Here is a 57,671-nt window from a genome sequence, read left to right as displayed (position 1 = left end):
TTGTTCCATGTCTTATGAAAATCCTCAATACGAGACTGTAGATTTGTCAGGTTCAGCGATTGGTCGATTGTCCACGTTCGCTTGAGTTCGTTCTGCCGAACGCGTGCAGCGACGATAATCTCGGTTAATGACTCACTCAGACCTAATTCGTGGATCAAAATAGCCAATTCATATAAGGAGTCCGGATCTCGAAGTTCCTCATCGGGTTCGTAATTCTCGTTCAGATAAGCTGCGGCATGTACACGATCTACGCTTTCCCGGCTAAGCGTGTCTCGGGTTTCCAACCACTCGCGTGCCGCTTTCGGGATGTTCCCTGCGACAACCCGTCTCCAGCCATCTGAGCTGTATTCTGTCGGGTCCCGATCTTCATTCTGTTCACCGAAGTGATTGAAAACCCGACAGAGAGTGCCTGCATCTCGCTGTTCAAGCACATGGTAAAGTTCAGGATCTTCGATTTCGGAAACGGCTGGCGCTCCCATTTCATATAAGGGTGTCTATACAAACATATAATAATTCTGGTTGGGTAGAAACATCTCACAACAAAATTTGAGCCGAAACCGGTCATATAGCTTTGTCAGGGTCTAAGCGGGTGACCGAGGCTAAGACAGAGGAATACGGCACTTCTAATGCCGCTCGTTGACAAAGACGAGAACACTCTACTCTATCATCAGTTAGAATCATCGTCAAACAATTCATCAAGTGGCCGGGGCCCATCCGTCTCAGGAGGGTCAACTGGCTCGGAATCAAACAATGTATCAGGGCCAGAAGGATCCTCAATTCCGTCGGCCAATGCGTCATCAAGCCTCTCGACCGCATCCTCCGTTGTTTCGCGCAAAGACTCATCAAGGACTGGATCCCCTGCTACAGCGGCCAGGATCGCGTGCACGCGGCGCGTTCGTTCCTCTAGTGATCCATCGAAAGTGTCCATAACTGAGATATTTATCGCGAAGGAGATGAGATTGGGGTTATATGCCAATGCACAACTGTTCTATCTTCTCTTTCTCGGTACACTGGTTGTAGTGTCGTTCGATACCATCGGAGCTGATGGCTATCGGATTGAACCCCCAACCATAACCATGATATTATCACGGCTGAATCTTTCTCCAATATGAGCACACGGGAAACGGCAGTATCGAAGTCGATTGAATATGAAACCGCGAAATGCACCCACTGTGATGAAGATGTGTTCGTTGATTCAGACGTAGATAACGTCGACAGGCTTCCAGAGGGCGTACCAGTTGTTGTGACAGGCGGTGACAACATGACGGTTGACACGACCAGTTTCAGCGCCGCGGCGAAGAACTACCGCGTGCCGAAGGTGGTAGTCAAACTCTTTGGACTAGAGGTGACGGCCAACGTTGAACGATCGTATCTGTGTCCTGCTTGTGCAAACTCTGTGTATGATTTTGAGTCGGATCAATGAGTCGGGAAAGTGCGGTCACAGAGTCGGTCTCGTATCAAGTCGAAGCGTGTCAGGTCTGTGGTACGGAGGTCGGCCTTGTCGAAGACATCCCAGAGGGGGAACTAGTCAAACCGGGATATGCTGTGCTCGTTGGTGAGGGCACGGTGTCAATCACCGACGAACAAGCAGGAAACTGGAGTGCAAAAGTAAAGTTTGCAGGTGCGCAATCGGACACGAACCCGCCATCTGTGGAAGGCCATATCCTTTGTGAAGAATGTGCAGAAGCAGTCCATGACCATACCACAAATACCAAACCTTATCGCGGGCCACTTCCGGACGTGTTGACCACTGGAACCAGTAGTCCAGAACTCCCTATTTCAGACCGTACCCTAGTTGCAATTGCTCTAATACTGTTGTTGCTGATTATCGCTCTACTTGTCTAAATCTGGTTTAGGAGTGACTCCTTTTTTTCTTGGAATTCATCCTCGGTGATGACACCGTCGTCACGGAGGTCACCAAGCCTTTCGAGCTTATCTAGCGGATCTTCCTCATCTGAAGTGTCAGATGTGTCTCCAGACCCAGACGAAGAGTTGCTCAACTCGGGATCCTCGCGGGTCTGCTCTCGGACAAACTGTGCCATGTCTTGTACCTCTTCTTTATCGAGCTTACCGACACCAATCCCGAAAACCTTCGAATCTGTCTCTAGGTTCAGCCGCTTCTGCACCATGCCGAAGCTGACCTCCACCGAAGAGATGTCCTTGTAGTCGATCGAGGTCTGTGTGGAGCCAATCATTTTCGAACCAATGAACAATACCCGACGGTCAGTCACCACTGTTCTGACATTGAGGATACCGTCTTCTTTCTCCCCATCGATCTTCAACTGTCCGCCCCCATCCTTCGCTAGGAAATGGACCTTCTCCCCTGGCTCAAGGTACTCGTCGACCTTCTCGACACGCTTTTTCGACACGTACTCATTTTGTGGTTCACAACCAAGATCGGCGTTCTCCAGGATAACGTCCTCTTCATTTTTCCCGTCAAACAGTCCCATACACCTCCTTATTTCGTAGGGGATGATAAATTGTCTGGACAACAGAAATTACTCAGCCCATAGTCCCGATCTCGTATCGATTTCGTTTACCCAATAGTTCCACCGCTTAATTTCCCTCGTTATGTTCTACAATGCTATGGCCTTACGATCACTCAGGCACTGCGGGCCTGATTTTCGACACCGGCTCTCGTTTGCCACTATCCAAACTCCATCAACATTCGGAAAATTCAACAACGTCATCTAACCGGCGTTCGACTGATCTTCGCCCTATTGTTCGTTCCTACGGGCGACCTCCCTAGTCATAGTAAAACCAAACATCTGGTAATACACGGTCACTAAGGGTTTTTCTGATCTTATCTGTGGAGGAGAAAGAGTCGGAGAATGAGTCTACAGGGCTAGTGGGCCCTGCTATAGTCGATCTAGGTAGTCCCGCCGCTGTTCCATCTTCTCTTTCTCAGTACGCCGGTCGTAGTGTTGTTCAATGACTGCGGGGCTCACGTTCGCGCGATCACTGACGACGTTGTCGGGAAGGTCACTGTTGAGCGAGTGTGTGATGCTGCCCCTGCGAATGGCGTGGGGGTTGACGTTCGCGGGACACCTGAACGCTTCCTGATCGTTGACAGCAGCCTCACACTCTTCTGGATCCCGATCCTCGGGGCATTCTACCCCACGGAAGCACGGCCGGGTTGCTTGATAGACGTACTTCCTGAGCGTAGTCTTGTTCGCGCGGCCCTCCCTCGTCGCGACGAGCGGTTCACGGCCGAAGTCGTCGGTCACATTCGGTCGCTTCTCTTCGATCCAGTCGTCGAGCAGCATGCAGATGTCATCTGACAGCGCGACCAGGCGCTCACCGTCTTTCTTGTTCTTGATTGGCGTGTCAGTCTCCGGACGGTGGTGGACCTCGATATACTGCTCGCCGGGATTGTAGTCGTCGACGTCGAGGGCGTTGACGCTGCTGACACGCATCATCGTGTGCCACATCAGCGCGACGGTGACGTGCTCACGGGATGCGTAGTCGTACTTGGCGAGGTACGAGAGAACCGCTTCGGCTTCTTCGGTCTCAAGCATCTCGTCACGGGTGTTTTGCTCTGGCGTCATCGACGGCGAACGGACCTTCGTCGAGAGGTCCTGCTCGACGGCGTCGATCGACTCGGCCCAGCGGATGAACACGCGCAGCGTGTCCATCTGGGTCTTCTCGCTGGCGACGGAGAGGTCACCGTCGTCGCGACGCCAGAGGCGGTACTGCTGGATCTTGCGACCGGTGAGGTCGTTGAGGTTGTCGATGTCCTCCATCTCGCACCAGCGCAGGAAGTGCTTGAGGCGGTACCTGTGCGACTGAATCGAACTCTCGGCGAGTTCGGCTTCCTGTCCGTGAGGTACAGCTTGAGTGCTGTCTCCGGATCGATTGGCTCGAGACTCATAGTCGTGAGTCGCGAACCGATAACGGGTCGATCTGAAATCCGCGATTTCCCTCCGTTCGTCAGACTGAACGAGAGGAATCCTGAGGGCGTTTGAGGTCCTGTGAGCCTGCAGTGCCCCTTCTGAACCGGGTTGATTAGGATCCGATTGCTTACTCTGTTTTACGGGAATACACCAATCTATCTCTGTATCCTGTCTGTCGGTGGCTCAAGCCGAGAACCGGTGCATGAGCGCAGGGGTGACTATTGCGCATCCGCATTCCGATTCCACTATCACATCCTCCCGATTCGTGCCATCTCTTCTTCAGAAAGGGAGAATCAAGAATGAATGAGGACTCCGGCATTAGATTTCTCAATGCCCGTTCTGGTAGTACAAAACGATTTTCACGCCCTCATGGGTGCGAAGCGCTCGATATCCACGTCTCTCATACCAGACCAATGGCGACAGAGAATCAATGAGATTACTGGCCCAGAAGACGACTGAGGAAGCCTCGATTGGAGGAATCCTTCTTTGATTTCCTACTATCAAGCCAATCGTCGAAGTCGTCGGGGTTCTTGATAATGATCTTCCGCCCGCTCTTTTCGGGTCGCATCTTGGTCGGAAGCGTCTTCCGGAAACTGTAGAGTTCGTGTGGCTCAAGATCGAAATCTGCGATTAGGTGATCGTCACGCCGCTCGAAGGTAACGTCGCCTCGTTCGCGCGCCTGGCGCCACTTTCGCTTTCCAATATTGTACTCGCGGTTCGCAGGCTCTTTGGGGAAATATCCAGGCAGTTCGCGTCCGGACTGCTCGTAGAAATCGAGGAAGGTCCGCCTGACATCGTCGACCGTCCCTCCTGCGTCAGTATACATCACATCACCAAGGATGCGTCGCGAAACGTACGAGAAGATCGGGTTCCGAGCGTCGATAATCGCGTTCAGGTCCTCCTGTGCTTCATAGAATCCTTCGTCTTCAGGATTCGAGGGGAAGGCGACGTCGAAGTGAAGCATCTTCGTCCGATTACGGAACCAGTCGTTCGGACGAGAATCGTTACTTGTGAAGATAATCGTCGGGTACGAGACGTTGTTCGAGGGATGCCAAGAATCTTGCCAGAAGTTTCGCAACGTGTCGATCCGTTCTATTTTCTGTTTCGAGATGTCGGAGACAACGTATGGGAAGACGGTATCAATATTTCTGAGAGAGCGGATCTGATTCTTCCCAACGTCGTCGGCGTCGGCGCTTCCTCGCACAAGATCGTCGGAGATGAGACGCAACAAGAACTCGGTGAACTTGTCTTTGCCGGCGTCTGATTCGCCGAAGATATACAGATACTGGAGGGCGTTGTCAAGGGTTACGTTGCCGAAGAACTGCTGAGCATACAGGTTAACAAACGGCGCCCATAGTCCATAGAGAACGCCCTCGTACATGTGGGCCATTACCGCCTGCTCGTTGTTCGTTTCACCCCACTTGTCGACCGTCTCAATGTACGCTTCGATGTTCGCCAGCGCACTATCGAGAACCTGGGGATCCGGGTCATGATCGGCCGTCAGGATACGGTGGTGTTCGCCGTGTTGGAGATGGATGCGCTCGCGATCATCATCGATCCACATTTTCGGCACGTCGTACTGCGTTTGGAGATAGTTCGTATACCCTTCGACGGGCGTCGTGATAGCGTCGGCGCCAACGTCTGCTCCGCGCCGTTTCAGGTCGTTTTTCATCTGGTCGACGTAGCCATCGTTCTCGAACCCCTGGGTCGAGAGAGTAATTGTGTATTCCGGCGTTTTCGCCGCCTTGATTCCTTCCGACGTCCCGCTCCCGTCGGCAAGTTCTTCCTCTCCGTTACGACCTGTTGTGTTCTCGGGCTCGACCTCCTCGTGTTGGATCGTGACGACTTCGTCTGCCGCTTCGGGGTCATCAGTTACCCCAACAAATTTGTCGACTTCCCCACCGAGCTCTTGAAGTTCTTTGCCGACTGTCGAGTGAACCTCACCCTGTTCGGTCAGCTGTGTATCGCGATTATCGATCCACAGTTCAATGCGTCGTTCTTTCTCTTCTTCGTCATCAATCTCCTCTAGCTCTTCAGCCAGATCCTCCATGAAGATTTCATTAGCGTAGTTCTCGCGGTGGTCATCGATCCACTTCTGAAACTTCGTATCGAGCTGGCTATCGACCGATGTCTCGAACACTACGATACTGTTGGTCTGGTTTTTCCAGCTGTTGTACGAGAGATTGGCGCTTCCCGAGATCAGCGTCACTTCATCATCGGGTTTGACGATCCGGTAGAGCTTAGAGTGGACGACCTTGCGATTCTTGAGGCGGACAATTAGCTTCTCTTCCCGGTAGTAGCGTTCGAGCTGCCGAGCAACGGTTGCATCGTCGACTGACGATTGGTACTCTTCACGATTTCCCACGAGGACATCCATCGTCTCGAGTTTGCCACTCTGTTTGTCGAATAGATCGAGCAGGAGCTCTGGCGACTCACAGTAGGTGACCGCGTCAATGTGGACCGCGTCTTCGAAGAAGTCAGTAAACGAATTCCAGCTCTTCACCGTTTGCCACTGCATTTCCGCTGGATTTCCAAACCCACCCAAATTGATGTCTGTCGTCCATTGCATGGCCAGACATCGTGTTGGGAGTAGGATAAGTATTGATAGTTGATTTGTGGACAGGGTGCCAGCTCTGATTATAGAGGCCACCCCTACCGGAGAGAATTGGCGTTGGTGATTGTTAGCGGGAAATGTCTGGTCTCTGGTTACGTCTCAACCTCTTCTGGACTCGCTGTCAGCAACACTTCTCCGAGTTGCTTGTCGAGATAACGGTTCGCGTTGCCACAATGAGGAGAGTGGATGCAGGAGGGACATCCACTCGCACAATTGCATTGTGTCACAAGTGCCTGGGTTTCCTCAAGCAGGGAGTGCAGGCTCTCGAACGCGGCCCGGCAGTAGCCAGCTCCCCCCTCGAATCCATCGTGAATGAAGACAGTTCCGCCGGTCGTCTGGGAGTGTCGTTCTATCGAAAGCCCACCAATATCCGCACGGTCACATAGTACCTCCCGTGGGAACAGGGAGATCATCGCGTGCTCGACTGCATGAAGGGCGTTCCCCCAGCCCTCCGAATCGGTCGCTCGTTTGCGTACGGCAGTCTGAAGAGGCTCTGGGAACTCCAAGGTGATGCCAGTTGTCATATACTCGGAGGGTGGGAGTGGGTCGTCGATCGAGCGCTCGACGGGGCTATCGTCCTGCGGACTGTTGTGATAAAGGTAGCTCTCGACCCGTTCAGTGACAGTTACGGTAGCGAGCGTCTTCTGCACATCAATCCCGTTCCAGTCCAGGGTCCCCCGTTCTATTGTTTCCTCGACGATGACTTCTTTGTCAGTAATTGCCTCCGTGTAGGCTTGTGTCTGATTCGATTCCAACCGAGCCTCACCAGCTGCTAAGTCAAAATCAACCACCTCATAGGTGCGTTTCTGGTGCGTGTAGAGTGCGCCGGGATGGGCGTCTCGCATTGCCGACTGATACTGTAGTTCCCCTAGGCGGTCGTTGCTCAATCGATCCCGGAGCGTGATTTGCTGGCCTCTGATGCCGCGAATGTCCGTGTTCATTTGCGGACTGTCCTCATCGGTGTCCCAGAGTATCGGATCTCGTTCATCCACAGGCTGAAGTCGCCCCTCTTCCTTCAGTCGACGAACGATCGACGGAAACGCCTCTCCGAAATGTGCCTTGTCGTCTGGTTCGAGCCACCAATCATCGGCCGCACAGACGACGTGATCAGGAAGAATTGCCTCGTTCTTCGGGTTCACCATCGCCGACTCAACGCCACCGTCGAACAGTTGGTCTGGATCACGCATCACATACTGGTCGAGCGGGTCGTCCCCACCGACGAGGATGACCAGTGAGTCGTCATCCCCACGGCCCGCACGCCCGGCCCGTTGGAACGTCGACATCCGCGTCCCTGGATACCCGTCCAAGATAACGACGTCCAATGTCCCGATGTCGACGCCCAGTTCCATTGCTTCTGTGGACCACACCCCGCGAGCGTCGCCGTTGCGAAGCGCCTCCTCCAGTTCGACACGCGGGCCATTATCAAGCGCACCGTGATATGCATGAACACTCTCTGCAAGCTCCTCGTGGTTGCGGCCACGCAGAAGGCGATCTGATTGCTCGGCGTACTGTGCAGCACCCTGTCGAGAACGGGTGAATACGAGTGTTTGGTACCCACGCTGGACCAGATCCGTGAACAGATGGATCGACTCTTGGTGATGTGAACGTCGCTCCCCGCCTTGGACGCTGTCTCGATGAGGAATCGCTCGTGGTTTGGGTCTGCGGTTGTTCGTGTCTGGTGTTGCCGGTGCTTCGGCGTTGTTTCGATCTGGAGCCTCTTCGTCTACCCCTTGTGGCCCCTCCGGTTCATTCTCGATTGAACGTTCTCTACCGGGTTCATCATCCGACTTCAGTGGAGGATTCCACAGCAGCCAATGTTCATCACCGGACAGTGACGCATCCTCGTCGATAAGCGTGAACGATTCCGGCGGCTGGTCGGTGACGGTCGCAGCGTGCTCAACAGGATTCCCGATTGTCGCTGAACAGCAGATGTACGACGGATCCGCGTTCAGTCGTTCACACAACCTGTTCAGGCGACGGAATACGAGTGAGGTGTGACTCCCAAAGTGACCACGGTTCATGTGGACCTCGTCGATGACGACTGTGCCAAGCTGGTGGAACAGCCATTTCCAATTCTGACTCGAGTTCCCGTAGGGGGCGACCGAGAGATGGATTTGATCGATGGTCGTGAGGACGATATCAGGCTGTTTCTCTCGCTTTAGTTTCTTCCTTTCAGACTTATCAGTCCGCCCGGTCTGAACACCGACTCCGACATCGATGTCGAACCCAAGATCATCAGCATACTCTTGGAAGGTCTTCGCTTGGTCATTGATGAGGGCCCGATACGGTGCGATATAGAGCGTCTTCTCGTTCTGCTCCACCGCTCGCTCTAGTGCTGGTATTAGATATGTTAGGGACTTTCCGGACGCCGTGGGGGTCGCAATCACGGTGTTCTCACCGCTTCGAACGGCTTCGATCGCCCGAACCTGATGGTCGTACAGCTGGTCAATTCCCCGACGGTTCAGGGCGGCATTCACGACCGGCAGCATGTCCAAGGAGGATTTCGATGCAGACTGCCCAGGCAGCGTCCGATGGTCGACAATCTGTCCAGCGTAATAGTCCCGATCTCGCAACCACGATACCGTCTCGGTAATCGAGGGACGCTCCGGCATCGTTCGAAAAATATTGTCGGGCCATTTGAATGTTCGTCTCGTTTTCCAACCCCCATCCAACATGTTACCAACAAGCCCCAAAATACTTAAATTAGTGACATTATCTATGCGTGATGGCTTCGGAGACCTCTACGATGCGGGAAGGCTGGAGAGCTTCAACGGATCCCGGTGTCTACCTCTTTCACGTCGAAGGGAGCTCTCGCCTCCACGAGATCTCGGTGAACCGCTATCGTCTATCCGTCGACGGCGGACTTGACAGAGAGCAAGACAGGCAAGCGTTCACGCAGTCAGCTGCGTACTGGCTGGATAAAGAACACGGCACACCAGTTGGTGGGTCCGGAGAGATGCACGTGATCTCTCCGACAGAACTCTCTCGATCTGTCACAGCGAAAGAATACAATGTTCGACCTGAGAAAGTTGGTGAGAGGACCCTCTGCACAGACACTCACTCAGATCGGGCCCAAATCAAGGGTCTCGTGCAGTCTTCACTTCGGCGTTCGATCCCGGACTCACGGTATACTTTCCAGTTCCTCGATAAAGTCATTCGACGGGACATTGAGTTTGGTGGCGGAGAGTATGATTTTGGTGCCCGTCGGAAACACAGTCTAAAAGTCCACATTACTGCCGATGGCATCGTCCTGCTTCAGGTTGGTGTAGGGTATAGTCTCGCCACGCTGTCACCCCTCAACGAGATGATCACCACTGGAGAAGAGCTTCCATCGTGGCGGGTCGAACACAACTCCGAGGTGTACAGCAATTCGGGAACAGGGTGGCTCAGAGGGTGGAGTGAGCTACACTATACTGACTATTCTAATTCCCTCGGCGAGGTTATTGCTGAGTACCAGAAAGGGGTAATCGACGAAGACGTCCGACAAGAACTAATCGAAGAGAACCCCCGACTCGTTAAAGTCGATTATGGGGATTTCACTGGTGACCAAGTACCTCGGGCACTCACACTGAGTCCTCGAACCGAGCAAGTAGAAGAACAGGACTGGGACTTTCACGACCTGTTTACAACGCGCCGAGCAATGGAGCCGGACGAACGTTTCGACCTCGTCGATGATTTGGTCGACGACCTTGGCACCCTTCCTGGCCTTGATATCGAATTTGAGTCGAACCCATCGAACAATGCGTTCAACTACGTTGATATGCGGGAGGGCGAGTCCAGACTCGCGTACGGCGACGGAAAACATGCATCCAAACCGAGCTCCGGACTCAAACGCCATGGAGTGTACCGTTCACCCGGGAAGTACCGTGTCGGCGTCCTATTCCCTACCAACTTCAAGGAAATCCATCAAGGGCTCATTGATCTCATTGCAAAGACGCTCGCACAGTGGAATGCGCCAGCAGGAACGTCCGGATACAGCTACGAACTCGGGAGCCTTTCGGAATACAGTGACGTGTATCAGCAGCTACGCGACGAAACGGATGTGGTTATCGCAATGGTGCCCGACAAAGGTGCCGCAGATGACTTCCCCGGCGTCGAAGATCCTTATGACGAACTCAAGCGGACGTTGATGCGGCAGGGAATTCCCTCTCAGATGCTGCAGAAATCGACCGCACAAGATATCATAGCTACGTCTCGCAAGGCAGCAAGCGACCAACTTGTGAACGTACTGAGCGCTGTCATCGCAAAGGCAGGTGGGACTCCGTGGCAGATCAACGAGATGCCAGGAGAGACACAGGCCTTCATGGGGCTGGACGTAACTCGCGATCAAGAAACTGGACAGCACTCCGGTGCGAGCGCGAGTATTGTGATGCGGGACGGCTCAACGTTCGCTGCTGAGTCTACGACACAACAGGCGGGTGAGAAATTTGTCTCCGATCAAGTGGGCGAATTCGTCAGGGACCTCGTATTCGACTTCGCTGACGAACGTGACGAGCCACTTGATCGGCTGACTATCCTGAGGGATGGAAAAGTTCACGAAGACATTGAGGCGATTAGAGAGGGACTCAGCGCTGTTGATGCAGAAATAGACATCGTCGGCGTCCGCAAGCGCGACCAGACTCGTATTGCCGAGTTCAATGGGCGAGAGTTCCGAATCGCACAGAAAGGAGTTGGATTCGTTGATTCAGACCGTGATCAAGCGATCGTTCACGCATTCGGGAAACCAGAGATTGACGACGACAACCACGTCGGTACCCCACGTACGTTCCGTCTGATCAAAGACTCCGGGCCCACAGACATCGAAACCCTCGCTCGGCAGTCGTTCTGGCTGTCGGAAATTCACTACGGAAGCCCTGCCCGGAGCACTCGCCTCCCTGTGCCTATCAAGTACGCCGACCAGGCTGCGAAATACGTAAGCGACGGCTACGTCGATCCTGGTCGCGTCATTCGTGGCCCCGCGTATCTATAACACATCACTCTTCCATAGGGGGATGTTGATACTGATGGCCGGTCGATACAGAGCTAACGAGGACAGGTAATCGCGGTAGCGGTACTCGGTACGGATCATTCTGATCAATGTATTTGTCTCAGAACCGGTCGCAACGGACCCATAGGTGCAGGTTCGCTGGCGTGATAGTGTCTCCTATCCTCCCAACTGTTCTAACTGCACGGTCAAAACAGCAGATATCTTCCGAAGTTAGGATTCCAGATCAGGAGCTGATTTTTCGGGCCTTGTTTCCCGAATCTCATCCTTAATCGACTCCACTGAAAGTGGATCAATCGTCTGTCGTACTCCTGAACTGGTGTAGAGGATGCTCACCGAAACAGCACGCTCAGGATACTGTGCGGTCACGACGTGGTAGTAGACGCTGAGTTGCTTCCGATATTCGTCCTCGGCGTGGCGTCCACGGTCAGTCTTGTAGTCGACGAGTTCCACTTTATCAGACGTGACGTGAACGAGGTCAACGATGCCCGAGATTGTCACTTGCTCCCCGTCGACGGTTAGCGGGAGATACGCCTCCTCTTCGATCAGCAACTTACCATCCAGACTGTCGAGGAAACGCGCAACAGTCTCCTCATCATCGTTCTCTGGGTCTACATCCTCCCCCAGAGCGTACGCCTCTGCGAAGTCGTGGACCTTCGATCCGAACTCGATACCCTTCCCGTCGTCGACATCCTCGAAGACGCTGTCTTGCATCAAGGTGTGAGGCGTATACCCAGTCGGGCCATCTGGCGTGGGAGTATCGATCTGGAGTTGTGTTTGCGTCGTCGTATCGACTTCTGGTTCCTCTGGGTCCGGAACAACCGACTCGATGTCCACAGGCAGCTCGTCGAGGAACGTATTCGCCTCCTCGCCTGAGGTGAAGACGACGTGGCTCTCAGCGCGCGTGATCGCGACGTACAGTAGCCTGCGCTCCTCGTCGTAGTCTCGAGGAAGGCACTTCCGTAGAATATCCGAGCGCCAGTTATCGTAGACGTGGGGCATGCCGTGAGCGTCATCTGAATACTCTTTGCGCTGGCGCAGCCCGACCGGATCTTGATACGAGATCGTTCCACTACTCCCGCCACCTGGCGGGAAGCGACCGCTGTTCATATTCGCGAGAATGACGATCGGATACTCCAGGCCCTTTGCAGAGTGGATCGTCTGGACCGTCACCGAGTTCTCCCCAGCGCTCGCGCTCACCTCGTGCGTGGCGCCGTCCTCGATACCGCGTTCGATGAATCGGATCAGGTCGCCCCGCGTCATCGTGGTCGCATCGTGGACTGACTGGATCGTGTGCAAGATGACGTCTGCCGTTGGCCCGGTGTAGCCATACTGAGTGAATACACGTCGTGCAACAGCGCCGAGCATCTCCAGCTCGCCCAGCTCATCCCGGAAATCGACCATGTTCTCGGGATACGTCCCCTCTTCGAGCACTTGCTTGATCTCATCGAGCGTGTAGCCCGCTTCTTCGAGGACGACTGCCCAGCCACGGTCGAGATCGTCGTCGAGGATCCGAAGCCACGCGAGCAGCAGTTTGGCTGGATCAGTTCTGAAGAGTTCGATCCCGCCCTCGTATGCCATCGGGAACTCGAACTCGTCGGCTACCTGCAACAGCTCGCGACCGAAGTCACGCGTCCGCGTCAGCACTGCGATGTCGCGATACTCCGGCGTCCGAAGTGCCCCATCGTCGGCTTCGACCTGATATTCGTCGTTCCCGACGATCTCCTGGATCTTGGTCAGGATCGCCTCGTGTTCCTCCTCACTCTGGATCGCCTCGATCTTCGATTGCTCGTGGTCACTGTTCGATTGCAGGGAGACGATTCGATCGCGGGTTTCCTCGACGTCGACGTCATCGCTGCTGGTCGCAGGAACGAGCAGGCCGTGTTCGGAAAAATCCAGAATCTCCTGAGTCGATCGGTAGTTCTCGATGAATTTGATGGTCGTCACGTCGTCCGTATCGAACGCCACCCGATCAGCGTCGTGGTTTAGCTCCTCTGCGAACCGGTCCAGCCGATCCTCGAATTCGACGATGTTGTCCACTTCGGCGTACTGGAAGCCGTAGATACTCTGTTTCCAGTCACCGACGACGCAGACGTTGTCCGTACCGGCCAGCAGGAGCGCGAGCTTGAACTGGATCTCGCTGGAGTCCTGGAACTCGTCGACCATTACGTACTCGAAGCCGACCTCCTCGCGGAGGTCGGGATCCTCGCAGAGCAAGACGAATGCGAACAACTGGAGGAAGCCGAAATTCAGGTAATTCCGACGCAGTGCGAACTGGAGGTACCCGTGATAGATGTCGTGGACGAACTGCTTTAGCTCGCTCCGATCTTCGTCGAACGCGTAGCGTGCAACCGTCTCTGGGACTTGCTTCTCATCCCCTCGTATCTCGTCCTTTTCGGGCGCGTCCGGGAGATACAGCTTGTTTTTCCCGTAACGATTCAGCTTCGATCGGAGTTTTGATTGCTTGCTGCCGCCGTTTCGCGGTTCGTTAACCTCGTCGAACAGCGTTTTGAACGCCTCGAAATCACCGTCGAGGTGGCGTTCGCCATCGCGATACCAGCCATCGTCCGTCGGAAACACGCCCTTTGCGGCGAGTTCCTCGATGAGGCCTAGTAGCTCGCCAGGATCGGACAGCGCCCGAAAGAGATCGTCGTACTCGGGGTGTTCGTCGCTGAACGTGTCGATGAACTCGCGAAAGAGCGCGCTCTCGACAATGTCGTCGTCGACGAGCCTCGTCGAGCCGGTGATCGAGTCGTCGATCCCGAGGTACTCGGGCGCCCTGTGACCGTGTTCTTGCAGAAGATCGTGACACAGCGAGTGGAACGTCTGGATCGGCGCGTCGGCGAGCTCACGCATCCCGTAGTGGCACTCGCCGACGATCCGCTCTTTCATCTCGGTCGCCGCGTTGTTCGTGAAGGTGACCAGCAGGACGTCCTCCGGTTCGACGCCCGACTGGTTGACGATATTCGCGTACCGTCGCGTGACGGCGAACGTCTTTCCAGTCCCCGCGCCAGCGTCGACGAGGCAGAGGCCCTCGGTGCTCTCAATCAGTTCTCGTTGCTGGTCGTTTGGAGTAGGTTCAGTCATCAGTTTCGAGCAAGAGATCGCGGTTGTCTACGCGGCGGTAGTTCGGTTCACCGGCGAGTCCCTCAATAGGGAAGCGCTCCTCGCCCCGTCGTCGATGATTTAGCTCGTCGATGCGTTCGTCGACGAACTCCTCGAACGCGTCGAGGTCCTCCTGGAAGTAGTTGTGTCGGCGAGTGTTGATCAGCCCGCGCATGAGCTGTTCACAGCCCTTCGTGACGTACTTGTAATCGCCAATTTCGTCTTTCATCCGAGCGACCAGTGTCTGGCCGAATCTCGATTCGATGAATTCGTCGCTGTCTCGCGTGTCCGGTAGTTCTGCTGCCTCGAAGACGGCGCTGTAGTCCTCGTACTCGATCTTTCCGAGGATCTTTTGGCACTTGCTGTAGCCGTTCTCTCGTAGGTCCTCGAACGTCTCACGCGACCAGGCGAACGACTCGAAATCGCCCGGATAGTACGTAACCGTGGTCAGCGTCTCGTCGAGGTCGGCGTCGCCGGCGACGACATCGTCGAGCGTCTCGAGGAAGTGGAAGAACGTGAACTCCAGTTCCTCGTGGGGCTGTTGGGTTCGCCAGTGAGTGAGATACAACAGCGCCTGGAAGTTCGGCGTGTCGCTCGGCGGATCGATCGCCGAGTTCTTTACGACTTGGGAGGCTCGCTTCAGGCTCCCGCTTTTGTGGTCGACGAGCCTGTGTGGGCCGTGAACGAGGTCGATCTTCCCTTTCAGCCCGAGGTCGTCGTTCTCGAACCAGCGCTCGGTGATCGGCGTCTCGATCTCGCGGTCGAAGTGCTCGGCGAAGATATTTTCTCCCCAGCCCGTCTCGGCCGTGAGGAACGACCCATCTGCAGGAACGTTCTCGTCCAGGAAGTCACAGATCGTTTCGAGGCCGACGCGATACTTCGTCCGCCGCGTCTCACGGTCGACGCGCCTGACGAACGGTCGGGTCTCTTTGAGCATCATGTCCACGACGTCGTCGATCATCGATGCGTCAACGGCATCGGAATGTGCGACGTAGAACTCCGCGAAGTCGTGGAACAGGTTTCCCTCTTTGAAGTAATCCTTGTCAGGGCCATCGACGATGCGGCTGAAGAAGTAATCGCGCGGACTGTTGACGTAGGTGCTGAGACTCGATTGGCTCACCGTCTCGATTTCGGTCGTCGTCGCGTCGATCGACTCCTTTTCGAATCCGTCCGTTCGGCCCCACGATGAGCGCCCGTTCCGTACCGAGTTGAGATCGCTAAACTGGTCGAACTCCTCGTCGAGGAGTTCCTCGAAGTACAGACACGGCGTGACCGGAGAGCCACCGGACGTATCCTGTACGAGGTAGTACTGTTCGGCACCGCTCTGGAGCAACAACTGGAACTGCTGGATGTTCCTCGTATACTGTGCGTCACGGTCAACCCACGGCCGACGAGGATCTGCGTGCGTCCAGTCCTCGTCGAGTCCGAGGAAGAACACGGTCGGTCGATCGACGTAGGCAGCGGACTTCGCATCGGCCAGCAACACGCCATCGTTCTCCCGATCCACTGGAACTTCGTACGACTGCAAGTAGAACTCGAGCCGATCAACGGCGTCCTCCGTGACGTGTTCGTCATCAAGGCATAACGTCGCTAGCTCGTCGCGGAACGCATCGAGTGATCGCTCAGTGCGTTCTTCGAACGCGTTGATCGCCTGGTCGAACGTCTGGGATTCGACCGACTCACAGAACTCCAGTACCCACTCGACGACAGGACTGTCGAGGTCGTGCAGCCGTTTCTCATCGTGTTCAACGTCGAGATCGATACCAAGTTTCCTCAGCACGGGTTTGACGTCACGGACGCGTGTATCTCTCCCGCGGTGTGCGAGGCGAAGTAACTGGCAGAACGTCCGATGGTCCGGATCGTCGTTGAAACCTGGCCCACCGTAGAAGGGGATATCGGCCGCTTCGAGTGCAGATTCTACCAGCGTGGAGTACGCACTGCCGCGGTCGAGTACGACGGCGATGTCGTCCGCATTGTCCATCGTGATGCTGTCGACAAGCGTCTCGATAATGGCTGCCGTCGAGTCGAAGAGTCGGAACGGCGGATACTCGAACGCTTCCTCACAGAAGGGGCTAAACGTATCGTACGTCTCCGGGAAGATCGACCGTTCGAGCGTCGTGAACTGATCTTCTCCGACGACTGCAACGTCCTGCCCGTCTTCGATGCGGTACTCGGTCAGCCGTTTCGACGTCGTTTCCAGCCCCTCAATGTACGTCACCGCTTCTCGGGTTACGTCGTCGGCATAGCTCTCGTACTCGAGGACGGAATCGACCTGTCCCTGGTGCTCCCAGCACTGGATGATGTTCCCGATAGCGTAGGCACTCCGTTTCCAGTCGAGATCGCTCCGCTCGACTAGTTCGAGAAAGGCAGTTCGATCCTCCGCCTTTTCGATCCTGCCGGCGGCGAGCCGTCGTGGCGTCGTCGCAAAGGTTCCCAGATGCGGCCGATCGAGTCGCCGGTTCAACGCGCTGGCAAGCGGCGCGTCAGGAACAAGAACGAGATCGTACTCGGCGACCTGCTCGTACAGATCGTCGAGTGGTTTTGCCCGCGTGATTGACACTCTGTAAAGAGACAACCAAACCCAAATAAAGGTATCTGAGGAGATTTTCCGCGGGCCTGATAGCTGAGACTTTTACCAGAATTGAGGCGAGAATGCCCCTTCCTCAAGGAGACACACACCTCATTCAGAATGAGATTTCTTTTGGAGTCGCTCTCTAAGGGCTGCTCTGCTCCCATTCACGAAGGTCTCCGCATGGTGCCCCAATCGGAGGTTGCTACAACAAACTTCCGTCAATCCCAGTAACGGTACGATCACCAGCCATTCAGTACGCTCACAAGAGCCGGGCCAAACTACATTACCGGAACCATGGTTCGTTCAACCATGGCAAAAATATTCGCATCTCCCGCGAACTACACACAAGGCCGTGACGTCGCTGCGGAGATCGGAACACATGCGGAGGATCTCGGGAACAGCGCCGTCCTCCTTGCCGACGAAATTGTGCTGGACATCGTGGGTGATCCCGTCACGGAGAGTCTCGACGACCACGGATTCGCCACCGAGACGATGGAGTTCAGTGGCGAGTGTTCGGAACAGGAGATCGAACGCGTCGCCGACCAGACGAATGAGTACGGGAGTGACGTTATCGTCGGCGCCGGCGGGGGCAAGGCACTCGATGCGGCCAAGGCGGTCGCAGAACAGCTCGATATCGCCATGGTCTCGATGCCGACCATCGCGTCGACAGATGCCCCTACAAGTTCGCTCTCGGTGATTTACACTGAACACGGAGAGTTCGAAGAATACTGGTTCCACTCGACGAACCCGGAACTTGTCCTCGTCGATACGGCAATCATCGCGGCAGCACCGACCCGGACGTTCCGGTCAGGTATCGCCGACGCGCTTGCAACGTGGTTCGAGGCCGACGCGACCTACCGCTCGCACGGGGAGAACATCCTCGGTGGGGCCTCAACACGGGCCGGTCACGCGCTTGCCGAACTCTGCTATGATACGTTGCGCCGACACGGTGTTTCGGCCGTCAATGCAGTCGAGAACGACGCCGTGACCGAAAGCGTCGAAGCCGTGACCGAGGCGAACACACTCCTCAGTGGCCTCGGATTCGAGAGCGGCGGGCTCGCGGCAGCCCACTCGATCCACAACGGACTCACGCAACTCGAGGCAACCCACGACGCGACCCACGGTGAGAAGGTCAACATCGGCACTCTTGCCCAACTTGTCCTCGAGGGTAAGGACGACGAATTCGTCGACGACGTCATCGAATTCTCGCTCGACATGGGGCTGCCAGTCACGCTCGTGGACATCGGTCTTGACAATCCCACGGAAGAGCAACTCGAGACGGTCGCCGAGGCGGCCTGCGTCGAGGAAGAGACGATCCACAACGAGCCGTTCCCAGTCGAGCCTGCGATGGTCCGGGACGCGCTGGTGACCATGAACTCGCTCGGCGAACGCCACAACTCTTGATGGAACGTGAATAGGTCCTGCACAGTCGCGCAAGATACAGAGTGCGACTGTACGAGATTCGGCTCGATTTTCATACAGTGTGCTCGTTCAGTACAGGGGAAGCACACAGCAATGTAGAGCACCGGCTAACGACATCGTGTCAGAAACCGCCTGCGAGATACCGAAGACGAGTATCGAATATGGGTTATGGTTTCAACGGGAGGCTCGTTCTGCCGTTCGATCGCATGACTTCTCTGTTGCGGTCGGGCCACTCCAGCAACCGATCACGTAGTAATTCCCCGTCGGCTGTTTCCGGATCATACCCACCGACCGTAGCGGTGATCGTCAAAACCACCCAGCCGCCGTACCCGAGAACTACAGTCACACCGGTCAGTATGATAACCGAGACGCACACCCTCACAAAGCGCTTTCTGAACCGCACATCTGAACTACTCGCTTCGTCCATTGTTGTCACATTACTAACTATATTGACCAGTGTCAAAAATATATCGTTTCTTCTCTTGATGAGACAGTGCCTCATTCGCGTGGGATCTCTCGCACGACTATCAGACCTCCTCATTGAACTGAGAGAGTTCTCGACGGTCGATACGCAGTTCTAACACACGACTGTTCCAGCGGGAAAGGTGTCGAACTAACAGGGTTTCAACAGAGACAGAATTTTCGAGAATTCGGATATTCACCACTTAGACGTCGCTCAAACCCAGTCTGAGTGATTCACGGTTCGAGGACAACGCGGAACCGGGCCTCGTTTTCGATCATTCGGTTGTACGCTGCGGCGACATCATCGAGTGGGTAGGTCTCGATTTGCGGTGTGATATCGCGCAGAGAGCTGAATTCGAGTGTGTCTTGGGAGTCACGGGCATGACCCGAAGCCCATCCTTCGACACTCCCTCGCGTCCCGACAAGGTTCTGGACGTCGACCGTGACCGGTTCTCCGGGGACACCGACGATAACGACAGACCCGTCCGTCCCGATACCACCGAGAATCGACTCGATTGCGTCACTAGATGGTGCAGTCCCGAGGATGACATCTGCACCACCGAGATCTTGCAGCCGTTCGGCTGGGTCTTCTTTGGAGGCGTCGACGAAGTGATCGGCTCCCAAATCTCGTGCGAGATCCTCTTTGTCGGGTGACCGCGAGAGTGCGACAGTCTCGAATCCAGCCGCGTGGGCGTACTGAATTCCGAGATGGCCGAGACCGCCTACACCTTGAACGGCGACGAGATCCCCCGGCTGAGCGTCAGTGTTGCGTAGCGCGTTGTACGTCGTCACGCCGGCACAGAGCAACGGTGCAGCGTCGGCAGCGTCGAGATCTTCGGGGATTGATGCTAAGGCTTCTGACGGGACAGTCGTGTATTCAGCGTATCCGCCATCATAGGTGATACCGGTGACTTCAGCGTTCTCACATTGCTGGAAATCCCCACGGCGGCAGGCATCACAAGTAAAGCAGTGGCCGCCGTGCCAGCCGACCCCGACGCGATCACCCGTCGACCAGCTCTCAACGTCGTCGCCGACGGCATCGATCCGTCCGGCAATCTCGTGCCCCGGGACGTGGGGATACGAAAGTCCTGGATATGTGCCTTCCTTTGCGAATGCGTCACTATGACAGATTCCGCAGGCTTCGACTGCTACTCGAACCTCATCAGGAGCTGGTTCGGGAACCTCGCGTTCGACGAGTTTGAAGTCTGCGCCCGCTTCCGGAAGGACAGCTGCACGCATGGTGTCTGGCATCAATACCATATGGGGGCTGATTCAGGATAAATCGGGTGCCCTCGGTACCGCCTGTTGACACTCTTGGAGATCGCTAGTGCCTCTTTAGCTGAATACAGGCGCTAAGCCCCCGTCCTCAACGCCCGAGCGAAGTGAGGGCGTAGGGCGGGGATACAGCGCCGTCATCATCTGTTCATACACTGTTCTGTTGCAGGACCACAGGCCAACGCGATCGTCAATCTTATACGCATAAATGCGCATAGTGTGTATGTGGTGAGACGGAAGAATATTACCATCCGAGAGGACCAAGCCGAGTGGGTAGAGGAAAACCATCTCAACCTCTCGTCGTTCGTCCGTGACAAACTCGACGAACTCATCGAGAAACGAGAGTAACGGATGTACTACGCCTACAAATACCGCCTCAAGCCGTCCAACGCTCATCGAGAGGAGTTGGACCGCCACCGCGATATTTGTAGGCAACTCTACAACCACACGCTCTACCGCCTCAACGAGTACCAAGATGAACACGGTGAACTGCCGTCCATGACCACGCTACGGTCGGAGCTCCCCGACCTCAAGCAGTGGTGGGACGGCCTCTCGGGCGTGTACTCGAAGGTTCTCCAAACCGTCGTAGAACGGCTGTTCGACAACCTCAATGGACTCTCCAAACTCAAGCACAAGGGCTACGGCGTGGGCCAACTCAAGTGGAAGCCACCACGGGAGTTCCGCAGTTTCACGTATAGTCAGTCTGGCTTCGAGCTCGACAAGAAGGGCGGTCAGACTGTGCTGTCACTCTCGAAAATCGGAGACATACCGATTCGGCTCCACCGCGCCATCCCTGACGACGCGACACTCAAGCAAGTCACGGTCAAGAAGGAACCGAGTGGCGAGTGGTTCGCCACGTTCGGCGTCGAAATGGACCGCGACCCGCCCGAACCGCCCGAGAATCCCGAGAAATGTGTCGGCATCGACGTAGGGATACGCAACTACGCCCACGACACCGATGGAACGGCGGTCGGGTCGCTTGACCTCACCGACGAGCGTGAACGCTTGGAACGCGAGCAACGGAAGCTCTCGCGGAAGCAACACGGGTCGAACAACTACGAGACACAACGCCGACGAGTCGCGGAGTGTCACGCCGACCTCCGACGGAAGCGCCGCGACTTCTTGCACAAACTCTCGAACTACTACGCTCAGGAGTACGACCTCGTGGCGGTCGAAGACCTGAACGTGAAGGGGATGATGGAGTCGCCGTCGAACAGCCGCAACACGGCGTCTGCCGCCTGGCGAACGTTTCTCTCGTTGCTCGAATACAAGTGCGAACGCGAAGGGACGCACTTCGTCGCGGTCAACCCGAGAGGGACGACCAAGGAGTGCGCGTCGTGCGGCGTTTCGACCGACAAGCCATTGTGGGTCCGTGAACACTCCTGTCCTTCCTGCGGGTTTGAGGCAGACAGGGACGCGAACGCGGCGTGGAACATTCTTTCTCGCGGCCTCGAAGACGTAGGAGTGGGACACTCCGAATCAACGCCTGTGGAGACTGCGCTCCTTACGGACACCGATTCGGTGTCTGCAAAGCGCGTCGTAGAAACAGGAAGCCCCACCCTCAACGAGCGAACGGCCTCAGCCGTGAGCGAGTAGGGTAGTTCACCCGTGAAACGCTAGCCACTCAATCTATAGCGTCCCTCGGTTAATTATAGGAGTTCACTACTCTCCTTCACTCCGCGCTACCGCATCAGTTGAAACACGGGCACCCGCGAGAGTTACCAGTTCCTCTGAGGGCCGGAACGCAGAGGCGATGTGACTCCGGGGCTGGCCATCGCGACCTGTGTCCTGAAACGAGGGGGATAAAATGACAGATTGCAGACATACTGATCACAGTTTGCAGTTCGGTCGTATAACATTGTGGCGCGTTGCCTATTTTTTCGGCGCCTGCACGGGTGCAGGCGCTCATCAGAGTGCCTGCGTGAGAATTCAGTGACGACGACGACCAACGGTCAACTGGGAGATGCACAGCAAGCCCTCGAATGGTGGCTCTGCAGCCACGCCGAAGCGGGCGTTCCAGAACTCGCTCTCATCGAGGTGCTTCGAACATACGCGGATACGATCGAGCAAATCGGCTACGTGCCGCGGTCGTGGGGCCCGACCGACCAGCCCAAACAATTCCGCAGGAGGAATCGAGAACAATGACGGGAGCGTTCTTGCAACGACTCGCTTCTCGGCTGCATCGCCAACGATCGTACGTCTACGAGTGCCGTAAGTGCGGGACGTCAGTTCCTGATGAACATTCGGCGTGCCCGTACTGTGAGCAGACGGAGATCGTCGTCTACGATGTCTCCTAACGCTCCTGTCTGATCGCCTGTTTTTCCCCCAGTTCTACCAGCGGAAAGCCAGTCTAGAGCAGTTCCCACCATCAAATCATGAGTTGCCCATTAAAACAGTTAGAGACGACCAGTAGAGTGATCAAGCGCGCCCAGTACGAAGCCTTCGAGTTCACGATTGACGGCGATGGCGTTCTCGTCAGAAATACCAGTCACGCAAATCCCGACGAACATGAGTACGTCGTGAGCATCGAGAACGGGCTTCCAACCGAGTGTGAGTGCCCAGCCAACGCGAGCTACGACGGTGCCTGCAAACATCGCGTCGCTGTTGCGATCCGAAGGCCGATTCCCACTGCAGCCGTTGACCGACAGCTCGCTGCTGATGGCGGACCATCGCTTTCAGCAGATCAACCACAGGGGACGGACGAGCTTGGAGAGAGATCGAGAGAGACACCGTCGGAGGACTCCGCAGTTGAGTCTTCACAGGCATCAGAGAACGAGCAAGTCGATGACGATGAGGCGTGTGCCGAGTGCGAGAAGCTCTCCACTGACTTCCCATGCTGGGAGTGTGTCCGTACTGGTCGTCGTAGCCTTCCCAGTGGCGACGTATAGACCGACTCTCCAACAGCTATCCAGACCGCACGCCAGTTTTTATCGCCCCCTGACGGGTGCGGGGCGTTCTGAAGAATGTCCTGCGAGAGTGAATACAATGTCACTAAGAGATGTCTACGAAACTGGCTTCGACGAAGACGACGGAAAGACGATCAACCAGACACGCTGTGACGAATGCGGTGGATCCCTTCGAACTGAGGGCGGCGAAACGGCCTGTACTGAGTGTGGATTAGTCCTGGCAGACAGTCACATCGACCACGGTGCGACGCCGCGGACGTTCGAGGATGGAGAGTCCAAACGCGAGCAGACGGGGGCGCCGATTACTCCGGCGAGACACGATCGTGGCCTTTCGAGCGAGATCGGTCGGTACAGAGATGCGAACGGAAACGCACTGTCGCCGAAGAAACGACGGCAAGTGAGTCGATTCCAGCGAGAACACAACAGGGCGCGCTGGTCGAACAAGAAGGAGCGAAACCTCGCAACGGCCTGTCTCGAGATCGCGCGGCTCACGAGCGCCCTCGAGTTGCCGTACTCGGTCCGCGAACGCGCGAGTCGCCTCTACAGAGACGCAAGCTCGAAGGACCTAATCCAGGGGCGATCCATCGAAGGGATCGTCGCAGGTTGTCTGTACGCGTCGTGTCGCTGTGGCGGGTACACGCGAACGATCGAGGAGATCGCAGGCGTGGCGAACTGCGGAGAGGAAGCGATGAAAAACGGGTATCGCGTGCTGAACAAAGAACTCGGCCTGAAAGCGCTCGTGCCGACGCCGAAGACGCTTCTCCCCCGACTCATCGCCGAGTTCAACGTCCCGAACGACGTACAGTACAGAGCAAACGAACTTGCAGAGGTTGCAACGGAGTCCGGGATCGCAAACGGCTGTCAACCGTCTGGCGTCGCTGCGGCGTGTCTCTACCTCGCGAGCAGGGAAGCCGAACGCTCGATATCCCAGGCCGACATCGCGACGGTTGCTGGGACGAGCCCGGTGACACTCCGGAAGCGCTACACGGAACTCGAAGACGAACTGGCCTGAGAACCAGATTCTCTGCGGGATGGATCGTCGAATAGTCGACGATCCTCATGGACTATTGGGATAAAAATACGAATATATGACTATTGGTTTTCGAAAGCGAATAAGATTATTCTACTTGCTAGAAGATGATAGAATAGGAATGCTTATTCCGATTTGCTCTTCGATATGAGTGGGCACTGTCGTCTGATTCGATCCGTGGCGTCTCGGTGACGTCCGTATCAAGTTTCTGCGGCTCTCCGCCCGTACGCATGTCTGCTACGACCTCCCCTCAGCCACAGCTGAACCGATCCGGAACCGACGGCGACGATCAGGACCGTCCTCGCTCTCGACGCGCCCTCAGTGCCCGCTCGATCATCGGCGCCGGAATCCTATTGAGTATCATCGCCGTTGATCCCGTGCTCGCCCAGACCAGCGGCGAAGCGTTCTGCGAGACGGACATGGCGCTGACGATCAAGAACGTCTTCTCGATCATCCAGTTCGGCGGCCCGCTGATCGGCGGCGTCGTCGCGCTTGGCACGACGGTCGCGATGACGACCGTCCGGCGCGCCGATCTCAAAAAAGAGATGAAGGAAGCGCGCAACCAGGCCGTCGTCTGGGGCATCATCGTCGCCCCGCTCGGCACGGCGATCGTCCAGTTCATGCTCAACAACGTCGTCGTCGGCGCGACGAGCTGTGGGTTCTGACCCGATGGCTCGCGCCGTCACGGCCTGTGTCGTCGTTTGGATGCTCGCGGCCCTCGGAGGAATTCCCCTCGTCAGCGCCGACCCGCCCGCGGAACCCGACCACGGCGTCAACGAGACCACTTTCCCGTTGCTCTGGTCGGGTGACACCGACGGCGAGATAGGCAATACGACGGATGGGGACGTACCCTCCACAGCCGAGGGCGAACTCGCGGCGTATACCGATATTCCGTTCGCAGAACCGCCCGAAGCCGTCGACCCGTGGAACCGCGGTGAGCACACCTCGTTTCCAGAGACGTCCCGCGATACCTCGATCCACCCTGAACATGCCGACCTAGAGAACGGCGTGTTCGTGAAAGACGCCTACGTCGAGATATTTGCAGTCGTTCCATCAACTCGAGCGAGGCTCGACCCCGACGAGACGTCGCTGTACGTCGCCCCCGAGGGACAGGTGCTCGCGACGACCGACTACAGGGTCGAGATGCCAGCGACGCGTATCGACAACGAGACGCGCACGACGTGGTCGGTCGGCGATCACAATATCGACGAAACGCGCTTGCTCGTCGACGGCGCTGTCGAGTCGACGCAATCCGGAACCCACACGCCGACGCTCTCCTTCGACGACCTCGGCAAGTACGAGGGACAGGAGCACACGCTGACCGTCGAGACGGATATCTCCGTGACGCTCAGTCGTACGACCGAGACGTGCATCGATGGGGACAACGCGAGCGTCTGTGAGCTAGAGCGTTCTACTATCGAGTACCCCTCCGAACGCCGGACTGTCAGCACCGACCTCGACGTTACGGTCCATAAGCCCTCCATCGCGGGAACGCGTACGCGCTACCCTAACGGCGACCTCGGCGTCGCCGTCTTCACGAGCGATCCGTGGCGCGGCTTCACCGTGGGAGATACTACGGTTACGGGCGTCTGGCAGTTCTACTCCGCACGCAATCCGGCCTGGGATCGGCTCGTCCACAGCACCGACGGCGCCGATCGAGTTCGACACTCTCCGATCCATCCTCTCCAGGTCAGCGCGTTTCCGAGTGCGACCGGGCCGAGTGCGACGCCCCGAGCGACGAGTACGCTGCTGGATACCTACGGCATCGAACGCGATCCCCCCGAACTCTCCGAAGACGTCGCCCTCGACGTCGTCACCGACCCCTACACGGCGAGCTACGGTATCGTCGCGCGGATCGAGACCGACGAGGACGTTCCCGAGACGCTCACGAGTACCGGACTTGTCAGTGGCGTCGAAGTGGACCACTCGATCGATTCGTTCTACGAGGTCCCGACTAACGAAAGCGCGCTCTCGCTCGCGGTCGAGAACGCAACCGACGAACAGGTCACGATCACCGTCTCCCTCGAGGACGCCGCGACAGGCAGACCGATCAACACTACCGACGAGAGAGATACGATCGTCGTCAACGGCCAGCAGGTCGATACGGATGCAGACGGCACTGCGACGCTCACGATGCCCCGCACAGCGGGCGGGATCACGGCTCGATACGAGCCAGGTCCGTGGTGGCGAACGCCTCAAGCCTACGTCAGCGATACGGACACCGTCTACGTCGAGGGCGGCGCGATTGCGCTGCTCCAGATACTGTATCGAATGGCGATTCCGATCGCGTCGATCCTCTTCGGCGTCTACCTGCTCGAACGAACACTCGGCTGGCGAATCCTGCGCTCTCGGAGGCCCTGAGGATGAGCGCCCTCTCCGAAGCGATCGTCAACGCCCTCGAAGAGTTTCTTCGTGTGCTCTTTGGGCCGATCACGGGCCTCATCGAACGCTACGCCAACGACCTCGTTCGCGTCGTCGTCGAGACACCCCACCCAAACGCCGTGTTCGGCGAGCCGACCAACGGCGTCTGGCCGGGGATCTACGAGTACTACTGGGACGCGATTATCCCTCTTTCCTTACTTCTGTGGGGGCTGATGATCGGGCTCGTCATCCTGCTCGAATCGATGAGCTACCTCTTCAGCAATTACCACCGCTCCAAGCTCAAAAAGCGAGCCGTCACCGGGTTGTTGGGCATCCTCTCGTGGTGGTGGATCGCGGCGCTGTCCCTGCAGTTCATCAGTGGCCTCGCCGGATTCTTGGTGCCCGACCTGAGCAACATCACGCTCTTCGAGACGCTGTCGTTCGGTGCGCTCGGCGTTCTCGGCCTGTCGCTGACGCTGATGATCGACTTGGCGTTGTTCCTCATCCTGGCGTTGATCTACTTCACGCGCCACGTCGTGTTGTACCTCTTCGTCCTGATGATGCCGCTCCTCTTGGTCTTCTGGATTCCGGGCGTCGGCCCCTTCTCGCTCATGTCCGGGTTCATGAAGCGACTCGCCGGCTTCTACGTCCCCTTCCTGTTCATGACCGTCCCCGTCGCACTGTTGTTCCGACTGGGATCGATTTTCGGCCAAAACTTCGGTCTCTCGATGGGCGGCCTGGGCGCGTGGGTGACCGCACTCGTGATTCCCTTCGCGGCGCTGGCTTCGCCGATCATCCTGTTTTGGCAAGCAGGTGCGCTCTTTTTCGCTGGTAACCAGATGGCCCATCGAACGTCCAGACGCAAAGCGGCGTCCCGCGTCCAGAGTGCACAGGGTCACGGCCAGACCGCGGTCCACGGCGGACAGAACTTCGCCCGCGGCCTTCGTGGTGAGCCAGCTCGACAGCCGGACGGTCAGACCACCTTCGGTTCCGGCCAGTCACGAGCACACGCAGCTGGGTCGCGATTGAATGCGACTGGAACGCACCTCCACGACGCGTATAGCGCTCGGCGCTCTGGGGGCGGCTCTCCGTCTGGGTCGTCGTCAGGACAGAGTGTACAGGGCCCGGATGCGCACGACTCTGGGTCATCACCGAATAGCGCCGCTTCCACTGGAAACACGCAGCGTGACCGACTTGCCCTCGAGCCGCCATCGGAGCACTTCGACACACTGCGGAACAGGAACCAGCTCCCAGCAAAGCCGTCCTCGCAACGAGACGAGACTGATCGCTCCCCGACCGAGCGCAGAGACGATTGAAATGAGTACGAACGATCCAACGAAACGAATTCCGTCCTCCATCGGTACAGACACGCAACTATTCGGAAAGTACACGCTGAGCGACCTCGCAGTTGGGCTCTTCCCCGGCGTCGTGGTGATCCTGTTCGCACAGGTGGTCTTGCCACCCGAGGCGAGCATTGCTGGCGTCTCCGTCCAGACATTGACGCTCCCGATCGCCGGCGTCGGGATCGGCGTCGGCGCGCTGTTCGTCTACCTCACGCCGACCTACACGACGAGCATGGACTGGATCGGGACGTTTCTCAGCTTCCAGCGAAGCGAGAAGCAACACGCCCACGAGGAAGCGAAAGGCTACACCCACCTCGAACGGGTCTATCCCGACGAGGGCGTCCTCGAACGAACTGATGGGGCGCTGTTCGGCCTGATTCAGGTCGACCCACCGTCGATGGCGCTCGCGACGAGTGAGCAGTGGCACGAACAGTCGCGAGCGTTTTCGGACTTCCTCGATACCGTGGTTGAGTTCCCGATTCAGATCTACTCGACGACTCGGGAGTTCCCGGTCGAGGAGTATCTCGCCCACTACGAGGAACGCCGCTCTGATTCTGACGTCCAGGCGAATCCACAACTCGAAGCGCTGATTGAGGAGTACGTCGAGTGGTATCGGACTGACCTCCAGGAGCGTCGCATGACGATCCGCGATCACTACATCATCGTCTCCGTCGCACCCGAGGAAGTCCAGTTCGAACGTGAGAGTCTCACCCAGAAGGTCGCACGCATTCCTGTGGTTGGGCTTCTCGTCAGAGCGTGGTTTGCGCCCCGAACCGAGGAACGTCACGAGGCGATGCTCGCCGCGCTGTCGGGACGACTCCAGCGCGTTGAGTCGGGCATTCGCGAGATGGACGGCTGTGGTGCCCACCAAGTCGACGCCGATGATGCGACGCAGCTTCTCGGCGAATTCTGGTCCGGTGAGTCGATCGAATACGATGATCTACACGCGGCACTTCGGACGCGCCCCATCGTCGGAGGTGCCGGCGAATGATCGGATCGCTGCTCTCAGCGATCCGGCAGAATGGATCGGAGGACGACTCGGCCGGTGTAGGTGACGGCGGCGGCGAAGACGACGGTGCTGCCGAGGAACACCAGGAGGAGTCGGACGAGAATGCGGCAGGTTCTCCGTCAAATGTTGATGCCACGGTCGAGTACGACCCAGGACAGCGTCCGCTCGCTGATGTTGCTTCGACCCACCAGTCGATCGTCTCGCCGTCGAGCATCGAAGAACGCGCGAACGCCGTCAGGACGGGTGAGTACTGGACGAAGACGCTCTGATCACCGAGTTCCCGGACGCTCCTACTGATGGCCTCTACGAGACGCTGTACTCTTCGCCCGAAACCAGAACGACGGATATCTCGATCCATCTCGACCCGCGGGAGACGCACGCGACGCTCGATTCCCTGGAGAACCAGATCGAGGACCTCGAAGCGGACTACGACTACCTGAGCGAGAAACGTCGGGCGGGCGCCCGCGGCGTCAGGAAAGACCTCGACGATTATCGCGAGCTCTACGACGTCCTTCGGAACACCTCGACGCGGGCGTTCGACGCCTCGATGTATCTCACGGTACGTGGGGACTCTTCGGACGAAGTCGATACGCGCTCGGTCGAACAGCTCGCGCGGAGTTCGCCGGCGAACCTCACGCCCGTGACGCCGCGGTGGTCCCAACTCGACACGCTCGTCTCCGCGAGTCCGGTCGGATTCGACCAACTGCATCACTCGGTGGACACCAAGACGCCGATGCTGAGCGGCGCGGTCGGCGCGATGTTCCCCTTCGTTGCGGGGACGTTCGCCGAACCGGGCATCGAGTACGGCACCTACGCACTCAACGAGAGTCCGTTGATCCTCGACCGGTTCAATCGCGAAACCGGCTACTGTACGATGGTCATCGGGAAACTCGGTGCCGGAAAGTCGTTCTCGACGAAACTCCAGCTCGTCAGGCGAGCGATGTACGACCCGGACACCGTGATCGTGATGCTCGATCCCCTGGCCGGGTTCGCAGGCGTCAACGACGCGCTGGGCGGCGAGCGCGTGACGGTTGGCGGGACGCGTGGATTCAATCCGCTCGATATTCAGGCGACGCCCGATCACGTCCTGCAGTCGGTGTCCGACCTCGATCCGTGGGCCGAACAGATCTCGTGGGTGCTCACGTTCTTCGAGACGTTCTTCACCCACGTCGCGACCAACCCGCTTGACGAGCGAAAGCAGACCCTGCGCCGGGCGGTCCAGGTCGCCTACGAGCGCCGTGGGATCACACGCGACCCGGAAACCCACGGGAACGACTCGCCGACGATCAGAGGTGTCATCGACGTCCTCGAAGCGTTCCTCAAGGATCCCGCGGAGTTCGGGTATGCGACTGATGCCGAACGCGAGAGCGTCAAGCACGACGCCAAGTCGCTGTTGAAGGATCTACGACCATCCTTTTCAGAGAACGGTGATCTCTCGAACCTCGCTCAGGAGACCTCGTTCGATCTCGGCTCGCCGGTGATCTACCTCGACCTTCACCAAGACGAGGGAACGCGCGGTCGCTCGGAGACGAGTCTGATGATGCAGGTGCTGTTCAACGCCGTCTACGAGCGCGCGAAGGGCACCGAGAAGAACGTGATCTTCGTCATCGACGAGGCGCACTATCTGATGGCCGATGCCACGTCGCTTTCCTTCTTGGAGACCGCCGTTCGGCATTCACGCCACTACGACCTCTCCTTGCACTTCATCACGCAGACCGGTGGCGAGTTCTCCTTGACGCCGGAAGCGCGGACGATCGCGAGTCTCTGTTCGATGACGCTGTTGCATCGCGTCGACGAGGAAGCCGAGAAGTTAGCCGAATGGTTCGGACTGAGCGAGCGCGAAGTGAACTGGGTTCGGACGGCTAAAGCGGGCAACGATGAGGACGGCTACTCCGAGGCGCTACTGGGCATGGATGAAGAAGGCTGGTTTCCGCTCAGGATTCGTGCGAGCGGGTATGAGACGGACGTGATAGGCGGGATATAGCTGTACGCGTTCACTAACCGAGGAACTAATACTAAACCCTCCGCCACGAATCTCTGATTCCGACGAAGCACCGTACGTGTATTTCGTGATCGAATTTGTGAGAAATTGATATTTTTCTAGTATAAGTGTGACAAGAGGACCGGGCTATTGATGCCTATCTTGACGGCGACGATATCCCCAAGAGCCTCGTGTGGTGGCATGGCTGGAAAATACTGAATTTAGAGACAAGTGGGCCGAGGAGATGATCAGCGGCTTCAACCGATAATTCGGGAGCACACAGCATTCTGCTGTACGTGAATGACCGGGAAATAAACGTTGACGATTTGGATGAACGCTTGTCGAAGTTTCTGAGTGCACTGTCAAAGAGCGTCACGAAGGGCGGTTTACTCGGGTATACCGGAACCTAAGGGCAATGATGTCCATCTGTCCAACCTCTCGTGGCACCTGAAGATACACGGTGTGGATCCGGCCATTAGATGAGATAGAACCTGTAGTAAATAAACAAATGGACTAGTATACTATATTATATCACGGCATTTACTAATTCTGCAGGTATGAAGTCACTATGGATTTCAATATTGAATCCAATATTTTCAGCGATAATGAGTAAGGCAGTAGCCTCAGATGCCATAATCAGATCGATCACATTGTCCTCATGACGTTGTTGATCATGATATTTTAACGCAAATTCAACTCCTTGCTTAACCAACTGGTCTTCTTTAGAAACTGACCCAGATGTAAACTTGATAATAGATTTCCCATACATCTTATCGAGGCCCGTTTTTTCCTGATTAATGTTGTTAAGTTCGTTGATATCTTTCTCCGCAACTTGATCAAGAACTACACCCGCCAAACACTGACTCAGGAAATATTTATCACGCTCGAAGAGAATGTCGTCTTGGGCTTTATCGCTTCCTCTTTCAGGATTGAGTTTATTAATTGACTTCGAATTTTCGGAGGCCATTTCCATTTCTCCCGCAAGTGATGCCGCGTACAAAGCTTCGACAAACGTCATTGGTACACGTTGGAAAGACGTTGCATATGGTGGTTCTTCCAACGCTGTTTCTGCGGCTTGTCGATACATCTCTGCAGCCTGCATGAACTGCTTCCGTGCAGCGTGAATATCGCCTTTGTATACGCGAGAGATTGCAACATTCTCATATTTCATCCCAACACTTCGATAGGACGATGGGATTTTGTGGGTGACTACATCGCCTTTTTCAAGACGTTGAAGCCGTTCTTCGATTTGATTCCTTGCCGAACTCTCAATCCCATCAAGCTGCTCGCGTTGACTATCAGTCAGTTCAGTCATTGGTTTGCCTCTGTTGCCTGTAATTCAACGATCGTAACCTGATCAACACCAACAACTCTGTCAATACTGATGTCGGTCCTGTCTCCCAAGGGTTCTGTCAGAGTTCTATGTCCTGCCCCATTAACATCCCTTACAAGAACAACCTCTTTTCTGACATTTCCTCTGTCAAGCGCTTGTTCAAGGTCACTCACGAACCCATCATCTAACTTACCATTACTATTTAGCTCATTCAAGCTATTTTCAATCCAGTCATCCGATAGCTGCGGTGAACCATCATATGCATCGGTATTCAATAATCCGATCCCCACGGCATCTGTACTCGTTGTAGTTTTTGCTTCAATGACTACCCACTCATCATTTTCTTCATCATATGCAATAATGTCAGGCCCAATCTCCGAGGCGTCGCCTTTCTCAAAGCCACCTTCTGGCCATTTAAGCTCATGGCCTCGTTCCCGAACGAATTCAACGGAGACATTTTCGCCAATACTTCCATCTGTAATGTCTGTTGGGTCATCCGCATATGTCTGAACTACTGAGTTAGGATCTATTGCACACTTAAGACGGGTTTCAACAGGGTCTTTTGTCTTCTCGAACGTGCCCTCGAACTCCTTGTACTCAGAACCAGCGGATGCGAATGACCGATCAGATACAGAATCAACAGACATGTCTATATCATCTGCATTTAGAGCGCACTGACGGTCTGGATCTTCGTCATCATCTTGAATCTCGATATGCCACTGGTATACTGCTGAAGGTCCGTACTGGATCGTAACTCTGACTGCTTTAGAGATTTGATACGTGTAGGAGTCGAACAACCCTTTGAAATCTCTGAGGTGGGGGTTGCCATCTTGGATTTCCTCTTTGACTTCTTCACGGTCGATTTTCTCGGTTTTCTCACTTTCCTCAGTCCGTTCCTCAACCTCTTCTGCAATTTCCTCTTCTTCCTCGGTAATTGTCTGACTGACTTCCGTGCCGAAGATAATCGTTTCCTCGTGGATCCAGAGAGCAGTTTCCTCATTCAAAAGGACATCGTACTCACCAAATCCGGGATGGCGCTCACCGTCTTCGATGACTTCACCGACATCTTCTTGATCGTTGATTCCGGGTAGATCTTTGATCTGTTCCCAGCCATGGCGGCGATTACGATCGAGAACTTCCTCGTCGTACTCTGCGCCACTGGGTAGCGTGATTTCTACACCATCCCGTTCCCAACTGTTGATCTCACCGGTGGCTGGAACAGGCTGATGGATCCGCCGCTCAAGTCGCTCCCCCTCAGCTGATCCAGCCATAGTTTCCGAATAGACAAGATATCCCCCGCTTGCAGCGGCCGTTCCACCGAGTACATACGGGTTCGCTCGTAGGGGGAGTGTATACCTACTCGCAGCCCGCGCAGGGGCACTTGCCACGAGGCTACCGGTCAGTACCTGTACATCTGCTTGATCTTCAGTAACGTCATGGTTGATCCGAACTTGATTCCCATCCTCATCAGTGACTCTGATTATGACCCGATCTGGGTTCGATCCCAGCTTACCGAAGCTCGTTGTACCATAGAATACTCCATCTTCATCTGCTTCCTTGATGTCCAACGTTCGGTTATACCAACCTGTTCTCCCAGGGAAGCGTGAATCAACATACTGATCGACCTTAATGGACTCAATCTGGTCTGCTGAGCCAGTGGGTTCTGCTTTAACTGTAAAGCTATCAGTTATAGTGATTGCTGTCGTTGGATATTTGGTCAGATCGTTAATATCCCAGGAGGCATACCTAACGACCGGTGGACGGGTTTCCTCAGTCGGTGATGGGTCGGCCAGGTCAATCAGGCCATCACCGGATGTGTCTGGACTCATTGGGTTCGTCCCTAACTGGACCTCCTCATGGTCAGACAATCCATCCCCATCGCTATCCCACCGAAGTGGGTAGGCATCCATATCGTCGATTTCCGCTTCCAACTTCAGTTCACCATCTTCCTCGAATACCCGATGGTTATACTCAATCGACTCATTGTCTAGCAGTCCATCACCACTGCTATCCGTCATAATCGGATCAATCTCAACTGAAGCCTGTTCGTATACGGCGGGCCCAGTGGAGATTGGCGGACTTGCCTCTGCAACAGCATCGGGGATTCCGTCATCATTGGTGTCGCGAAGTTGCGTGCTAGTCTGTTCCTCCGCGACTCGCTGGAAGACATCTGGAAGGTCCCCGGAAGACACTGCGTGATAATAATCTCCTCCAGTTCGATCTGCAATTGCTTGAAGCTCGTTCTCGTCAACTGAATTCCCTAGACCGACAGTACTGATCTCAATACCCTTATTAGAAGCTTCCTTTGCGATACCAACTGGATCAGGACCAAGGTTAGTTTTTCCATCTGACAGAAGAATGATGACTGGCTTCCGGTCGCTCTCTCCATTGGTTTCGATCTCTGTTAGAGCCTCTTTCAGTCCGGCCCCTGTGTTGGTACTCCCACCGGCCGACAATGAATTGGCACTCTCGTTGAGTTGGTCGTGGTTCGTGGTAAGCCCGTGGTGTAGGGTGGATCCATACGAGTATCCTACAAGTCCAACTCGATCGTCCTCTAGAAGACCACCCACAAAGCGTTTGCTGGCTACGCGTGCGCTGTAGATTCGCGATCCGCCCATTGACCCGCTCTCGTCGACGACGAGCATCAGATCTAGCGACTTTGCTGTTCCACTGCCTTTGGAACCATCACTTTCATTAACAAGATGGCGATCTTCCAGCGTAATTGTTGACGTAGTATATCCGTTCCACTCATCAATGCGGAACACGGAGAAATAGGAGAACGAGCTTACGTTCGCAGTTGCGGTTCGATTCTCGGAATCAATTGTCGTGTTGATCTTGGTCCATCCAGAAGAATCGTCAGGATCCCATTTGTATACCGAGAGTTTCTCCGATGGATCAACATCTTCTGCGAGGGGGATAGTAACTCTCGCTTCGTCAACATCCGTCCGGTTTTGAATACGGACCATTGGACCCGCCTTGAAGTTCGGCTCAGCACGAGGTGTTTCATTTGTCACCTGGATATCGGTCTCACGAAGGCCTTCTCCACCGACATCCACCGAGACGCCAGTTTCCTCATTGCGAACGCCTACCTCGTTGTATTCATCATCTGCAGGTGGCTCGGAGATGATGTCGTTCTGGCTGACGACGACCTCAAGTTGGGATTCAGCACGTCGTTCAAGATCACCTTCTGTCGTTGCTTCGACTGTTACAGTCGCGTTTGTTGGCTCAGAACCGAGGGGAATGACCACCAGCCCTGACGAAACGGTCACATCAGTTGTTTCTGTTCTAAGGCTTACCGGACTAGCGTTGAGACTCGTGCCATCTTCTGCCGTTGCTGTCACCGTCGCGTTCCCATATCGGTAGGTCCGAGCATCCGAAAGATTGGCACGAACGAATGCGAAAATTTCGCCATCCTTCTCGAACGCCCCCTTCTGGGAGAGGGAGAGCCTTGGCTCAGTTGCGTCTTCAACAGCATTGAAGACCTTGTTTGCTTGGTGGACAGCAGTCCGATGATGGTTGATGGCGTTCTGGTGCGATTGAATTGAAGACTTCAAACTGCCACCAGACCGACCCCGTTGGAGTGCACCTTTTTCAACCGCATCGTTAGCTCGTTTGAGGGCCCGAATAGCGTTAGCGAGATGGCGTTCGGCCTGCCGCCGTTGCCCAGGGTTGTCGAACTCATCCTCATGTTTTTCAAACGCGTCTGCTGCGTTCTGGACTGTTAGCCGGGCACTGAGATTGCTGGTATCATAGATGAGTTCACTTGTGTTCTGAACGACATCCTCCTCGTCAACTTCGTGTTCAACGCTGAGTGTTTTTAGCCCTTCCTGAGCCCTCTTTTTATGCTCAAAAGCAGCGCGGGAATCAACGTAAATTTGATCGTGATATACTGCTGCTGAGTCATTCAGGTTGGTGATGATATCATCGATTGTTTTCTTAGCACCATCCGAAGTATCCAATTCCTTTAGATTATCAGTAGCACGCTGATGAGCATCGACCGAGGAGGTTACATTATGATCGTACTTTGGCAAGACGATGTCGGTATCAAGATCTTGCTTGGGAGGGCCATTGGCCTTGTCAGATGGCCCCTTGCCGTTATTCCCCGACTTACCCTTATCCTGCCCTGGCGGACCGTTGCCTTTACTGGGTGGCCCATTGCCAGGATTTCCCGGCTTACCCTTATCCTGTCTTGGAGGGCTATCGCTAATCCCAAAAAGGTGATTTTCGCCGTCCGGAGTGGTTGTACTGTCGACGGAAGTTCCGTTTGGTGAATCTCCAAGAACTGGCATCGTAATCAGCGATACGACCATTAGGATCGCAAATAAAACTGCGATAAATCTTTCTATTATGTCTCTTGACGGATTTATTTTATCTATCAAATTCATGCTTATTGCCTCCACAGAGCGGTTTTCTATTTTTAGAACATAATATTTTCCATTTTGGATGGAGAAATGAACAGTTCGTTGAATCAGTTCCCCCGAATATGCTGTGAATAGCAATGACAGCGAACTGCTTGACAGCATAACTGGAGCAAGCGCCACAACGAACCAAACGACAAACCGGACAGCAGCCATAGCTATCATCGCCGATGACTTCAATATCCGAACCGACAGTGGTCCTACGCTGATCTGGATCGACACGATCAGCGGCCAGCGCTCCGAAGTGACGGTGTGTCCGGGCGCGAAAGAGAGCTAACGATGTATGGTTCTCCAGACTGGTTTTCCGCAGTGCTGCTTCTCGTGATCGCAGGTCACGATGATCTACGACCGCGTGTCTACAGATGAACTGGAAGACCACACCGTTGTAGTCGCCCGCGTTCGACGGGCCGTCAGCTGGCGTGAGAGGAACGTTCGCGCCCGATCGCGGACGAACGCGTTTCGATCGTCAACCAATCCGTCGACGTTCGACTCCCAGATCCGATCTTTGCACTCCTCGATGAGGTTCTCATCGCCGGGCAGCAAGTCGGGTTCCTGAACGGCATACTTTGTCGTGAACGTGTCGCGACCGAGCAGGTTTTCACGGTATATTACGACCGGGATCTCGAACTCCTGGAAAGAAACAGTGTATGTCGTCAACCGCTCACTGACGAACCGATCGAGATACGAGGGGTCCGTCTCGAATTTCGTCTTTGCCGGTGCGTAATCCTCAGTGTGGACGGTCAGCCTGTCTTCGGCGACATCGGCGACTTCTATCCGATCGTCTAGCGCCAGTGGCGTCAAATCGCGAAGGCAGCGTAATTCCCGAAGTGCATGGTAGGTTATCCGTCGCCGAGCTGCCGAGGAACACTGGAGTAGTCTGTCCAGAACCTGTTGGTACTTTGGATCGAAACCGGCTGCCATGCGCTCGACAGTCCCTTCTCGAGTCAGGGGTCGCGTCAGGTTCGCATCACTGAAGTGGCATTTGATATCTGCCAGTGCTGTTGCATCGGATGACGATAGCATCGGCTCGCGAACCTCGTATTCGAACGCCTTGTCGCAGTCACGGATTGTTGCGACTACGCCGGGGTGTAACTCATACTGTTCACAGATATCTGGTGCGTACCAAGCCTCTGGGTCGTCGGGCGGCAATGGTGGCGGAACGATCCCCGAGTCCCGGTCGTACGTCTCTTGCGGGCCCGTCGGTATCTCTAGTGACGGTCCGTCGGTCATGGGGGAAATAGATCCTGCATTCCTACTTAAATTTGTCTATAGTTATATGGAATATACATCCTATAGACAATCTCATAGCTCTGCTGATGTTTTCTCCTTGGAGGACGGTGAGTCATCAATTACTCATTAGAGGTGTCTACCTAGCGCCGTATTTTCTCCCAGAAATCTCTGATGCTCGTGATCGCGTGCTGAATCAGGTGACGTTCATCTCTCGATAGAAGGCCCAGGTTGCGATGGCAGTGAGGATGCCGAGGTAGAGGAGCGTCCATCCGATCGACGCAATCTCTACTGTTCCAGTGAAGCCAGCTTCCATTGCGACACGGAGCGGGTAGTGGCCGGGGAGGAACTGGGCGGCGGCTGGCGGGTCGGTTGCGAGGGGATTCTGGAAGATGAAGAGGTCGATCATCGAACCGAAGAGGATGAGGTACACGCCAGTGATGCGCGCTAGGAGGACGCCTGCGAGCACGCCGACCATTCCGTAAACGAGTGCTGTGAGACCGGCACCCACGACGAACCAGCCGAGGTGTTCCGGTTCGAACGCGGTGAGCATCACGCCGACGGAGACGCCTGTCGCAACGGCCGCAACGCCGAGCAGGAGCCCGAGTCGAGCGAGGACGACCTGGTGGGCGCGGTAGCCGGCGACAACGAGCCGCGAGTCCGCGAGCGCTGAGCTGTGCATCAGGAATAGCCCAGTGATGCCTGACAGTAACGCCGCTGTCATCGGCGTGGTGAACGCCGGGAATGCCTCGGCAAGCGGCGTCCGTACGATCTCGTCTCCAAGGTGGACAACGGCGGTTCCCTCGGGCGCGACGAGCGTGAAGAGGTAAATGACGTAGGCGGGCGCGAACACGAGAAGTGCGAGGAGTAACGGCGTCCGACGGAGTTCCGTTGCTCCACTTCGGAGGGCGGCACCGACGCGGGTCATGCTGAGCCTCCGTTCGATGTGAGCCAGCCGTTCCCAGCCGCACGCCCGTAGGCAACGAACGCGATGACGAGTAATCCGAGCACCCAGCCGAGCGTGGGAAGGAGGTGTCCCGATGCAACGTCGCCGTCGAGTACTGCGGTGACGAAGAGTTCGTGAGGATGATACAGTGGAACGAAGGTGTCGATTACCGCCTGAAAGCCCTCGAAACGCTCGACACCCGCGACTCGCTGTCGCCCGAAAGACCACTGGTCTTTCGGGATGACGAAAGAGCGCAAAGCGCTCTTTCGAACCATGCGCTTCGGCCGCACCGCGGCCTGCAGTGCTTTCGTCGTCGGGGGTTGTCGAGTGCCCCTCGCCCTTTCGATCCACCAGGGGTCGGTATGTGGTGGTGGCTGCTATTGGAACGAAGTACAGTGTGTGGCGAGCCCAGATTTTCTATCGCCTCGACGGGCGGAGGCGATAACCAGTGTCCAACGATAGCGATCACTCGACTGTATCGTCCGAGCTGACTCCGAAACAACGACTCGAACCACCTAATGTGGACCTCCTCAACGCCGGGATCGTCTCGATCTCCGACACCGAGACCACAGGCCTGTGTCGCGTACGAGAACGCTCATCAACGACGCACTCCGGTGTTACGACAACTTGCTGTTCAGGCCGCACGGATTCGGTCAGAGAGATTCTCGTGACGAAGACTCAAGATTGAACTCCTCACCAGTCGACGTCCAGTTAGGCACGTACACGGTATGCCGATTCCAGAGGCGTTCTTGACGCGTTGGGAATTGGCTTGCCGGCGTAGATGAGGGAACAAGTTCGATCGTGCTTGTGATGGTTGTTCTCCACTCGATCGGTTCTCCATCAGTAGTCCAGAGGACAACAGGTTCCCCATCGATCGTCGGGCACTCTCCTATACTCTCGAATGTGACCTCGATCGACGCCGGGAGCTCAATAGGGTCACACGCAATCCACCACGCACACCCCCTGTACCCGTTTCGTCGGTATACTTCATCGAGAAGTGGTTTGTGATCGTCTGGGAGTGTGATCCTCCACGAGATGAGGTCGACTAGTTCTCTTGCTACACAGAGCTGATTGTATCCCTGATCACTTTCTACGGGACTGAGCCGATCAGCTGTGCCTGGCACAAGGGCATTCCAGAAGAACAGCGTCGTCGCCTGTGGGATTTCGACGCTGTGCGTTTTGCCGTCGAGCGGAAGTTTGAGTTCGACAGAGGGATGATCCATAGTGGTCGTCAGTACCCACCCTTTGAGTTCGCCAATGTGTAAAACCATTTATTAGTCTACAGTCGGTTTTCTCGTTCGTGTTCCCAGAGTCCGGGTCAGGATCCATCCAGGTCGGGCCGACCTATCCCCAGCGGCGCCACCCCATACCGCTTCATCTCCGCCCGCTTGATGAAGCGAATACCAAATATCAGCTTGCGAATGCACTCGATTCGGCTGGTGAATGTTATTGCGAAGTCTCGCTTGACGGGCGAGACCAGATCGATCTTGTTTGGGTCGACACGAGCAGTGATGACCAGCGGGTCGTCGGTATCGAAATCAAGACCGCATCCCAGTTCAAGCAGGCAACTCACAAACTCGAGTCACAGATCGATAGATATCGAAACAAGACTGTTCAGAATCTCACCAGCGCAACTGCGGTCATTGGTGACGTCATTACGTCGGCAGATGAGACGTACGTCTTCGATGAAGTCTGGGTGCTCGCCGTAGGCGACCGCGACCGATGGGAACTGCCGTGGCGTGATGATACGCCCGAAGACGGGTGGCTAAACTACGACCCATTCACCGGGCAGCTAGAATACTCAATCGATGCAACACAGCGTGAGGAGACGATTCAGTTCGATTTCGAGCAACGAGTCGGCGAGGCACAGCTGACAGCATCTCTCTGGGACCATTATCAATCCACTCACGACCTCGTCGCTGCTGAATCGTGGTTCTCGAAGCCTCGACACCGTCTCATCTCGGATAGCAGACTCAAGTACCATGCGGGGAAAGGGCAACAAGGAAAGCGGAAGCAGGCTGATCTCGTGGTTAGCGACTATTCTGAGTTCAACCCACTCAGATACGCCTCCACGATTCGAGGGATCGAGGTCAAGGCGTCATTTGACGGCCGTGTACGGTCGCAACTTGACGATCAACTCCCACTCTATTGTGACTCCAAACTCTTTTCGGAGGTCTATCTCGCCATTCCGGAGGGCTCACAGCAAGAGGCGATTGGATACCTAGAATCGAATCATCCACGGGTCGGACTGCTAACCGCAGATATGGATCGATCTAAGGTCACATTGCAACGCGATGCCGAGCGACTCGAATTGCAAAAGGTTCCCGTCGGTCGATGCGGAGGGTCAGATCCCGATTTTCAACTCTAATAATGGCTGATGGCTTTCCGGAACCAGCGCGTGATCCCCAAGCACCACCATTGTCTCGATTGATCTTATTCACCCCAGAACGCCAATTCATCATTTCGCTCATAGTGCTGCGAATCAGGCACTCAATACACGTGCATATTAGTCGCAGCGGGGTGTCCAAAATAGTGGGTGTGGAACGCCTTCTCTAATTGAGATTTGAACCCGCGTTGGCTCTTGTGCGACTTCGGGGAGGTATTCCTCTTCCCACTCTTTACCATTCAATCGCGCTTGAACACGATATTTTTGTGGTTCGTCTGGAAGCTCTTCAGACGAGACATAGAAGAGACCATCCCCAGATTCGCCGTTTCGTCCTACAAGTTCTTCCTCATTTGAATACACTGTCTCATCATCAATAGTAAGCCGAGCCGCTACAGTTTGGGTTGTCTGAGTGAGGTTTACTGCTAGTAATTCACAGAGAGTTACCGCAGTTTCTTCTTCGCCTGAACTACCGGAACATCCAGCAAGTAGTGGAGTAAGAGCAGTTCCGCTCTTCGCAAGAAAATCACGACGGTTCATGTGTTTATATAATAATTGCGATTTCTTAAATTCTTAGTCCCTTGGTATGGGCAGTGCATCTTCTGTATCTAGCGATCAAACACACGTCTGCATCAGTTGTTGAGAGTTACATAGCGACAGCGAGGGCGTCGTCCTTCTGAACGTCCCGCCCAGCGGCGTCACTCCGGATCCCGCGGTTGCCGGTCGCGCTGCATCTTCACCTCGCCGCTGGCGCGCATGGTCCCGTCGACGGTGGCGCCGTCTTCGAGTTCCAGATGTTCGCAGGACACGTCGCCGAGCACGCGTGCGCCGTCGGCGATCGCGACCGTCCCGCTCCGGGTCGTCACGTCGCCGTGGATGCGCGTGCCCGATCCGATCACGACGTCTTCCCGCGCTCGGAGGCTGCCGAACACGTTGTTGTCCTCCCCGACCGTGATCTCCTCGGCGCGGACGTTGCCGTGGAGCCGGCAGTCGTCGCCGATCCGGGCCGGCGTCGAGACGCGCCAGGCGTCGTCGCTGACGGTCCCGTTGCGCGGGACGACCAGCGGGTCGCGCTCGGGTTCGTCCTCGTCGACGAACTCCTCCAAGATGCGCTCGGCGGCGTCCTCCTCGCCGAGGCGGAGCAGCTGCGTGAGATAGACGTACAGGAAGACGATCGTCGGCATCGGGTTGCGGATGACGATCCAGCCGTTGGCCTCGAATCCCTCCTCGATGTCGACGTCGTCGCCGATGTCCAGATCGCCGCTGACCATCAGCTGCCCGCCGACGTGGACGCGCTCGCCGAGGTAGGCGTCGCGGCCGACCAGCACGTTGCCCTCGACGTCGCACCACATGTCGAGCCGGCAGTCGGCCTCGGCTTCGATGTCCCCGCCGAAGCGCACGCCCTCGCCGGCAAGCACGTTCCGCCCGCGGACGCCGAACTCGACGGTGGCTCGCCCGCCCAGCAGCACGTCGCCGTCGGTCACGAGGTCGTGCTCCTCGACGGTGGTGCCGTCGGGGATCGACAGTTCGTCGAGGGGGTTCGATCGCAGCGACACACCCCCACTTTCCAGCGCCCCGTAATAAACCCGTTGCGGCGTCTGACGGGCGTCCGACGCCACTCCGAGATCCGAGATATCGCGCCTCGCCGAGCAGAGCACATCGATCCCTGGCTCGACTCCGTCTCGCCAGGACGCCGGAGGACGCGAGGCGTCCTCCGAGCCCTCACTCGCTATCGCTCGTGAGGACGCCGCCGTCATGCAAGACTTTTGACCGCGCGGCGCTGACGGATGTCCATGACGACGCTCGCGTTCGACGAGCAGGGGGTCGACGTCGTGTACGAGGGGACCGAGTTCCGACTGGAGCGCGTTCTTATCGAGGACGCCATCCAGAAGGACTACTTCGACGTGACCGACCACGAGGTGCTCCAGATGGTCGCCGAGGATCCCGAACTCGGAGGCGAACCGCGCCGGATCGGCGACATCGTGGACGGCTGATCGAGCCCGTCGCCCGCCCGGGGTTTTGACGACCGACCCTACAGGTTTTGGGGACCGACTTTTGCCCGACGGTCGCGTTGTGCCTAGCGATGATCGATCTACAGCGGCGGATTTATCTTCGAGCGTCCGGCGATGTGAACTGTTTCGCCCGCCCGCTCGCGTGCGATTTTGGTACCGCCGTAGCCGACGATCGACACGTCGCGGGAGCCTGCTGATCCTGCGGATGGACGACTGGGTCGTCGACACGGAAAGCTGGCCGACCGCCGTCAGCGCGGCCAGTGGAGGATCGGTATGACCGCGGAGAGTCGAGAACGACGCTCGGAGGCGGTCGAGACGACGATCGTCTACGTCGACGACGACCGTCGGACCGCCGAGAACGTCATCGCAGCCCTGCGGGAGGAACTGCCCGCCGCGGCGATCAGGCACGTCGATAGCGTCGCCCAACTCCTGCAGTCCGGACTCGACGACGTCGACTGCCTGGTGAGCGCCGCTCAACTCGCCGACACGCCCGGCGTCAACTTCGTCCGGGCGGTTCGGGAGGTCAGCGCCGCCGTCCCCGTCCTGCTGTACGGCGACCCCGACAGTCCCGCCGAGATCACGGCGGCGTTCGACGCCGGCGCGACGGACTATCTCCAGCGCGTCGGCGAGTCGGCGCCGAGCGCGCTCGCCCGGAAAGTCGCTGCGATCGTGAACGCGGCCGATTCAGGGGGCGGCGCCGGTTCGGGCGCAGATCCGTCTGCGGAGTCGCCGCCAACCGACGAGTACCGCGTGATCGCGCAGGTCGCCAGCGACGCCATCGTGACGATCGACGAGCGAAGCCGAATCCACTACGCCAACCCGGCGGTCGAGGACGTGTTCGGGTACGAGCCCGACGAGCTCGTCGGCGAGCGGCTGACGGCGTTGATGTCCGACGATATGGTCGGCCCACATCAGGAGGCGCTCCGCCAGTACGTCGAGACCGGCGAGCGCACGCTCGACTGGAGCTACCTCGAAATGCCGGGCGAGCGCAAAGACGGGACCGAGATCCCGCTGTCCGTCTCGTTCGGCGAGTTCGAGCGCGACGGCCAGCAGTTCTTCGCAGGGATCATGCGGGATATCAGCGACCGAAAGGGTCTAGAGGCCGATCTCCGCGAGGAGCGCAACCTCAACCAGCGCATCGTCGAGACCAGCCCCATCGGCATCGTCACGCTCGACGCCGACGGGGAGTTCACGTTCGCAAACGAGCGCGCCGAGGAGATCCTCGGCCGGTCGGCGGTGCAGGTCGAGGAACTGTCCCACGACGACGGCGACTGGGACCTCGTCGACGCCGAGGGCGCGCCCCTCCCGAGCGATCGGACCGCGTTCGGACGCATCGTCGAGAACGGTGAAGCGGTCTACAACGTCGAGATGGGCATCCGGCGCCCCGACGGCGAGCGGGCGTGGCTCTCGGTCAACGGCCAACCGCTGACCGAGGGCGACGAAATAGCGGGCGCGGTCGTGACGATCCAAGACGTCACCGAGCGCCGCCGACTCACCGGCGAGCTGCAGGAGGTGTACGGGCGCGTCACGGACGCGTTCTACGCGCTCGACGATCAGTGGCGGTTCACGCACGCGAACGAACGGGCGGAGGAACTGATCGACTACCGGGGCGAGGGGCTCGTCGGCAAGCGAATCTGGGACGTGTTCGAGTGGGCCGAAGACTCGAAGCTCGGCGCGGAGTACCGCGAGGCGATGGCGACCCAGGAACCGTCCTCCTTCGAGCTGTACTACCCCGAGCCGCTGGAAGCGTGGTACCAGATTCACGTCTACCCCTCCGAGACGGGGCTGTCGGTATACTTCAACGAGATCACCGAGCGAAAAGAGCGCGAGCGTGAACTCGAAGAGACCAGACGGCGCTACCGGACGCTCGTCGAGCACTTCCCGAACGGCGCCGTCGCGCTCGTCGACCCGGAGATGCGGTATATCACCTTCGGCGGCACGCCGGAGGTCAGGAGCCTATCGAGGGAGGAGATGGAGGGCGAGATTGTGGGGGACGCGCTGCCCGACGAGCTCGCCGACGCGGTGCGCCCGGGGTACGCGAACGCCCTCGACGGCGAGTCCGTCAGGTACGAGGAGACAGTCGACGGCCGGTGCTACCAGTTCCACTTCCTCCCGGTGCGCGACGACGACGGCGAAATCTTCGCGGCGATCGGGATGTCTCAGGACGTCACCGAGCACCGCGAGCAGCGGCGAACGCTCGAGGAGCGCGAGCGAGACCTCGAACGACAGACCGAGTACACCGACGACGTGCTCGACGCCGTCGACGACGTGTTCTACGTTCTCGACGAGGACGGCAGGTTCCAGCGGTGGAACGAGAGCCTCTCCGAAGTGACGGGGTACGCGGACTCCGAGCTAGAATCGTTACGCTCGCCGGACCTGTTCCGCGACGAGGACGAGGAGCGGATCGAGGCTGCGATCGAGGAGTGCTTCGAGACCGGCAGCGTTCAGGTCGAACTGCCGTACCTGACGAAGTCGGGTGAGACCGTCCCGTACGAGTTCGTCGCGACGACTCTCGAAGATCCCGAGGGCCGACCGGTGATCGCCGGGATCGGCCGCGACATCACCGAGCGTAGGGCACAGGAGCGACAGCTCGAGGAGTTCGTCCAGCAACAGCACGCGCTCTCTCAGCTCCGCCGAAAAGCACTCGAGGACGCGGACCTCGACGAGCTGTTCGCCGAGACCGTCGAGCGGGTCGCGGACGTGCTCGGCCACGAGTACGCCAAGGTGCTCGAGATCCAGGAGGGCGGGGACGAGCTGCTCCTGCGCTCGGGCGTCGGCTGGGACGAAGGGATCGCGGGGACGGCAACAGTCGACACCCGAGAGAACTCGCAGGCCGGATACACCCTGCAGACGTCCGAGCCGGTCGTCGTCGAGGACCTCGAACACGAGACGCGCTTTACCGGTCCTGAACTGCTGACCGACCACGACGTCTCCGGGGGCATCAGCGTGATCATCGGGCCGCGTGACAACCCGTGGGGCGTGCTCGGCACCCACACTACCGACGACCGGGAGTACGACGACCACGAGGTCGAGTTCGTCCAGCACGCCGCGGACATGCTGACGACGGCGATCGAGCGCGAGCGCTACGATCAACAGATCTCCGCGCTCAGCGATGTTACGCGGGTGCTCATGGAACTGGAGTCGCCGGAAGACGTCTGCGACATCGTCGCCGAGGCCGCCGCAGCCAACCTCGATCTGCCGATCGCGACCGTCGCCATGTACGACGAGGGGGACGGCCGGCTCAGGCCCGCCGCGGCGACGCCGTTGGGCGAGCAGCTCGGGGAGCAGACGGAGCTGTTCGACGTCGCGTCGGGGCTGGCGTGGGAGGCGTTCGTCAACGACGAGCGACGGACGGACGCGCAGGACCGGCGGATCGAACTGTTGAGCGAGCCCGTGCATCTCCGCGAGCGGATCGCGCTGCCGCTGGGCAAGCACGGCGTCCTGCTCGTCGGAATCGCCGGCGAGGGGACGATGCCGGAGCCACAGATCGACTTCGTCGAGACCGTCGCCGCCACCGTCAGGGCGGCGCTCGACCGCGCCGACCGCGAGGAGACGCTGCGGGACCGCGAGGCGGCGCTCCAGCGCCAGAACGAGGACCTCGAACGGCTCGCCCGGCTCAACGAGGTCGTCCGGGGCATCGAGCGCGTGCTGGTGGGCGCGGCGACCCGTTCGGAGATCGAGTCGGCCGTCTGCGAGCAGCTCGCGACGGTCGAGCCCTACGAGCTCGCGTGGATCGGCCAGCCCGACGGCGACGGGGACGTTCAGCGGATCGCCGCTGCCGGCGAGACCGCGTACCTCGACGACGTGGTGCTGACCGACGCCGCGGGCGACGATCCGGAGCCGAGTCTGGCGGCGGCCGAGGCAGGCGAGGTCCGGGTCGCCGAGCGCGTCCACGCGGAACCGCCACTCTCGGGATGGCGGCAGGCGGCGCTCCGGCACGGGCTCAGCTCGGCCGTCGCCGTCCCGATCGAGTACGGCGGCTACCGCTACGGCGTCCTGACGGTGTACGGAAGCCGGACGACCCTGTTCGACGAGCGCGAGCGCGAGACGCTGGTCGACCTGGGCGACACCATCGCGTACGCGATCAACGCCGTCGAGAGCAAGCGCGCGCTCGTCGGTGACGAGGTCGTCGAGTTGGAACTGGAGCTGTACGACCCCGACGCCTTCGTCTTCCAGTTCCTGGCCGAGACCGGCGGCCAGTTCACCTTCGAGAACGTGTTCCTTCAGGACGGCCGCGGGCTACGGACGCTGTTCTCGGCGACCGACGTGACCGCCGAGGAGATCCGGGACTACGCCGAGCGGTCGCCGTTCGTCGAGGAACTGCGCCGGATCACCGACGACGACCCGCCGCTGTTCGAGTGCACGCTCACCGAGAGCGGGTTCATCCCCCGGCTGTTCGACCACGGCGCGCGCCCCCAGCAGCTCACCGCCACCGCCGAGGGAGCCGAGATCGTCGTCGAACTCCCCGCGACCGTCGACGTCCGGGGGTTCGTCGAGATGCTCGAGACGCTGTTCGAGCACGTCGAACTGCTCGCCCGGCGCGAGCGCACGCTGGAGACGCGCTCGCACCGCGAGTTCCAGGCCGAACTCGACGCCGCGCTGACCGACCGCCAGCGGGAGGTGCTGCGGTCCGCGTACTTCGGCGGCTTCTTCGAGACGCCGCGCCAGCGCACCGGCGAAGAGATCGGCGCGTCGCTCGACATCTCCCAGCCGACGTTCAACCACCACCTTCGAGCCGCCCAGCGCAAGCTGTTCGAGTTGCTGTACGGCTCGGCCGATGCGGGCGCCCAGAGCGAGTGAGCGTCCCCGCCGCCGGCCGATCGGGTCGACGCGACGGGGTGCCGACTCTAGGTAGATAGTATCGGCTCGATCGGTCGGGGTGGTATGCTAGGTAGAACTCGTATGCCCCCGAACGTCCTACGATGGAGTGTAACTCATGACCGCTAACGCTGACACCCTCACCGAAACGATCGTTCTCGAACTCTCCGACGTCACCGGCGTCGATCCGCTCGACCTCCCGCCGCTGTACGACGCCGTCGACGTCGACGCCCTCCAGCAACTGTTCGATCGAGGGAACGACGTCGAGGTGGAGTTCGCCGTCGCAGGTTGCGACGTCATCGTCCGCGGCCGCGACGACGTGACGGCCACGCCGACGAGCGGGCGGACGCCCGCCACCCTGCGCGCCGAGGGCGAGAGCGATGCCGCCGCCCCGACCGGGTTCCAGGACTGAATGTCCTCCAGACTCGTGCCAGTGGCAAACACCGACGACGTCGAGCAACCCGTCCGCGTGACAGAGTGTGCGAACTGCGGCGCGCCGATCGACCGCAACGAGTGGCATCCCGTCCGGGCCAAGACGGTCGACGACGAGTTCCGGATCTACGCCTTCTGCAGCGACGACTGCCGGGCCTCGTGGTCCGGCCCGGATCGCTGACCTACCGTCCAGATCGGATCGCTGACCTGCCGCCCGACCCAACGTGTGTAGGCACGCTCGACCGCGTGACGTTCTGCTAGTAGGCACGACGACTTAGGCCGCTTCGTTCGTACGACCGATAGAATCATGACTGCGCGAACTACCGTCACCGATCCGGGTTCTGACGCCGACGCCGCGCGGACGAGCGGAGCGAGCGACGCGGTGATTCAGGCCGTCGCGGAAGCGAAAGGCGTCGATCCGCTGGAACTGGATCCGCTGTACGACCGGATCGACCTCGACGCCGTCGACCGTCTGTTCGCGTCGGCCGACGTCCCGGCCGGTCGACTGTCGTTCGAGGTTGCCGGCTGTCGGGTCCGAGTCCGCGCCGACGGGCAGGTAAGCGCGACCCCGCTCGGCACCGCCGACGGGGTGGGCCAGGAGTGACCCGGAGCGATCGACCGTGACTGACGGCCGCGAGAACGCGCCGCGACCGTCCGCCGAAAGCGAGAGCGCACCCGATCTCTGTTCGCACTGCGGCGACGCCATCGACACCAGCGAGTGGCATCCGGTCGTCGCGCGGTCCGAGCCCGAGGAGTTCCGCATCTACCCGTTCTGCGACGAGGAGTGTCGCGACGCGTGGGAGTCAGAATAATGCACTCTTCGCGCCCGCGCGCGACCGGGCAAGTTTTAGGCCTCGGTCGTGGATGCACAGGTAGCGAACTTCTCACGCCATGTGCCCACCAGACGGGGGAGCAGACGACACGGAGTACAGCTACGTCGAACACACCGGGGAGTCCGGCGACCGCGCCGCGACGGTGTTCGACGACGACAACGAAGACGCCTGGATCGAGACCGACACGCTGGTCTCGCTGGGCGAGGGCGATGCCGACCCGGAAGCGGGGACCCGATTCGACGAGGCGACCGGCACCTACCACGTCGAGTACGACTGGCGCGACGCGATGCCGCTGTCGATGATCGTCGTGATGATCGTCGCCGACCTCGAAGGCGTCGGGGCGACCGAACTGGATCCGCTGTACGACTACCTCGATCCCGAACTGCTCGATCGACTCTTCAGCCCGCAGGAGGACGGCAGACTCGCCGCCGGCGAAGTGTCGTTTACCTACCACGACTACGAGATCACGGTGTTCCGCCACGGCCACATCGGCGTCACGCCGCCCGCGGCGCGCTGAGGGAGGTCCCGCGGCCGGCGCTTACTCTCTATCGTCGCCGTACCGCTCGGCGGCCGACTCGAACCCGAACTCCTGCTGTTCTTTACTGCGGCGCTGTTCGGCTTCCGCCAGCGCCTCGGCCTCGGGCGCGGCGTCGTCGGTGACTCGCGCCCACGAGTCGTGGACCTTGGCGTGACACCACCGACAGAGGTAGACCGTGATCTCGTGGGAGAGGTTCTCGCCGTCGTCTGCGTAGGAAAGATGGTGTTCCTCGAGCAGCGGCCGCTCGTCGTCGTGTGCGAGCCGGCGCTCTTCGAGGCCGCAGCGGACGCACTCCCGGTCGGGGTTGCGCGACCGGAAGTGCGGGCAGTCGGCCCAGTTCCAGTCCTCGTCGTCGGCCGCGACCGGGCAGGCGAAGTCGTCGGTCCGGCGCTCGCGGGCGAACTCCGGGTCGTGCTCGGGGAACTCGAAGGCGTACCGACACCGGCCGTCGTCGGTGACGTGGTCGCAGACCCCGGCGTGCTCGTAGGGGTCGTCGACGCCGACCGACGTGCCCTCCGGCGTCTTCTCCATGCCCGATCGGTGGGCGCGGCGACCATTGAATCCTCCGGCTGGACGGCCGGTACAAGTAGATCTCCCGCTGGACGCCGACGCGTCCGCGGCGTCACTGCCGCCGCCAGTCCGGCTACCGCTCGCTGCGGAGGAAGGCGAAGCTCTCGACGCTGACGGTCGTCTCGCCGTCCCCGCGCTCGGCGTCGACCGCGTCGCCAGTCACGAGATCGGTGTCGTCGACGCGTTCGCCGAGCGTTACGTCGACCGGTTCGTCGCCGAAGTTCAGCGCGACGACGACGCGCTCGCCCTCGTGCTCGCGGGCGAACGCGACCGCGCTGTCGTCCGGCGCCGACCACTCGACGTCGACGAGGTCGCCGTGTCGGAGCACCTCGCTGTCGTTCCGCGCCGCGATCAGCTCGCGGTGGAGCGCCGTCAGTTCCTCGTCGCCGCCCCAGTCCATGTCCTCGCGGAAGTGGGTCATCCCCGTCTCCTGGCCGTAGTAGACCATCGGCATCCCCGGGAGCGCGAACGTGGTCGCGACGGCGGCCTCGTGGGCGGCCCGGCCGCACTCGTCGACGTAGCGCCCCTCGTCGTGGTTCTCGACGTAGCGCATCTGGACGGCGTGAGGCGGGAACCCCTGGCGAGCGTCCTCTCGCATCGCGTCGAGCAGGTGGCTCGCCGGTTCGTCGCCGTTGCCCACGTCGCGGAGCGCGTGGTACAGCGGGGTGTCGTAGTGGACGTCGAACTCCAGCTCGTGGGCGTCGGGGTCGCGCGGGATCGACTCGTCGAGCAGGAAGAACTCGTCGTCCTCGGCTTTCGTCCGGCTCCGGACCTCCTTCCAGAACCCGTGGGGAACGCCCCACGCGACGTCACAGCGGAAGCCGTCGACCTTCTCGGCCCAGAAGTCGACCACGTCGAGCAGGTGGTCTCGCACCGCCAGCGAGTCGTAGTTGAGATTCGGGATCGACCGCCAGTTGAAGTAGTGGGCCGGCTCGCCGTCCTCGAAGGCGTACCACTCGCGGTACTCTTCCATGCCGGCGTCGGCGAACTGGCTGGCCCAGTGGCGCCGCGAGGAGTGGTTGATAACCAGGTCGAAGATCACCTTGACGCCGTGGTCGTGGCAGGTCTCGACCAGCGACTCGAACTCGGCGAGGCTGCCCAGATCCGGCGCCGTGTCGAAGTAGTCCAGCGTGTCGTAGCCGTGGGGACCGCCGCGGTCCCAGCCGTCGGTGTGTTCCGTCGGGCTGTACGCGTCGACGATCGGCGTCATCCAGAGCGCGTCGACGCCGAGCCACTCCAGGTAGGGGATCCGCTGCTCGATCGCCTCGAAGGAGGCGTCGACCTCGCCGGTGAAGGAGCGCGTGAAGATCGAGTACAGCGTCGCGTCGCGGATCCAGTCAGGCGACTCGTTGGGCAGTTCGACCGCGCCGTCGGCGTCGACTGCGGCGGTGTCGGCCACGGAGTGACGCTCGCCGACCGCGACGGCGTGGACGCGCAACTGCTCGCCGACGGCGTCGAGATCGCACGTCGCGACCGCGCCGTCGATAGCGAGTTCGCCGTCAAACGACGCCCGATCGCGGTCGTCGACGTAGAACTCGACGTCCAGGTCCTGCCGAGCCTGCGAGGCAGGGCTCGGAGGACTCCGTCCTCCGGCGTCTTCGACCGTCTCGTCGTTCGTCAGGCCCGGCAGCGGCGTCGCCTCGAAGCGGACCTCGCCGTCCTCGACCGCGGCGTCGAGTTCGATCCGGGCTCGATCCGGGCCGTCGACGCGGCGGCGCTCGAACTCGGCGTCGCTGTAGTTCTCGTCGGGGACGAAGATCGCCTTGTACTCGCCGGGCGGGAGTTCGGTCTCGAAGACGAACGCGTCGCCGTCCCGCCGTGCGCGGTCGGTTCCGAGGACGTGCTCGTTGAACGACGAGGAGAGCCAGACGTCGTCGGCGTCCTCGTGGGGGATCGAATCGGCGGGCACCTCGAACCGAACGGGGTGGCGCTCGTCGGGGAACGCGCGAACCGTGAGCCGATGCTGACCGTCCGGCGCGTCGAGTTCGACGCGGTAAACGCCCGCCTCGTCGGGGACGAGATGTTCGACCGACGCGTCGCCGAGCGCGGCGTCGCTGCCGTCGGGCGCCGCGACGAGCGTCCAGTCGTAGTTCGCGTCAGGTGTCGGAGCGCGCGGTGCGAGTTCCACGTCGTCGCCGACGGCGACGAACCGCGGCGGGCCTGGGTGGTGCATACTCTCGGAAAACGCTCCGGAGTCATAAGTGCAATCTGTAGAGAATTTACGTTCGACCGTCGACGCACGAGTGCGGCCAGCAGCGCGCGGCTCCGGCGTGTACCGGGAAGAGTGGGCCGTACGCGCTTATCGAGGCTCGACGGCCACCGTTCCGAGGGAGCTGTCGATCAGGGTCGGGGCCCGCCGCTGGGTAAAGAAATCTTCACCGATCAGCGGCGTGCGGGCGATCTCCGGAAAACGCCGCGGCGCCGCGGCATCGATCCGGCGCTCGGCAGATCGATGGATTCTCCCGGTTTGCGCTCCCGGGAGCAGGTACGGTGACGGGACTGATCGGCGAGAACCGCCGCCTCGCGCTGGCGAGCGTGCTCGGGATCAACGCGCTGCCACTCGTCGGTATCGTCTGGTTCGGGTGGCACGCCTCGACGCTGCTCGTCCTCTACTGGTTCGAGGCCGGCGTCGTGCTCCTTCGAGGGGCGTTCGAGGGACTGTTCGCGGCGCTCCCGGCCGGCCCGGCGGGACGCGGGCACGTGTTTCCCTTCGACGAGCTACAGTCGAAACGGGGCTCGCTCCGGGTCGTCGGCTGGCTTCCGCCAATCTATCCTCGGAACGTCCCGGTGGTGCTCAACACGCTCATCGTGCTGGCGCTGATCTGGCCGCTCGCCGGAGTCGGGGTGTACGCCGTCGTCGTCGACGGGCCGCTCTCGCCCGGCGCGCCGTCCAGCGTCGCACTGGCCGCCGGCGGGATCGTCCTCGGGCACGGCATCACCGCGATCGAATCGCTCCGGTCGGGTCGATACGAGCGCGAGTCCGCCCACTCGGTGCTCTCCCAGCGGCACGTCGTCGGACTGCTACTCTCGCTCCTGCCCGGCGCGCTGTGGGCCGACGCCGCCGACGGCGCCGGCGCGGTGGGCGCGTGGCTCGGACTGGCGGCGATCGTCTGCGCGAAGTTCGCGTTCGATCTCTACGAGTGGTCGGCGACCGGGAGCGACGACCCCTCGCGGATCGAGCGGCTGGTGTCTCGCGTGCGCGCCGACAGCATCGGCGAGGAGCAATCGGTCGAGACGCCGGACGGCGAGCCGGTCGAACGGATTCGACCCGACGCCCGCGCGGTCCGACTCCGGGGCGCCGCGCTCGGCGCGGTCCACGGCGTCCTGCCCCTGAGCGGGCTCGTGCTGGCGGGCGCGACGGGGCTGACCTGGCTCTGGCTGGGGCTCGCCGAGGCCCTCCTCGTCGCAGTCGTCTGCCTGCTTCCGTCGGTGCTCGCCCACCTGCTGGCACAGGACGTGCAGTTCGGCCACCTCGAATACCGGATCTACGAGTCGGATCTCGTGGCGTACGATCGGCTGCTGGCGGCGCCCCAGTGGCGACTGCCGCTCGACGCCCTCTCGGAGTGTCACGCCGCGTCGGATCCGATCGACCGGCGGACCTCGCTGAACACCGGGACGATCCGCATCGAGCGACGCGACGGCGAGACCGAACGACTCGCCTTCCTCCCCGACGCCGACGGCACGGCTTCCCGCCTCGAAGCGCGATCCCGCGGCGAAGCGCACTCTCGGGGATCCGACGCTGTCGCACGGGAACGCGGCGGGCAGTCCTGACAGCTGTCGGGAAAAAACGCCTTCGGTGCTGCGGCCACAGGGTTCGGGCATGGCAGATCTGGCCGCGGATCCGAACGCCGACGTCGACGTCGAGCAGGCGGCCGCCGCCTTCGGCTCGCTGGCCGACGAGAACCGGATCGCGATCCTGCTGGCGCTGTGGGCGGCAGACGAGCTCTCCTTCGCCGAGTTGCAGTCGGCCGCCGGGTTCGAGGACTCCAGCCGGTTCAACTACCACCTCCGCAAGCTGCTGGGTCGGTTCGTCGAGAAAGATGACGACCGCTACCGGCTGCGGGCCGCAGGGGCGAAGGCGATCGACATCGTCGTCGACGAACGGTTCGGCGACACCTCCGAGCCGGTCGACCTCGCGCTCGACGCCCCGTGTCCCGACTGCGGGTCGGCGCTTCACGCCCGCTACGAGGACGACGCGATCACGGTCGAGTGCCCCGACTGCGACTGCGTCGTCCACCTGGGCTACTTCCCGCCGCGCGGGCGGGCGACTCGCGATCCCGAGGCGTTCCTCGAAGCCTACGCCAGACGCCTCTGGCGGGACTTCACGCTGGCCTACGAGGGGACCTGCCCGCGCTGTAGCGGGCGCACGTCCACCCGCGTCGAGATCGATCCCGACTGGCACCTCGACCTGCCCGCGGTCAGCGACTGCGCCGACTGTGGCACCTCGATCGGGACGACGATCGGGCTCCGGCTGCTGGCCGATCCCGCCGTCGTCGCCTTTCTCTGGGACCACGGCGACGCCGTCGACGGGCGGCCGTTCTGGGAGTTTCCCTTCTGCATCGACGACGCCGACGCCGAAATCGTCTCCGAGGAGCCGTTCCGGGTGGTCGTGCCGATCGAGCGGGGCGGGGAGGTGTTGCGGGTGACGGTCGATCGGTCGGCGCAGGTCGTCGAGACGGCGCGTGTGACGAATCGGGACGTTCGGCGGGAGTGACTGTCTGGATCTGGTGTTCTCTGAAGATGCTGGCGCGTTCTTCTCGTTGCTATCTGGAAGAAGCCACTGCGAAGCAAATCTGAGTATCTTCTACGCGATAAGAGAGGACCTGAACGAAAAGAAGGGGATTTGTTCACCTGCGATCTCGAATGTGGGCCTCAACTGCGGGGGTCAACCGGAACTACAGTTCACTGTCTGGAACGACCACGACCTTTCCGAAGCCTTCACGCTCTTCGATGATTTCGTGGGCGCGCTGAATTTTGCTCATCGGGAGCGTCTCGCGAACGTGAGGTTCGAACTCGCCCTCCCAGACGAGTTCGAGTACGTCGTCGACTTCGCCAGGTGCCCCCATAGTCGAGCCGTGAATCTCTAACTGGTTCCAGAAGATACGGTTGATATCCGTTTCGGGGTCGCGACCTGTCGTAGCTCCACATGTAACTATTCTTCCACCCTTCACGAGGCTGGCAAGTGAATCCTGCCAAGTGGCCTTGCCGATGTGGTCGACCACCACGTCGACGCCGCGCTTGTCGGTCGCATCGGCAATTTCGTCGGCGAAGTTCGTCTCGTCGTAGTTGATCGTATGGTCAGCACCGATGTCGGAGGCGTACTCCAGTTTCTCCTCGGTACTGGCAGTCGCGTACACCTCCGCACCGATGTAGTCGGCAATTTGGACAGCGGCATGGCCAACCCCCCCGCTGGCACCGAGAACAAGAATCGATTCGCCGGGCTTGAGTTCCGCCCGGGTAACGAGCATCCGCCACGCCGTCTGGAAGACCAGCGGTGCTGCGGCCGCTGTTTCCCAATCAACTCCCTCTGGGACGGGCACGAGATTCTCCGAGGGCACCGCCGTCTTCTCGCTGTGGACACCCCGGACGTGCTCACCGATGATCTGAAAGTCAGCGCACAGCGTCGGGTCTCCGTCACGACAGAACTCACAGTGCCCGCAAGCCAGCCCTGCAGAGATTGCGACCCGGTCTCCCGGTTCGAAGCGTTCGACGTCTTCGCCCACCTCCTCAACGACGCCAGCAGCGTCACTGCCGGGTATGTGTGGCATCTCTAGATCGAGGCGGTTGAGTGCACCAAGTCCCATCCGTGTGAAGACGTCAAGGTGGTTCAGTGCACCGGCTTTCACATCGACCAGGACCTCACTGCGGTCTATCTTTGGGTCGTCGAAGTCGTCGTATTCGAGAACGTCTCTGCGACCGTGCTCTGAGAACTGAACAGCTTTCATACCATAGCTAAAAACAACCTTGGCAAAAAGTGCTGGTACTACCGCTATTGTCTGCCTATACATCGACAATCAACGAAATGTGTGGTGAGATCTCACCTGAAATTAGGTTTACTAATCACATAGCGGACCGCGTTTCTGGTGATCGGTAGCTTACCCGTCACTGACAGCTTACTTGGTCGATCTGAACACCGTTCGAGCGGGTAGCGGCGCTCCCGACTCCTAACGCCGCGCCAAAAAAAAGCGTTCGTCGTGCGACTCAGCGCTCGACCAGTTACCGTACGACCGAGCTTACATGTAGCCGAGGTCGCGCAGGCGCTCCATCAGGTCCTCCTTGTCCTGGGCGCGGCCGGCGCGCTCGGTCGTGTCGTCGAGGTCCTGCAGCCAGGCGGGGTCCTCGGTGGTCTTCTCGGTGCTGACCTCGCTACCCAGCGAGCGGAAGCCCGCGAAGTACTTGGGCGAGACGGGGATGTCCTCCTGGGTGAGGCCGTTGGGCAGGTCGTCGTCGGCTTCGGGGACGTAGCCCTCCTCGGGGAAGCCCTCGACGGTGTCGGGGACGACGAAGTGCCAGAAGGCGTCCCAGACCGCGGCCTCGTCGAACTGGAGGATGGGCTGGACGCGGTCGTGGGGCGGGTAGATGTCGGGGTCGTGGCGCGGGGAGAAGAACGTCTCGTCGGCGCGGGCCTCCTGCTCGTCCCAGCGGACGCCGGAGATGACGCCGTCGATGTCGTACTCCTCGAGAGCGTCGTTGAGCGCCACCGTCTTGAGCAGGTGGTTGCCGACGTAGGTGTCCAGCAGGAACGGGAAGTCCTCCTCCTCGTACTCGAGGATCTCGCGGACGTGGTGCTGGTTGTGCTCCGAGAGGGCGTCGATGGGGATGTCGTCGCCGGGTTCGAGGCCGTTCTCGTCGACGTACTCGCCGACGTCCTCGTTGCGCGCGTAGATGACATCGAGATCCCACTCGTCGGCCCAGTGGTCGACGAAGTCGTGGATCCCGTCGAAGTGCTGGTAGTGGTCGATGAACACCGCCGGCGGCACTTCGAGGTCGAACTTCTCCGCGACCTCCTTGATGAAGTACAGCGTCAGCGTCGAGTCTTTCCCGCCGGTCCACATGACCGCGGGGTTCTCGTAGGCTTCGAGGCCCTCGCGGGTGACCTCGATGGCCTTCTCGATCTTGTCGTTGACCGAGGAGTAGTCCTCGGGGTCCTCGCCTTCGCCTGCGCTGTAGTCGACGTCGACGTAGTCGGGGAAGCTGTCTGTCT

At 58.9% G+C, this 57,671-nt stretch carries 45 protein-coding genes (2 of these 45 cut by a window edge); 23 read left to right on the top strand and 22 right to left on the bottom strand.

Features of this window, described 5'->3' with window-relative positions:
- A protein-coding gene (locus NO931_RS13530; protein WP_256392861.1) for a hypothetical protein crosses the window boundary here: on the bottom strand, positions 1-479 show its 5' end (the start). 811 nt of this gene lie to the left of the window's left edge; only the first 479 of its 1,290 coding nucleotides appear in the window; the start codon lies at positions 477-479; its stop codon lies beyond the left edge, outside the window.
- A 188-nt stretch (positions 480-667) separates the two neighbouring features.
- Entirely contained in the window at positions 668-928 is a 261-nt protein-coding gene (locus NO931_RS13525; protein ID WP_256392860.1) for a hypothetical protein, read from the bottom strand.
- Positions 929-1,108: 180 nt separating this feature from the next.
- Here NO931_RS13525 and NO931_RS13520 point away from each other — a divergent pair, with 180 nt between their 5' ends.
- Positions 1,109-1,423, top strand: a complete 315-nt coding sequence (locus tag NO931_RS13520) for a hypothetical protein (protein ID WP_256392859.1) — start codon at positions 1,109-1,111, stop codon at positions 1,421-1,423.
- Between the two features lie 418 nt (positions 1,424-1,841).
- On the opposite strand, the gene NO931_RS13515 is transcribed toward NO931_RS13520, so the two are convergent.
- The 4 genes from NO931_RS13515 to NO931_RS13500 all read right to left on the bottom strand — a co-directional run bounded on the left by NO931_RS13515 (position 1,842) and on the right by NO931_RS13500 (position 9,119).
- Positions 1,842-2,450: a PH domain-containing protein gene (locus NO931_RS13515; protein ID WP_256392858.1), complete on the bottom strand. Its 609-nt coding sequence runs from the start codon at positions 2,448-2,450 to the stop codon at positions 1,842-1,844.
- 408 nt (positions 2,451-2,858) lie between these two features.
- On the bottom strand, positions 2,859-3,758 hold the full coding sequence (locus NO931_RS13510) for a tyrosine-type recombinase/integrase (RefSeq protein ID WP_256392895.1): 900 nt from the start codon (positions 3,756-3,758) through the stop codon (positions 2,859-2,861).
- Positions 3,759-4,329: 571 nt separating this feature from the next.
- Entirely contained in the window at positions 4,330-6,462 is a 2,133-nt protein-coding gene (locus NO931_RS13505; RefSeq protein ID WP_256392857.1) for an Aq_aa27 family P-loop NTPase, read from the bottom strand.
- Between the two features lie 137 nt (positions 6,463-6,599).
- The gene (locus NO931_RS13500; RefSeq protein WP_256392856.1) at positions 6,600-9,119 is read right to left on the bottom strand and encodes a DEAD/DEAH box helicase; all 2,520 of its coding nucleotides are present in this window, start codon (positions 9,117-9,119) and stop codon (positions 6,600-6,602) included.
- A 113-nt stretch (positions 9,120-9,232) separates the two neighbouring features.
- Between NO931_RS13500 and NO931_RS13495 the strand changes: the two genes are divergently transcribed.
- A complete protein-coding gene (locus NO931_RS13495; protein ID WP_256392855.1) occupies positions 9,233-11,476 on the top strand; it encodes a Piwi domain-containing protein in 2,244 nt (747 codons plus the stop codon).
- A 228-nt stretch (positions 11,477-11,704) separates the two neighbouring features.
- On the opposite strand, the gene NO931_RS13490 is transcribed toward NO931_RS13495, so the two are convergent.
- Positions 11,705-14,578 carry a UvrD-helicase domain-containing protein gene (locus tag NO931_RS13490; protein WP_256392854.1) on the bottom strand — a complete coding sequence of 958 codons (2,874 nt, stop codon included), beginning with the start codon at positions 14,576-14,578 and terminating at the stop codon, positions 11,705-11,707.
- On the bottom strand, positions 14,571-17,156 hold the full coding sequence (locus NO931_RS13485; RefSeq protein WP_256392853.1) for a PD-(D/E)XK nuclease family protein: 2,586 nt from the start codon (positions 17,154-17,156) through the stop codon (positions 14,571-14,573). Before NO931_RS13485 ends, NO931_RS13490 begins: the two co-directional genes overlap by 8 nt.
- A gap of 321 nt (positions 17,157-17,477) precedes the next feature.
- On the opposite strand from NO931_RS13485, the gene NO931_RS13480 reads away from it, so the two are divergent.
- Positions 17,478-18,572, top strand: a complete 1,095-nt coding sequence (locus NO931_RS13480) for a glycolaldehyde reductase (RefSeq protein ID WP_256392852.1) — start codon at positions 17,478-17,480, stop codon at positions 18,570-18,572.
- 184 nt (positions 18,573-18,756) lie between these two features.
- Here the strand turns inward: NO931_RS13480 and NO931_RS13475 are convergent, their stop codons facing one another.
- Both NO931_RS13475 and NO931_RS13470 read right to left on the bottom strand, forming a co-directional pair.
- Positions 18,757-19,017, bottom strand: coding sequence for a hypothetical protein (locus NO931_RS13475; RefSeq protein WP_375142066.1), 261 nt, complete (start codon positions 19,015-19,017; stop codon positions 18,757-18,759).
- A gap of 269 nt (positions 19,018-19,286) precedes the next feature.
- Positions 19,287-20,291, bottom strand: a complete 1,005-nt coding sequence (locus NO931_RS13470; protein ID WP_256392894.1) for an alcohol dehydrogenase — start codon at positions 20,289-20,291, stop codon at positions 19,287-19,289.
- A gap of 387 nt (positions 20,292-20,678) precedes the next feature.
- On the opposite strand from NO931_RS13470, the gene NO931_RS13465 reads away from it, so the two are divergent.
- From NO931_RS13465 to NO931_RS13430, 9 genes are all read left to right on the top strand, one after another.
- A complete protein-coding gene (locus NO931_RS13465) occupies positions 20,679-21,923 on the top strand; it encodes an RNA-guided endonuclease InsQ/TnpB family protein (RefSeq protein WP_256392850.1) in 1,245 nt (414 codons plus the stop codon).
- Between the two features lie 779 nt (positions 21,924-22,702).
- Complete coding sequence (locus NO931_RS13460) at positions 22,703-23,215, top strand: SWIM zinc finger family protein (RefSeq protein ID WP_259371525.1); 513 nt, start codon at positions 22,703-22,705, stop codon at positions 23,213-23,215.
- A gap of 97 nt (positions 23,216-23,312) precedes the next feature.
- Positions 23,313-24,245 (top strand): transcription initiation factor IIB, encoded by a 933-nt coding sequence (locus NO931_RS13455; RefSeq protein WP_256392893.1) that lies wholly within the window; start codon positions 23,313-23,315, stop codon positions 24,243-24,245.
- A 371-nt stretch (positions 24,246-24,616) separates the two neighbouring features.
- Positions 24,617-24,928, top strand: a complete 312-nt coding sequence (locus NO931_RS13450; RefSeq protein ID WP_256392848.1) for a hypothetical protein — start codon at positions 24,617-24,619, stop codon at positions 24,926-24,928.
- Entirely contained in the window at positions 24,918-26,624 is a 1,707-nt protein-coding gene (locus tag NO931_RS13445; protein ID WP_256392847.1) for a DUF8186 domain-containing protein, read from the top strand. Before NO931_RS13450 ends, NO931_RS13445 begins: the two co-directional genes overlap by 11 nt.
- Positions 26,625-26,626: 2 nt before the next feature.
- Positions 26,627-27,940, top strand: a complete 1,314-nt coding sequence (locus NO931_RS13440; protein WP_256392846.1) for a TrbL/VirB6 family protein — start codon at positions 26,627-26,629, stop codon at positions 27,938-27,940.
- Position 27,941: 1 nt separating this feature from the next.
- The gene (locus tag NO931_RS13435) at positions 27,942-28,958 is read left to right on the top strand and encodes a TraC-like domain-containing protein (RefSeq protein WP_256392845.1); all 1,017 of its coding nucleotides are present in this window, start codon (positions 27,942-27,944) and stop codon (positions 28,956-28,958) included.
- The gene (locus tag NO931_RS20865; RefSeq protein ID WP_375142060.1) at positions 28,955-29,245 is read left to right on the top strand and encodes a hypothetical protein; all 291 of its coding nucleotides are present in this window, start codon (positions 28,955-28,957) and stop codon (positions 29,243-29,245) included. Before NO931_RS13435 ends, NO931_RS20865 begins: the two co-directional genes overlap by 4 nt.
- Before the next feature lie 278 nt (positions 29,246-29,523).
- On the top strand, positions 29,524-30,960 hold the full coding sequence (locus NO931_RS13430) for a VirB4 family type IV secretion system protein (protein ID WP_375142059.1): 1,437 nt from the start codon (positions 29,524-29,526) through the stop codon (positions 30,958-30,960).
- A 523-nt stretch (positions 30,961-31,483) separates the two neighbouring features.
- Here NO931_RS13430 and NO931_RS13425 read toward each other — a convergent pair.
- The 5 genes from NO931_RS13425 to NO931_RS13405 form a co-directional block, all read right to left on the bottom strand.
- Positions 31,484-32,272: a hypothetical protein gene (locus tag NO931_RS13425; protein WP_256392844.1), complete on the bottom strand. Its 789-nt coding sequence runs from the start codon at positions 32,270-32,272 to the stop codon at positions 31,484-31,486.
- Positions 32,269-36,930, bottom strand: coding sequence for a VWA domain-containing protein (locus NO931_RS20755; RefSeq protein WP_256392843.1), 4,662 nt, complete (start codon positions 36,928-36,930; stop codon positions 32,269-32,271). Before NO931_RS20755 ends, NO931_RS13425 begins: the two co-directional genes overlap by 4 nt.
- A gap of 120 nt (positions 36,931-37,050) precedes the next feature.
- Entirely contained in the window at positions 37,051-37,938 is an 888-nt protein-coding gene (locus tag NO931_RS13415; RefSeq protein WP_256392842.1) for a hypothetical protein, read from the bottom strand.
- Between the two features lie 193 nt (positions 37,939-38,131).
- Complete coding sequence (locus tag NO931_RS13410; protein ID WP_256392841.1) at positions 38,132-38,863, bottom strand: hypothetical protein; 732 nt, start codon at positions 38,861-38,863, stop codon at positions 38,132-38,134.
- Positions 38,860-39,156, bottom strand: a complete 297-nt coding sequence (locus NO931_RS13405) for a hypothetical protein (protein WP_256392840.1) — start codon at positions 39,154-39,156, stop codon at positions 38,860-38,862. Before NO931_RS13405 ends, NO931_RS13410 begins: the two co-directional genes overlap by 4 nt.
- Positions 39,157-39,399: 243 nt before the next feature.
- Between NO931_RS13405 and NO931_RS20985 the strand changes: the two genes are divergently transcribed.
- A complete protein-coding gene (locus NO931_RS20985; protein WP_510629985.1) occupies positions 39,400-39,552 on the top strand; it encodes a DUF8129 domain-containing protein in 153 nt (50 codons plus the stop codon).
- On the opposite strand, the gene NO931_RS13395 is transcribed toward NO931_RS20985, so the two are convergent.
- Positions 39,535-40,152: a hypothetical protein gene (locus tag NO931_RS13395; RefSeq protein ID WP_256392839.1), complete on the bottom strand. Its 618-nt coding sequence runs from the start codon at positions 40,150-40,152 to the stop codon at positions 39,535-39,537. The genes NO931_RS20985 and NO931_RS13395 overlap by 18 nt on opposite strands.
- A gap of 29 nt (positions 40,153-40,181) precedes the next feature.
- Between NO931_RS13395 and NO931_RS13390 the strand changes: the two genes are divergently transcribed.
- The gene (locus NO931_RS13390; RefSeq protein WP_256392838.1) at positions 40,182-41,249 is read left to right on the top strand and encodes a hypothetical protein; all 1,068 of its coding nucleotides are present in this window, start codon (positions 40,182-40,184) and stop codon (positions 41,247-41,249) included.
- Between the two features lie 138 nt (positions 41,250-41,387).
- Here the strand turns inward: NO931_RS13390 and NO931_RS13385 are convergent, their stop codons facing one another.
- Entirely contained in the window at positions 41,388-41,804 is a 417-nt protein-coding gene (locus NO931_RS13385; RefSeq protein ID WP_256392837.1) for a hypothetical protein, read from the bottom strand.
- Positions 41,805-41,962: 158 nt separating this feature from the next.
- Complete coding sequence (locus NO931_RS13380) at positions 41,963-42,820, bottom strand: polymer-forming cytoskeletal protein (protein ID WP_256392836.1); 858 nt, start codon at positions 42,818-42,820, stop codon at positions 41,963-41,965.
- A 237-nt stretch (positions 42,821-43,057) separates the two neighbouring features.
- Here NO931_RS13380 and NO931_RS13375 point away from each other — a divergent pair, with 237 nt between their 5' ends.
- The 7 genes from NO931_RS13375 to NO931_RS13345 all read left to right on the top strand — a co-directional run bounded on the left by NO931_RS13375 (position 43,058) and on the right by NO931_RS13345 (position 49,876).
- Positions 43,058-43,258: a DUF5800 family protein gene (locus NO931_RS13375; protein ID WP_256392835.1), complete on the top strand. Its 201-nt coding sequence runs from the start codon at positions 43,058-43,060 to the stop codon at positions 43,256-43,258.
- Between the two features lie 291 nt (positions 43,259-43,549).
- A complete protein-coding gene (locus tag NO931_RS13370) occupies positions 43,550-48,076 on the top strand; it encodes a PAS domain S-box protein (protein ID WP_256392834.1) in 4,527 nt (1,508 codons plus the stop codon).
- 136 nt (positions 48,077-48,212) lie between these two features.
- Positions 48,213-48,506, top strand: coding sequence for a HalOD1 output domain-containing protein (locus NO931_RS13365; protein ID WP_256392833.1), 294 nt, complete (start codon positions 48,213-48,215; stop codon positions 48,504-48,506).
- Positions 48,507-48,707: a DUF7576 family protein gene (locus NO931_RS13360; protein ID WP_256392832.1), complete on the top strand. Its 201-nt coding sequence runs from the start codon at positions 48,507-48,509 to the stop codon at positions 48,705-48,707.
- Positions 48,708-48,833: 126 nt separating this feature from the next.
- On the top strand, positions 48,834-49,130 hold the full coding sequence (ddfA, locus tag NO931_RS13355) for a DdfA family disk-determining factor (protein ID WP_256392831.1): 297 nt from the start codon (positions 48,834-48,836) through the stop codon (positions 49,128-49,130).
- A 16-nt stretch (positions 49,131-49,146) separates the two neighbouring features.
- The gene (locus tag NO931_RS13350; protein ID WP_256392829.1) at positions 49,147-49,338 is read left to right on the top strand and encodes a DUF7576 family protein; all 192 of its coding nucleotides are present in this window, start codon (positions 49,147-49,149) and stop codon (positions 49,336-49,338) included.
- Between the two features lie 79 nt (positions 49,339-49,417).
- A complete protein-coding gene (locus NO931_RS13345; RefSeq protein WP_256392828.1) occupies positions 49,418-49,876 on the top strand; it encodes a HalOD1 output domain-containing protein in 459 nt (152 codons plus the stop codon).
- 21 nt (positions 49,877-49,897) lie between these two features.
- Here NO931_RS13345 and NO931_RS13340 read toward each other — a convergent pair whose 3' ends face one another.
- Together NO931_RS13340 and NO931_RS13335 are read right to left on the bottom strand one after the other, a co-directional pair.
- Positions 49,898-50,428, bottom strand: a complete 531-nt coding sequence (locus tag NO931_RS13340) for a DUF7097 family protein (protein ID WP_256392827.1) — start codon at positions 50,426-50,428, stop codon at positions 49,898-49,900.
- Between the two features lie 112 nt (positions 50,429-50,540).
- Complete coding sequence (locus NO931_RS13335; protein ID WP_310737322.1) at positions 50,541-52,640, bottom strand: alpha-amylase family glycosyl hydrolase; 2,100 nt, start codon at positions 52,638-52,640, stop codon at positions 50,541-50,543.
- Between the two features lie 317 nt (positions 52,641-52,957).
- Between NO931_RS13335 and NO931_RS13325 the strand changes: the two genes are divergently transcribed.
- Positions 52,958-54,238 (top strand): DUF6498-containing protein, encoded by a 1,281-nt coding sequence (locus tag NO931_RS13325; RefSeq protein ID WP_256392826.1) that lies wholly within the window; start codon positions 52,958-52,960, stop codon positions 54,236-54,238.
- A 49-nt stretch (positions 54,239-54,287) separates the two neighbouring features.
- Positions 54,288-55,181, top strand: coding sequence for an ArsR/SmtB family transcription factor (locus NO931_RS13320; RefSeq protein ID WP_256392825.1), 894 nt, complete (start codon positions 54,288-54,290; stop codon positions 55,179-55,181).
- A gap of 181 nt (positions 55,182-55,362) precedes the next feature.
- Here NO931_RS13320 and NO931_RS13315 read toward each other — a convergent pair whose 3' ends face one another.
- Both NO931_RS13315 and NO931_RS13310 read right to left on the bottom strand, forming a co-directional pair.
- A complete protein-coding gene (locus NO931_RS13315) occupies positions 55,363-56,412 on the bottom strand; it encodes a zinc-binding dehydrogenase (protein ID WP_256392824.1) in 1,050 nt (349 codons plus the stop codon).
- Positions 56,413-56,700: 288 nt separating this feature from the next.
- Positions 56,701-57,671 carry the 3' portion of a phosphoadenosine phosphosulfate reductase family protein gene (locus NO931_RS13310; RefSeq protein ID WP_256392823.1) on the bottom strand. 7 nt of this gene lie beyond the right edge of the window, so the window shows 971 of its 978 coding nt (coding positions 8-978); the start codon falls outside the window, past its right edge — the gene reads right to left on this strand; it ends in the stop codon at positions 56,701-56,703.

It is taken from the genome of Natronoarchaeum rubrum (assembly GCF_024494695.1).
The sequence above is the reverse complement of the archived record's forward strand: the minus strand, read 5'-3'. Positions and strand labels throughout refer to the sequence as shown.

Bases quoted from the DNA above. Each gene is read 5' to 3' on its own strand.
- NO931_RS13480 (WP_256392852.1), top strand. From the start codon at position 17,478: ATGGCAAAAATATTCGCATCTCCCGCGAACTACACACAAGGCCGTGAC.
- NO931_RS13515 (WP_256392858.1), bottom strand. From the start codon at position 2,450: ATGGGACTGTTTGACGGGAAAAATGAAGAGGACGTTATCCTGGAGAAC.
- NO931_RS13505 (WP_256392857.1), bottom strand. From the start codon at position 6,462: ATGCAATGGACGACAGACATCAATTTGGGTGGGTTTGGAAATCCAGCG.
- NO931_RS20985 (WP_510629985.1), top strand. From the start codon at position 39,400: ATGTGGACCTCCTCAACGCCGGGATCGTCTCGATCTCCGACACCGAGA.
- NO931_RS13345 (WP_256392828.1), top strand. From the start codon at position 49,418: ATGTGCCCACCAGACGGGGGAGCAGACGACACGGAGTACAGCTACGTC.
- NO931_RS13375 (WP_256392835.1), top strand. From the start codon at position 43,058: ATGACGACGCTCGCGTTCGACGAGCAGGGGGTCGACGTCGTGTACGAG.
- NO931_RS13320 (WP_256392825.1), top strand. From the start codon at position 54,288: ATGGCAGATCTGGCCGCGGATCCGAACGCCGACGTCGACGTCGAGCAG.
- NO931_RS13470 (WP_256392894.1), bottom strand. From the start codon at position 20,291: ATGCGTGCAGCTGTCCTTCCGGAAGCGGGCGCAGACTTCAAACTCGTC.
- NO931_RS13365 (WP_256392833.1), top strand. From the start codon at position 48,213: ATGACCGCTAACGCTGACACCCTCACCGAAACGATCGTTCTCGAACTC.
- NO931_RS13475 (WP_375142066.1), bottom strand. From the start codon at position 19,017: ATGGACGAAGCGAGTAGTTCAGATGTGCGGTTCAGAAAGCGCTTTGTG.
- NO931_RS13360 (WP_256392832.1), top strand. From the start codon at position 48,507: ATGTCCTCCAGACTCGTGCCAGTGGCAAACACCGACGACGTCGAGCAA.
- NO931_RS13460 (WP_259371525.1), top strand. From the start codon at position 22,703: ATGAGTTGCCCATTAAAACAGTTAGAGACGACCAGTAGAGTGATCAAG.
- NO931_RS13490 (WP_256392854.1), bottom strand. From the start codon at position 14,578: ATGACTGAACCTACTCCAAACGACCAGCAACGAGAACTGATTGAGAGC.
- NO931_RS13410 (WP_256392841.1), bottom strand. From the start codon at position 38,863: ATGACCCGCGTCGGTGCCGCCCTCCGAAGTGGAGCAACGGAACTCCGT.
- NO931_RS13455 (WP_256392893.1), top strand. From the start codon at position 23,313: ATGTCACTAAGAGATGTCTACGAAACTGGCTTCGACGAAGACGACGGA.
- ddfA (WP_256392831.1), top strand. From the start codon at position 48,834: ATGACTGCGCGAACTACCGTCACCGATCCGGGTTCTGACGCCGACGCC.
- NO931_RS13430 (WP_375142059.1), top strand. From the start codon at position 29,524: ATGTATCTCACGGTACGTGGGGACTCTTCGGACGAAGTCGATACGCGC.
- NO931_RS13520 (WP_256392859.1), top strand. From the start codon at position 1,109: ATGAGCACACGGGAAACGGCAGTATCGAAGTCGATTGAATATGAAACC.
- NO931_RS13525 (WP_256392860.1), bottom strand. From the start codon at position 928: ATGGACACTTTCGATGGATCACTAGAGGAACGAACGCGCCGCGTGCAC.
- NO931_RS13415 (WP_256392842.1), bottom strand. From the start codon at position 37,938: ATGACCGACGGACCGTCACTAGAGATACCGACGGGCCCGCAAGAGACG.
- NO931_RS13395 (WP_256392839.1), bottom strand. From the start codon at position 40,152: ATGGTTTTACACATTGGCGAACTCAAAGGGTGGGTACTGACGACCACT.
- NO931_RS13340 (WP_256392827.1), bottom strand. From the start codon at position 50,428: ATGGAGAAGACGCCGGAGGGCACGTCGGTCGGCGTCGACGACCCCTAC.
- NO931_RS13500 (WP_256392856.1), bottom strand. From the start codon at position 9,119: ATGCCGGAGCGTCCCTCGATTACCGAGACGGTATCGTGGTTGCGAGAT.
- NO931_RS13495 (WP_256392855.1), top strand. From the start codon at position 9,233: ATGGCTTCGGAGACCTCTACGATGCGGGAAGGCTGGAGAGCTTCAACG.
- NO931_RS20865 (WP_375142060.1), top strand. From the start codon at position 28,955: ATGATCGGATCGCTGCTCTCAGCGATCCGGCAGAATGGATCGGAGGAC.
- NO931_RS13335 (WP_310737322.1), bottom strand. From the start codon at position 52,640: ATGCACCACCCAGGCCCGCCGCGGTTCGTCGCCGTCGGCGACGACGTG.
- NO931_RS13405 (WP_256392840.1), bottom strand. From the start codon at position 39,156: ATGGTTCGAAAGAGCGCTTTGCGCTCTTTCGTCATCCCGAAAGACCAG.
- NO931_RS13440 (WP_256392846.1), top strand. From the start codon at position 26,627: ATGAGCGCCCTCTCCGAAGCGATCGTCAACGCCCTCGAAGAGTTTCTT.
- NO931_RS13425 (WP_256392844.1), bottom strand. From the start codon at position 32,272: ATGACTGAACTGACTGATAGTCAACGCGAGCAGCTTGATGGGATTGAG.
- NO931_RS13385 (WP_256392837.1), bottom strand. From the start codon at position 41,804: ATGAACCGTCGTGATTTTCTTGCGAAGAGCGGAACTGCTCTTACTCCA.
- NO931_RS13315 (WP_256392824.1), bottom strand. From the start codon at position 56,412: ATGAAAGCTGTTCAGTTCTCAGAGCACGGTCGCAGAGACGTTCTCGAA.
- NO931_RS13370 (WP_256392834.1), top strand. From the start codon at position 43,550: ATGACCGCGGAGAGTCGAGAACGACGCTCGGAGGCGGTCGAGACGACG.
- NO931_RS13465 (WP_256392850.1), top strand. From the start codon at position 20,679: ATGTACTACGCCTACAAATACCGCCTCAAGCCGTCCAACGCTCATCGA.
- NO931_RS13435 (WP_256392845.1), top strand. From the start codon at position 27,942: ATGAGTACGAACGATCCAACGAAACGAATTCCGTCCTCCATCGGTACA.